Origin of the sequence: Streptomyces hokutonensis (assembly GCF_042751305.1) — a bacterium.
Lineage (GTDB): Bacteria > Actinomycetota > Actinomycetes > Streptomycetales > Streptomycetaceae > Streptomyces > Streptomyces hokutonensis_A.
Map to the genome: position 1 here is coordinate 1 of NZ_JBHYWD010000031.1, position 46,154 is coordinate 46,154.

Consider the following 46,154-nt stretch of genomic DNA (forward strand, 5'->3'; position numbering starts at 1 on the left):
TCGCGCGGGTCATGCGGGAACGGCAGATCGCCGGGATAACGCGCCGGAAACCAAGGTCGCTGACGAAACCGGATCGCACGGCGCCACCGGCCCCCAGGGCGACGTCGTTCAGGCGATCTGTCCGCTTGAACACATGATGCCCAGCGTGTCGAGTGGGCGGTTCGGGTTCCGGGCGTGGTGGCGGAGGCTGGCTGCGATGTTGGTGTGGCCGGCGAGGCGGAGGGCTCCGACGGCGAGGTTGCGCAGGCCGGCCATGGTCCGGGGTGCGTTGCCGGTGCGGATGCGGGAGGCGTCTTCGGCCCAGGTCGTGTCGCGGACGTGGTGGATCTTGTTCTCGATGCCCCAGTGGTCGCGGACGCGTTGCGCGATCTCGGGGGCACCGGCCTGATCGGCCGTCAGGTCGGTGACGGCGTAGATCCGTTCAAGCGTGATCCTGCCGGTTGCGATGGTGCGACGCCGGCGCACGATCTGAACCGCTTGCGCGGCGTGTGGGAAGGCGAGGCCGCGGGTGACGGTGCAGGTCTTGACGCGCCGGATTTCGTCGCGGCCGTGCGCGGTGGCCCGGGTCTTGTCCAGCAGCGGTACGTCCCGCCAGGGCAAGTGCTTCAAGTGCTGGTGCAGCAGCGGCTGGTTGCCTTTGATCACCGCAATGTAGTGGGCCTTCTTGTCCTCCACCAGGAAGCGGGCATGGGCTGTCTGGGAGTGCAGGGCGTCGAAGGTGACCACGGTGTCGGCCAGATCGAGTCCCGCGAGCAGAGGCTGGAAGACGGTGATTTCGTTCGTCTTGCCGTCCACCTCGCGCTGGGCGGTGACCAGACCCGTACCGGTCATCGCGGCGAGCAGGTGGACCTGCGTGCCATCGGAGCGTCGGGCACCGCGTATCGTCTTGCCGTCCACGGCCAGTGAGCGGCGCTGGTCTGGTGTCCGGCGGTCCGAGTCCCGGGTGGCCAGCCAGACGCCGATCGCGGTGTCGAGGGCGTCACCGTCGACACGCTGGAGGACCCGGCGGATGGTGGCCTCGGCCGGAGCGGTGGGCCCAGTCGGCTCGCGGACCCGGCCGCCGAGCGCGGTGAGGACCGCGGGCGGCGCATCGGCAGCCCACTCGGTGATCGCGGACAGCGACATCGCCCCGGCCAGCACCGCGCACGTGGCGAGCGCGAGGACGAAGGCGAGGGGATAACGGCGTCCCTTGGCCCGGCGCGGATCGGGAACCGCCGCGAGACAGTCCAGCAGACCCAGGTGCTCCCCGGACTCAGCAGGCCGGACGGTGGCGAGCTGGCCCAGGCCAGCGGGGACAGGCGATGATGAACGGGCAGGCACGGTATTCCGTCGCGGTGATCAGGGACTCGACACCTCATGATCACCTGGAAGTCGTGCCTGCTTTCGTCTCACCGGATTTCCAAACTGCGCAGCCACGCTGACGACCTGTGACCAGTTGGATGTCCCCACCTGCGCCCATCTGGCGAAGAGTCATGTGGCCATGAAAGCGGTCACCGTCAGTAACTGAGTTCAGACTACTGATTCCCGATGCGGGCATCACGCAGGTGACTCGCCGTTTCCGGCGGCGGCCGGGCCGAGGGTCGGTGGGAGGTGGGCCACCGCCAAGTCGACAGCCTCGTCGGCTGTGGCAGCTTCGCCGAGGACACCCTCGTGAAGAAACCGCTGAACGCGGTAGGGGCGTCCGGCGTGGGACGGGACAATGGCCACCACCACAGGGGATCTGTGCCCGGTGTAGGCGCTGAACCCGAGCGTCCAGTGGCTGGACATCGGGGAGAGCTGCCGCAGGCGCGGTTCGGTCTGGGCAGCTTCCACGAGCAGGCCGAACTCCGGGAAGTGCGGCGCATCGGCGGCCTGTTCCCGCAGCAGACGCCAGCTCACGTCAACCGCTGCGGCCGGCCCGCGTTCGTGAGCCTCGGCAAGCTCGCTGAAGTGTAGAAACGGCAGTTTCGCGTGCAGTTCCCGCAGACTCTTGCCCTCCCCCCACGCCACGCCTGCCCGGACGACGTCAGCGAGATCAGGGGTTGCTCCGGTGATGAGTTCGATCCCCTGGCTCCAACCGGAAACACCGAACCAGCGCCTCTCGGCTCCGATGTGAACGGACAGTGGCCGACGTTCAGGAACCAAGGCCGCGATGCCCGCCGAAACGGTTGGTCCCCAGTCCCCGGGCACGGTCACGAGATCGACACCAAGGTCGGCCGCCACCTGGTCCAAGGCGGCGGCCAGGCTGCCCGCGGCGGCCAGGTCGGGATAGAGATCGGAGTTCACGGTCAAATTGTGCCTTCACCGCGCTCTGGCAAAGAACAGCAGTTGACGAACGAAGTGCCGCCGGGCGCCGAGGCGCACGGGGCCAAACGTCACTGCTCATGTCCGGCGTTCGCTGCTTGGGGAGTGCGACTAGCCACCAATGGGGACCGTGAGCGGAGAAGCCCTGGCCATACACGGAGAGAAGGTCTTGGCCACCGTTCAGACCTGAACCGACATCAACACGGACAGATCTCCTGAACGACGCCGCCCTGCCTGGGGTGATGACTGGCCGGGGTGGGAATCGCTCGACTATGTGGCATTGGAAACCCATGGCCTTGTGACCGGGAATCCCGACGAGTGCGGGGATGCTTTCTATGCGGCTGTGGAGACCCGGCGGGGTGAGCACGCGGTCAGCCAGGGCTTGGCCGGGAAGCGGTGGAGTGTTTGGGATGAAGACGAGGCAGCTCGCAGGCTGCCAAGGTTGAGCGTCATGTTCCCGCTCAGCGCCGACGCATGAGGCGCGACGAGTACGTGTTGTTGATGGAGCACGCCGATCCTTTGGCGTGCTCAAAGGGATGGCCCTTACGGAAGCGTGCGCAGGTCAGCCGTTATGCCCTTCGGTGAAGCTGCCCGTGGCCTCCCTGAGACGTTGCCGTGCTGCATCCAGACGTTCCGCATAGTCAGCGGCGAAGATCCCGGGAAGCGCTTTGTCCAACGTTCCCGCGATCTTGTGGATCGGGGCCCATGCGGCCGGATCGTCGACCAGACGACTGAGATCCGTCATCTGAACTCGCTCCAGCCAGTCCGAGAGGACGAGCGCCTCGTCGGAGGTGAGCTTGATCGTGATCTCAGTGTTGTCCACGAGTCGAACTTAACTAGAATAAACGGCCATCGGGATGGAAAATAGTGCGCGAAGCGGAGCATTTTAGTCTCTCGGGCATCCTGGCGGTGCGGAGAACCGCATGGGCCACAGGCGCTCGGGGTTGGGTGCCTGGGCCACCTTCCGTCCCCGGCTCGATCTGACAAGTATCCTAATCTTCCCACGCACATGGACAGTGCGATATGACAACGCGCAGCCGTGCGCTTGGGCGCGGAGAGGACTTACTTGCATGTCACAGGGAGACGACGCCGTCTCGGCATGGGAACGAATTGTCCGCTGGTTCACTGCAAACACCCCTGCTCACGCCGACGCATTGAACCCGCCTGCCACTGAAGAGCAGATCGCGCGGGCCGAGTCAAAGATGGGTGTAAGTCTGCCTGCCGAATTGCGGCAGCTCCTGATGGTAAACAATGGCAGCACGGCCAAGCATCGCTCTCTGACCGGAAATGCTTTCTATGATGCACGAGGCGGCGGCGATTATTCCCCTTTTCCTTCCGACTACGTCTTTTGCGACGTGGAGCTCATGTGCTCCCTGTATACGGGCAACAGGGCGGCGAGCATTTCCATGCAGGAACCGGGATCCCGCTATGAGCACTGGAAAGAGGGCTGGATTCCAGTGTTTCGAATGAAAGAGGTGCATGCCGGACTTTTCCTTGACATGTCCGTCGGGCAACTCCCTGCATCGCTGTACGAGTACGAGGAGGAAAGCTTTCCGGAGTTGGCTTTCCGATCCTTGGCTGACTACCTGAGCACGGTGGCAGATGCCCTGGACGGGATTCGCCGGTTCACGGTTATGGGCCGCCAGGCGCCGCACCTGCCTACGGTGCGCGAGGGACTGATCTGCTGGTAGGCGCACGCCCCGCATCAAGGCCAATGCGTTCTCGACGGCGGAGATAGCGGCAGCGAGCAGTTGGTGAGGCGGCCGCAGCAAACGGGCGCAGTCCTTGTTGGTGACGTGGAGTCAAAACTACGCGATAGCAAGGAGTCGTACCCCCGCATGGCACCGTGTCGGATCAATGACCTCATCACCCGTGCCAATACACTCAAAATGGCCGCTGAGCAGGTCGGTTTGACCGAGGCGCCGGAGGTGATGACGTTGCTGGACGTGTTGACGTGGTGGCCGGTCCGCGTGGCCGGCACGGCCGGACGAGTGGGGCCGCGCCAACGCCCGGCTGCTGGCCGCGCTCGGGGTGTCGTGGGGCCGGAGTGATGTGCTGCTGGTCATGACCGCCGTCGGCCGCGTGCGGGGCAAGGCGGACGGCGAGGCCCTCGCCTTCGACGGACGCCTTATAGCCGGACGCGTGTAGGCCGATCCGAGTCGGCTCAGGTCGGTGGTGAACTCCTTGTCGCACCTGCGAAGAAGTTCATGCAGGTCTTCCACCGGCCTTCGAGGGCCCGGATCAGCTTCTCGTCGACACCGGGGGCCCGCGCGAGCACGCGGCAGTCGGCACCGGCTCGGGACCCGCTGAAGCCGACCGCGACCCGGAATTGCCCGCACTGCCAGCAGCCGATCACGATCGTCGCGCTGCTGGACACCCCGGAAGCCGCCCGGCCAACCATGCCCCGTCACCGCACCGATGTCGTCCCACTGAGGCGGACGCCCTGAGCAGGCCCTCCAGCCGCCCCCGGTTCACAGATCGAGCTGGGGACGGTCGGGGTCGAGGAGATCGGGGTCCTGGCGAACCAGTGCTTCCTCGAATGCCTCCCAGCCCTTCTCGCGAATGAAGGCGGTCTCCTCAGCCGTGATGGGGATCAGCCAGACGATGGCGACATCACTGCCGTTCTCGACGGTGACCGAGAAGTCGTCGTCGAAGTAGACAGGCAGCCCTGCATAGAGCGAGGTCATGAGTCCACCGGGCAGCGGAGCGGGAAGCGGAACCACGTCACCGCGCATAATCGCCTGGCCGCTCGCCACCAACTGCCCGGCGACAGAACCGGCCGCTGACGATCGAGCCGCGGACGCTACTCGTGACGGCAGGGCGAAACGGGCACGCCTGCGGCCCTCAGCTGGCTGTCGCGTACACGATGAAGTTGTCGACAGGGTGTCCCTGCGCGTCGAAGTCGCCGTCGCACGTGATGAGCCGTAGAGCACGTTCCTGGGTCGGCCCGTAGACCTTCTCCGTCGGGAAGGCGTTCTTGGCGACGCTCTCCGTGGCCGTGACGGTGAAGTGGAGGGCCTTTCCCGTCTTGTCGGTGACGGTGATGTCCGCACCCTCCTTGATCTTCTTCAGGTCGTGGAAGACGGCCTTGCCGAAGCGGGTGTCGTTGTGGCCGATGATGACGGCCGCGCCAATCTCACCGGGCACCGCACCGCCCGTGTACCAGCCCGCGGTCATCCCCTTCCCGGCCGGCGGGACCTGGACCGTCCGGTCCGTGTTGAGGCCCAACTCCATCAGCGAACTGGTGATCCCCACGGAGGGAACGGCCACCTCGGCAGGGGCCGCCGCAGCACCGGCCGCAGGCCGCTCGGACTTCGGAGCGCCCGACGCGGCGGCGGGGGCGGTTGGGGCGACCCCGACCGTCGGGCCGGGGCCGGACGAACAGCCGGTGAGCAGGGTGACGAGGGTCAACAGGGTGAGGGTCGCGAGGCGGGCCCGGGACAGGGCCGGACGGTGTGCAGGGGGCAACTCGGGCTCCAGAACAGGGTGTGAGGGTTCGCCGGAACGCGCAGGGCGCCGCCTGGTGAAGGGCGGCGCCACCGTTTCGTACGAGAGGTCGTGCTGCCGGGTCAGCCTTCGCGGCGGGTGGTGGTGCGGCGGCGCAGTACGTAGGTGCCAGCGCCCGCGAGCAGCAGCGCGCCGGTGGCCGAACCGATGAGCGTGCCGGTGTTGTCGTCCTGGGCGGGGGCCTCGCCCGCGGCGACACCGCCACGCGGGTAGCCCTTGCCTCCGGTCTTCTGGGCTTCGGCGGCCTTCTTGGCCTCGGCCTCTTTGCTCGTCCTGGCGTCCTCGGCCTTCTTCTTCGCCAGGGCCTCCTTGTCGGACGAGGTCGGGTTGGTCGCGCCCGGCGTCGGAGTCGGGCCGGTGGCGAAGGCCGCGGTGGCCGGGACGAGCAGCGCGCCGGCCGCGACGCCGGTCAGGACAGCGATACGCATTGGGCGCAGGGTGAGACGGCGGGACATGTGAGGGCTCCAGTTCCAGCCCGGCTTGGTCGTTCCTGGTTGCCGATCCGCACCAGGTTCCGGGCATGGCCTCACCCTGACGGTCACTTGTGAGGAAACTGTCAGAGCGCTGTCGTCATCCCATCAGGGTCGACCGGGGCCCTCCGGCTTCCGTGACTCGGCTGTCGGCAGCCGCAGGGTGAAGGTGGCCCCCTCCCCCTCCGTGCTCGCCACGTCCACCGTGCCGCCGTGGGCCTCGGCGAGCTTGAGGACGATCGCCAGGCCGAGGCCGCTGCCGCCGGTGCTGCGATTGCGGGACTTCTCCGCCCGCCAGAAACGGTCGAACACGTACGGGAGGTCGCCCGCCGGAATGCCACTGCCGGTGTCGGACACCTCCACGGCGAGCTCGCCCCCCGGGTCGGTGACGTACCGGCGCAGGGTCACCGTGCCGCCGGCCGGGGTGTGGCGCACCGCGTTGGAGAGCAGGTTGCTGACGGTCTGCCGCAGCCGTACGGGGTCGGCGTCGAGGAGCGGTGGGTGAGGGGCGCCCGGCGGCGGTGTCAGGACCGTGAGGGTGACGCCCGCCGTCTCGGCCAACCCCTGGTGGGCTGCGGCGACCTGGCCGAGCAGCTCGTCGATCCGTACCGGCTTCCGGTGCAGCCGCAGGGCGCCCGCGTCGGCCGCGCCCAGGTCCTGGAGGTCGTTGATGAGGTGCTGGAGCTGCACCGCCTCCTCCAGGAGCGAGGAGACGAACGCAGGGTCCGGCACGGCCAGTCCGTCGTGGGCCGCCTCCAGCCAGCCCCGGATGTTGCTCAGCGGCGTTCGCAGCTCATGGGCGACATCGCTGACCATCACCTTGCGCTGCTCCTCCAGGCGGGCCCGGTGCGCGGCCATGTCGTTGAAGGCCGCCGTCAGCCGTCCGATCTCATTGTCGGAGCCGACGGGCACGGGCACCGCCGTCGCGTCCAGGCCCTCCCGCATGCGCTGGGCGGCGCCAGTGAGCGCGTGCAACGGGCGTACGAGCCTGGCTCCGGCGAGCACCGAGGCGCCGACGGTGAGGGCGAGGACCAGGGCGGTGACACCGGCGATGCGTGCGGTGTTGGCGCGGGAGAGGTCGAAGCCGGGCACGCCGGCGGCACCGGGGCCGTCGATGAACAGGAGCGCGGGCTCGGCGACATAGCCCGTGAGCTGTTCCCGGCGGGCGCTTTCGACACAGTTGGCCACGGCCCGGTCCCACGCGCTGTCGCGGATCTCGGCGGGGGCGTAGTCGAGTGCGCCGCCGGAAGCCGCTTTGCGTTCGGCCGTCGCGGCGGCCTCCGCCTTCTTGGCGGCCAGGGCCTTCGCCTCCTGATCGCTGAGGCCGTCCTCGGCGCCGGAGACCGCATCGTCCCGCCGGTATGCGTAACTCCGGTCCCAGGACAGGTCCAGGTTCAGTTTCACGGCGGTGCGACCCTGTCGTTTCAGACAGGCGTCAGCCAGTTGGTTGAGGGCGCTCAGGGCCTTCCGCTCGGTCGCGGTGGGACCGACCGGGTAGGACGCAAAGCACTTGGCCTCCATGTCACGGTCGGTGACGCTGCCGGTCCCTCCCTCGGTCTCGTCGCTCACGAACTGGACGCCGGGCCGTCCGCCCGGGCTCTCGACGACGTCGGCGGCGATACCCAACTGGCTGAGGCACTCCACCCTCCCCGCGGCGGCCTTCCGCAGTGCGTCGTGTTCCTTCGCGGGCAGCCGGAAGGGCCCCACGGCCCGTGGATCGACGCGGTCGGCGCCGGCCCTGGCCGCGTCGGGCACCAGCACGGTGTCGACGGAGCGTGGATCCACGACCGCCGAGGCCTGCTGAGCGAGCAGATCGTCGGACGAACCGCCGCCCGCTGAGCGCGAGTCCGCCGAGTCCACGATCGGGCGTCGGCCCGGCGTGGTGAGCACGATCCGGCGCCCGGACTCCTGGGCCAGATCTCGCACGGTGGTGTCGACGCCGTCCCAGTCGGGGTGGGTGGCCGCGTAGCCGAGGAGGGTGTTGTAGATCTTCGCGTCGGACTTGAGGTTCTGCCCCTGCTCCTGGCGGATCGCGACGGAGGTCGTCTGCACGGCCAGCCAGGCGGTCGCGGCGACCGAGCACGAGGCCACCAGCGCCGTCACGGTCAACAGCCGCCCCGCCAGGCTCTTGCGCAGCGGCAGCCGGGCGGCCCCCGCCGCACCTCCTCTGTCAGGACGACGCATGGCGCACGTTCTTCGCGGGGTCCGTGAGCTTGTAGCCGATGCCGAAGACGGTGATGAGGCGGGCCGGCCGTCGTGGGGCGCGCTCGATCTTCTTGCGCAGGTTCATGACGTGCACGTCGACTGTCCGGCCGCTGATGTACTTGTCGAAGCCGTGCAGCTCGTCCAGGAGCCGTGCCCTGGTGAAGACCCGGCCGGGCTCGGCCGCCATCGCCGCGAGGAGACGGAACTCACCGGGCGTGCACTCGACGGGTGTCCCGGCGACCGACACCTCGTGCCGCGAGGGATCGACCCTGAGCGCGCCGACCGTCAACACCTCGTCGTCCGGGGCCGCTTCGGGCTCCGAGGCGGGGGCGGGTACGGTCGCCGGAGCCGGGGCGGGGCCGCGCCGGTTGCGGCGAAGCAACGTCCTTACCCGGGCGGTGAGTTCACGCGGACTGAACGGCTTGGTCATGTAGTCGTCGGCGCCGAGGTCGAGGCCGAGCAGCAGATCGTCCTCGGTGCCGCGGGCCGTCAGCATCAGCACCGGCACCTCCCGGCGTTCGGCGCGCAGGATCCGTACGACGTCGAGACCGTCGGCCCCAGGCATCATCACGTCGAGGACGACCAGGTCGGGTTCCTGGTGCCGGACCGTCTCGAGAGCCGTCCGGCCGTCCCCGACGACCGTGACGGCGTGACCCTCGTGCGCCAGGTAACGGCGCACCAGTTCGGCCTGCTTCGCGTCGTCTTCGGCGACCACAATGTTTGCGCACACGCCGCAGATCGTAGCGACCGCCGGCCCGGGAGGTCGGAAGTGCCCTTACCGTGAGGGCGGTTCGGTGGTGGACGGGGCCGCCGTCGAGCCTCCCGTGAGGTCGAGGAGCAGCTCGGCGACGAGGGCGTCGCCCCACCCGAACCATGGGCGGGTGAAGGTCGCGGGGTCGTCGACGTGGAAGCTCTCGTACATGGAGCCGGCGCCCCCGTCGGTGCGTAGCAGCAGCTCCGCGAGGCGTGTCCGCTCGGCCTCGTCGTCGCTGGTCAGCGCCTGCCTGGTCAGGGAGAGCGGCCAGATGTGGTCGGGCGGGGTGTGCGGGCTGCCGATGCCGGACGCCGAACTGCCCGCGCAGTAGAAGGGGTTGGCGTCGCTGAGGACGAACTCGCGGGTGCGCAGGTAGAGCTGTTCGCCCGGGTCGCACCAGCCCAGGCAGGACAGCGAGAGGAGGCTCGGGCTGTTGGCGCCACCCATCAGCAACTGCCCGCCGAGACCGTCGACTTCGTACGCGTACACCGTCGGGTCTGCCCCTGCGGTCACCCCCTGCGTACGCACCCCGGTGGCGATCCCGGCCGAGAGGGCCGTGGCGTCGGCGGCGAGGCCGGGGTCACCGATCGCCGTCGCCAGCTCGGTGAGACCGCTCAGCACGGCGGCCCCGCAAACTTCAGCGTGTCAGATTCCTTGATCAGATTCCCTGGGCGGACGTCGAACAGCCACAGACTACCGTCGGGCAGCACCGCCACGAAGTCCGGAATGTGCCGACTGTGGCCCTTCCCGTGCTCGAAGTCCAGGCAGAACGGCTGCGGCAGCACATCCGATACTCCCAGGAAGTCCAGCGCAAGCAGCAGCCGCTGTTCCTCCAGCGACTCGAACCCGTGAAGACGCCCCGTGGACACCATGAACTGCAGCCCCGGACGGTGACGCTGACGAGCCCTCCATTGGGGGAACTCGAAAACTTCGACAACATGGTCAAGGCGTACGGCACCGCCGACGTGTACCCGGTCTACCGTCACCAGTCCGCTTACTCACACACCACAGGCGCGACCGCCGACGCATTCCTGATCATGGACAACGGAAAGCTGAAGTTCACCACCGAGCCCAAGGGCGGCGAGGCCGACATCACCGCGGAACGGTTATGGATACCTGTAGCCCTGCTCCAGGCAGCAGCGGCGATCAGTCCAACGCTCGCGGGTAACCCCATGAAGTCCACCATCGACAAGGCTCTGGGAGGTCTTGGCCTGCCGCACACACTCCTGAACCTTCAGCGCTCCCGCCCGTTGTGGCACCCGCGGACTTGAGCACGGGATGTGGCCCGAGCGGGCCGTGCAGAGCGCAGTCGGCACGGCCCGCGTCTCAAGTCCTGGGTCACTCAAGGCTGCTCCTGCGGGCGCGAGCGATCAGTGCGTCGCACAGAATGCTGTCGGGCGTGCGGGCCATGCGCAACAGTTCACGGATCACTTCGGCCTTGTCCCAGCGGATGCCGGTCTGGATCCTCAGCTCCAGGAGCCATCGGTCAATCTCGTGGGACTCGCTGGGGTCAAAGCGGACTGTAGTCGGGATGGCGCCCTCCGCCTTCGGGGCGGGCCGCGGAGCCGTGTCGTACGTCGTCGTCATGCCTGGCCCCACGAGAGTCCGTGCGGCAGGGCTTCTCCCGTCTCACCCTGCAATTCGAGTGGGGACGCCAGTGCGACGACGTTCCCTTCAGCAAGATGGTCTTGTTGGGCGCAGTTGCAGCTTGAGAACTCCTAACGAAATGAGTGGGCGCAGGTCCGGGTCACTGGTCAGCTGACCGGACGTGCGTCAAGATCGCTTCATGGTGATGGGAGGCGACTTGGGGACGGCAGCGCAGCTGAATCTGGCGCTGTTCTGTGACGACGAGGGCAACAGCGTTCGCATCACTGTGCTCGGCGCTCTGCAGGGTGTGGCTGGAGGGCTCGCCGCGGAGGTCGTCGTTGACACGCCATTCGTCGCCGGACGCGTGAATCTCTCGCTGTGGCGGTCACGGCTGACTTCGTGGGGCGAGGCCCTGGATCGTCTTGAGGCCGGAGAGGACATCGCCTGGTTGCATGTCCAGCGTGGACCGTCCATCTTCATCCATCTCAGCAGCGAGCGTGACTGTCCTGAGGTGGTGGTTGAAGACGATCTCGCCTCCATGGTGACCGTTCGGGTGCCGATTGACCTACCGGCCGACTGGATCGCGATCCACCGGCGCCTACTCGGCGCCGTACTCCGTGCTTGGGATGACCACTTGTCACCGGAGTGAGCAGAGCTTCCGCCAGCAGATGAGGGAGCATCCAAGGCTGAGGAAGGCCTCGTGAACGTCGTCGCGGATCTCCCAACGGATCCGCAGGCGACGGAACCAGTGCAGGTGAGCGAAGGTGCGCTCGACAACCCAACGTTGAGTTCCAAGTCCGGAGCCGTGTTCGGTGCCACGTCGCGCGATCAGTGGCTTCACGCCGAGCCCGCGGACGAGGTGGCGGTACTTGTCGTGGTCGTAGCCGCGGTCACCGAGCACAACGTCGGGACGACGCCGAGGCCGGCCGCGCTTGCCCCGCACGGGAGGCACTGTCTGGAGCAGTGGGATGAGCTGAGTGACGTCGTTGCGGTTGCCGCCAGTCAGAGTGACGGCGAGCGGGATGCCGGTGGCATCGGTAATCAAGTGGCGCTTGCTGCCCGTCCTGCCCCGGTCGACAGGGCTTCGTCCCGTCTTGGCGCCCCTTTTAACGCCCGGATATGAGAGCCGTCGACCGCCGCCCGGGAGAAGTCCAGGGCGTCCGAGCTACGGAGCTTGGCCAAGAGCGTTTCGTGGAGCCGAGGCCACACACCAGCCTCGGTCCACTCGGCCAGGCGCCGCCAGCACGTCATGCCTGAACCGAAGCCCAGCTCCTGCGGCAGGTGTTCCCACGCAATCCCGGTATGCAGCACGAACAGAATGCCCTGGAACACCAGCCGGTCCGGATGCCGCTTCCGCCCGGGATGGTGAGTGCGACGCTCGACTTTCGGCAGCAGCGGTTCGATCACCGCCCAGAGTTCGTCCTCGACATTCCACGGCTTCGGCCGAGCCACCTCACACCCCCGCATCAACGCACCCGAATCGATCCAACCACCCCGAAGATCATTTCGTTAGGAGTTCTTAGGGCTCGCAGAGAATCGACATGCGGGTTTGATCTTCATCGGCGGGTGTGTTCCGTAGCGGTCGAGGTGGGCGGCCACGTCAGTCGGGGTGCGGAATCCGGCGGTTGACGGGTAGATGGTGTGATCGTGCTTGGCCCAGGAGCGGGCGCGCTTCCTGGACGGCTCGTGTGAGAGTGCTTGACGGCAGCCGCCGTCGGCCACCCCACCAGACCACGGCTGAACGCCGGCATCACTCGCCGATATGCGAAACAGGTCCTCACGTCCATGCCCGACCGTTCCAGGTGGCCGGAGGGTCGGGCGGTGAGTGCGAAGTCGGCTGGCTCTGTGCGTCACCCCTCGTCGCGCAGCTGGGCCGCCAGCGACGTCAGCGGTCGGGCCTCCTCGGTGTGGCCCAGTGCCGTGAGGCGGGGCACTGCCTCGTTGAGCCGGGTCAGGGCCAGGGCGGAGCGTTTCAGGTAGATGCCCTCCACGACCGCTGCCAGACGGACGCACTCCGCCCACTCGTCGGCCCGGTCCTTGTCCGGTCCCGGTTCGCCCAGCAGGGTGAGTGCCTTCTCCAGGGCGGCGAGGGCGGCCTCGTACGTGCCGGCGTAGGCGTTGACCCGTCCGTACTCATAGGCCAGGGCACTGTCCAGTGAGCGGTGGTGCGACTCGTACCCCGCGGCACGGGCCTGGTCGGCGACTCGGCTCGCGTCGGCGAGAACGGTGAGGGCGTCGGCGAGGCCCTCGGAACCCTGCTGCTGGGCGTGGAGCCGGGCGAGTTCGCGCAGGCAGAAGCTGAGGTGCTCGTAGCGCGGCGCTCGGGCGTGGGCGGCGAGAGCCTGGTCCGCAGCCTGGCGGGCCCGCTCGAACTCGCCGGACTGCGCGAGGAGTACGGCGGTCTCCGCGGCGATGCCGACATGGCTCCCGAGGTCGTCGTCCCAGTCGGCCGACTCGGCCGCGAGGGCGGCGAACTCCGCCGTGGCGGCCTTGAGGTCGTCTCCCGCACGCAGTGCACGGGCGCGGGTCAGACGCAGCTGGGCGACGAGCCGGTCGCCCAACTCTCCTGCGGTGACGTCGGGTTCGGCGAGGAGGGAATCGAGCAGCGCGATGCAGTCCTCGACCCGGCCCAGGTCGAGGCTGAGCTGCGCGGCGTTGCTGTAGGTGCAGAACGCGTCGGTGCGGCTGCCGTGAGGCAGTGCCAGCTCCGCTGAGCGCGTCAGGTGCCGCAAGGCCTCGTCGGGGCGGCCCAGGTGCATGCAGACCTCGGCCAGTTCAGAGTGCAAGCGAGCGGTGTCGACGGCGTCGGCGGGCCATTCGGCGGCGAGTTGAAGCGCCTCGGCCAGGTCCGCGTGCGCGGCCTCCGCGTTCTTCAACGCGAACTGGATGCGGGCGCGGAGTCCGAGTGTGCGCGGCAGATGCCAGGCGGGGCCGTCCGCCCGGAGCCGGTCGCGGAGGGCATCGATCTCGGTGCCCGCGGCGGACAGGTCCCCAGAGAGGGCGTAGGTGCTGGTCCGCAGCAACCCGGCACCGGAGAGCTGCCCCGCGAAGTTGTGCCGCACGGCGAGCTCGCTGAGCAGATCCACCTCGGCATGGACCGGCGCGGCCTGCTCCTCGTCGCGCGTCGTCTGGAACCGCAGACCGAGCACTGTCGCCCGCAGCCTGAGCAACTGGGCTTCCTGGTACGGGGCGAGGCCGGACACCTCCTCGTGGAGGCGGACGATCGCGGCGTAGGCGTTGTTCAGCGCGGCGGTTGTCGCCTCGGCCGCGTCGGAGCTGTCGGTGCTCTGCGGGCCGACCTGGGCACCGGCGAGCAGGGCACGCGCGCGGGCGAGCGCCGCGTGGCCGGGCTCCATGGCGTCGTCGTACAGAACCGCAGCCTCCTCGTGGAGGGCGGCGGCGACGGCGAACTCGTCCTTGTGGCCAGCCGAGTTCGCCTCATCGGCCAGCAGGTCGGCGCGCAGCCTTACGAGCGGTCCCACGGCCGGGTCGTCGGGGTGGACGTAGCCGGGGGCGGCGACGAGCACGCGCAGCCGTGCCCAGCAGGCCGTCGCGTCCGGATGCCCTTGTTCGTCCAAGGCCCGTGACCGAGTGATGAGTTCGGGCAGTTCCTCGGGGACGGAAGGGGCCGTGCGGGCGGCGGCGGGTACGGCGGCCGGGACCACGTCGTCGAGGGCGCGGGAGCGCAGGGTCAGTTCGAGCGCCTCCAGGAGCGGGCCACGGTCGAGGCGGGCCCGGCGCCGGTCGGAGTGCGCCGTAGTGCCGTTGCGGGCGTCGAAACGGGCCGCGAGGTCGTCGGCACGGCCTCGCACCTCGGCGCGCAGAGCGGCGACCGTCCAGGTACGACCCGGGTATCCGGCGGCGGGCAGCTCGCCGTGGCCGAGGGATTCGACGCGTCGGAGGAGGACTTCGACGCCGGTGAGGAAAGCGAGCAGGTCCTGGGGCGAGTCGACGTCGTCGAACAGGTTCCGGTTCTCCGCGAGGAGTTCCAGGCCGCGAGCCTCGTTGCCGGTTAGCGCACAGAACTCCAGGTGCCGGCCGACCTCGCCGGACATCGAGGGGTTACGACGGCAGGCGCGGTACCCGGTGAGGTGCAGTGCGCGGGCCTCGTCGGTGCGGCCGGTGCGCAGCAGGGGAAGCAGCGCGTGCGACACGGAGCGGGCGGGCTCCTCCTGGCAGGACTCCTTTCCGGCCAGGACGGGCTCCCAGGCGCGTAGTGCCCGTTCGTCGTCGTCAGCGGCGAGGTGATACAGAGCGCGTTCGCAGATCTCGCAGGCCTCGCAGTCGCTGAGCCTGGTGCGGGGCCGTCCCGCCCAGAGCTCGAAGGCGAGAGCGCTGTCTTCGCCCGTGTGAGCGGCCAGCCGGTAGGCCTGTCCGTAGTAGGGCTGGAGTTCGAGACCGGCCTTCTCGTACCGGTCGCGCATCTCGGTCAGCCATTGGCGCACGCTCGTCAGGGGCATCTCCGGCAGTGCCACAAGGGCGTTGGCCACCCACTTGAAGCGCCAGAACAGCGTGTGGCGCAGCCGTTCGTCGAAGATGTCGGGCTGCTCGTCGAAAAGGGCGAGCAACCGGGCGAAGACGACGGGTGACTTCCGGGGTTCGGAACCGTAGGCGTACGCCTCCTGGAGCTCGAGGAGCGCGTGAACCAGCGGGACTGGCTCCGCGAACTGCTCGGCGGCCTCGGTGAGTTCCTCGGCGGTGACGGTGCGGCTACGGCCGTAGGGGCGCCGGTGGTTCTCCTGGAGCGCCCGGAACAGTTCGTCCGTGTTCTGCGGATGGGGTGCGGTGGGCATCGTCAGCTGTCCTTGCGGAGGGCGTGGGCGAGGAGGTTGAGGAAGGAGCGGTTGATCAAGCTCGACTCGGCGGGCCTGAGGGGTCGACGGGACAGCATCGCGGCCTGCCCGTAGAGGGCTTCGGCGCTGGTGCGGGCCAGTTCGGGTTCGTCGATGCCGACGGCGGTACGGACCAGCGGGTTGAGCTGGTTGAGGATCAGCTGGGCCCGAGGGGCCTCCTGGCGCAGATGCCCGAGGATGTCGCCCCAGACGCCGCCCTGTTGTTCGCGGGCGAGTTGGGAGCGGGTGCGCTCGTGCCTGGCCTCGCGGCTGTCGAGGAGGAGTGCGGGAGCCGAGGCGGGCTGGAACGTGCGCAGCGCGACGTCGCAGTCGAAGACGGCGAGGGCGTCGCGAGCCTGGGCCAGATAGGCCGCGGCGGCGAGTTCCGTCTCCCGGTCGACGGGGTCGAGATGGGCGGTGAGCGTGGCCGGGTCGAGATCGGCGACGCTCACCTCGTGCCTGATCTCCGGGAGCCGGTGGACCAGTTGACGGTCGTAGGTGTAGCCGCCGTTGACGACTCCGAGCCCGGCGGCCGAGGCGATCGCGGCCACCTGCCGGAATTCCTCCACGCTGGAGGTGACGAGCACGGTGCGGTGGGTGCGCGCGAACTCGTCGAGGGTGGCGTGTCCGTCTGTGGTCTCGAACGGCAGCCATGGCAGGAGCATCCGCAGGATCTCGTCGTCGTGCACGGCGAGGGACTTCACGGCCAGGTGATGCGCCTGGAGGAAGCGGGCGAGGAGCTCCGGGTCGCTGGCGGCGGTCCGGGCGATCCACGCGCGCAGCCGTTCGGCGAGGGCGTCACGGACAGCGTCGAGGGTGTCGTCCTCGTACAGGGCCTCGCGGGACGCGGTCGGGCGCAGGCTTTCGGCGTCGACGACACAGCGGACGAAGAACGCCCACTCGGGCAGGATCTCATCGGCCTGCTCGGACAGCAGCATGCCCTTGACGTGCACGCGGTGGCCGTGGCGGCGGCCGGCCGGTACTGCTTCGGGGAGCACGCACGCAATGCCCTTCAGACCCACGGCGGGCAGGTCCAGCTCGATGGTGTCCAGGGGTGTGAACCCGAAGGTCTCCTCGCCGTACGCGGCCAGCGCGCGGGAGCGCGCTCCGGGCGTCGGGTAGGTGCGCGCCCAGGGTGCGGGCTCGGGGTTGACGGTCGCGCCACCGCCGGTGCCCTCGTCGAAGGTCACAGGGTGGCGCAGCAAGGAGCCGAAGTGCCGGGCGAGCGCGTGTACTTGGGCCGGGCGGGTCCACTCGCCCGCGTCTGCGCGGGGAGCCAGGGTGACCGTGGTGCCGGGCCGTGGACGGGCGGATGCGGGCAGGGTGCGGACGGAGTAGCTGCCGTCGCCGCGTCCCCGCCACTCCACGGCCGGGGCATCGGGAGTGCGGGCGGAACGGCTGACGACATGGATCTCGTCGGCCACCAGGAAGCACGAGAGCAGCCCGATGCCGAACTGGCCGATGAAGTCCCCGCGTTGCTCAGCGATCCGGTCGGCGCGTTTGCTGCTGCGGCCGATCGTCGCGAGGAAGGTGTGCACATCGGCCTCGGTGAGACCGACGCCGTCGTCCTCGACACGCACCACCGAACCGTCGGCGTACAGACGGATGCCGAACGGGGCGCCGGGGGCGGCCGGTTCGAGTGCGTGCCGCGCGGTCAGCGCGTCCACCGCGTTCTGGAGGAGCTCACGCAGATAGACGCGGGGGCTTGAGTAAAGGTGGTGGGAGAGGAGATCGACGAGGCCGCGCAGATCCACCTGGAAGGTGCGGTCGGCGTCGGCCGGGCTCGAAGAGGCGTGGGGCAGAGTCATCGGGCAGTCCGGGGTGAGTGTTCGACGAGGGAGCGGTGCGGCGGGCCGGGTACCGGGATCAGGCGTTGCGACGGGCGCGGGCGTACATCTTTTCCGGCTCCGACATGTACCTCCACGGCCAGGAGGTGTAGGCGCCCCGAAGTTCGCGGAAGACGCGCGGCAACGCGATGCGTTCGGAGGCCAGAGACAGGGCCATGCCGAAGGTGTTGAAGTCCTCCTGCCAGCCGGGGCGTCGTACGTAGGCGGGGTGGAGGATGCTGTGCTCGGCCGCTTCCAGCAACTCGTCCTGGGTCTCCGGGGTGATGAGCGAGTTCATCCGGTCGGACTCGACCCACTCCTCGATGTGCGCGACGGCGATAACACAGCCGAGGCGATGGCCCGCAGGCGCCCGCGCGAACGCCTTTCGGGCAAACGCCAGGGCCTCACCCGGCTCCCCGCTCCAGCGGGGCTGCAACTGTGACACCCTCTCGATGTGGGTCTCCAGGTCCAGCGGGTCGCGGCGCAGGGCGGCGTCCAGCCGGGTCTCGCAGACGACGGGGCCCAGCGACATACCGCGGCCGGAAGTGAGCAAGTGACGCCACGGCGTGACCCATTCCGGCCGCGACTCCGCGCACTCCAACAGCTGCTCCTCGGCGATGCGGAGCCGCTGGTAGAAGACCTGCCACTGCTCCCGGCTGACATTCGCCGCGCTGGCGCGAGTGCGCGCCTCCCAGCCCCAGGCGACGTGCCGCGCCCCGGAGATCAGCAGGGCCGTCGCCCGGTGTTCCTTGTCGTCCTCCACGGCCCGGCCGATCCAGTCCTGCACACCGTTCAACTCGGCCAGCTGGCCGAGCACTTGGTGGTCCCGGCCGAGATCGAAGGGGGCCAGTGCCGCCTTGACCGCCGCCCAGTCACCCGCGCCGGCTGCCTCCACCAGGGCGAGCACTCGCGCGTCCCCGAGCGCGCGCAGCTTGTACATCCGGTTCGTCAGCCGGCGCCGCGCGGGCAGCGCGTGCGGATCCGCTGCCGGTCTCGCCCCACGCCTACCGAACAGCTTGTCCAACATGCCGTGCCCTCCCCAGGTCCCGCGTGATCGTTCGGTGCAGCATAAGTGCCCGCACCGACAGTGCTGCCACAGGGTTTTCACGGGTATGACCGGGGCCGACTTCTGCGCCCTGGGTGGTGCTCGACGGCTGGGGCACAGGAGAGGGGTGCTCAGGACGAGGGCACCGAAGCGGGCGCGTCCTTGGTGAACGCCGCGGCGGTTCTGCGGTGCACCGGGAGGACGGGCCCGGTCCCGAACACCCGGCGGGCCAGGCTCGGCAGCATGAACCGTCCGAGTCGCTCGAAGGTTGTGAACTCGCCGAGTACGTAGGCATAGGCGATCAGGAACGGCCGGGCGTTGAGGCCGATCTGCCCGCCCCATTGGCGCCGAACCTCGGTTCTGGCACAGATCTTGGGGAGCGGTAACGGAGCGTTACCTTGTTGTTCGATTGCGAGGAGATGGGTTCGCGTGAGACCGCGTACGCCTTGTCGTCCAGCAATCAGAATTGACGCCCCCTCAGGTCCCTGCCGCCCGCTGCTGCAGCCGGTTGTGGCCGGTGAGGGTGCTGGTCATGCAGACCGATGCACCGTTCTGGGACTCGCTGGTGTTCGACGGAATCGACGATGTGGATGTCGAGGCGGTCACAGCCTCGTTCGGCACGGTCGAGGTGACGGCGAGAGGCCACGCGGCCAGCTCTGCATGAAGCTTCCCCTTGATCGTGGACACCTGGAGACTGGGACCTGAGGTTCCAGAGGAAGTAGCACCAGGTGGGAAGCAAGTACACGAAGCGGTACACCGAGGAGTTCAAGCGGGACGCGATCGCGCTCGTCGACTCCTCGGGCAAGACGGTCACCGCCATCGCCCGGGAGCTCGGCATCAGCTCGGAGTCCCTGCGCGGCTGGTATCGCCAGGCCAAGGCAGACCAGGGCGGGGGCCGCCCTGGCGAGCTCACCACGCAGGAGCGCGAGGAGCTCAGGCGGCTGCGCAGGCAGAACGCCGAGCAGGCAAAGACGATCGAGGTCCTGCGAAAAGCCGCGGTCTTCTTCGCGAAAGAGAGCGATCGGTGAACGATACGTACGCGTTCATCGAGGCGGAGAAGACCACCCACGGCGTCGCTTTCCTCTGCAGGCTGCTGAAGGTGGCCCGCTCCTCTTTCTACGCCTGGCTCGCCGCGCAGAAGACCCGCGCCGCCCGCCAGGCCGCCGACGCGGCCCTGACCCACGAGATCACCGTCATCCACCTCGCCTCCCGTGGAACCTACGGCGTCCCGCGCGTCCATGCCGAACTGCGGCGTCTGGGACGGTCTGTGAACCACAAGCGCGTCGCCCGCCTGATGCGTGAGCACGGCATCCAGGGCGCCCACCGTCGCCGGCGCCGGTCGCTGACACGGCCGGACAAGAAGGCCAGGCCGGCCCCGGACCTGATCGGCCGCGACTTCCACGCCGACGTCCCCGGCACGAAGCTGGTCGGAGACATCACTTTCCTCCCGACGGCCGAGGGCTGGCTCTACCTCGCCTGCTGGCTGGACCTGGCCACGCGCGAAGTCGTCGGCTATGCCATGGCCGACCATCACCGGGCCGAATTCGTCGTGGATGCCCTCAACATGGCCCACGGCCGAGCCGGTCTGAAACCCGGCTGCGTCATACACAGTGATCGCGGAAGCGAGTACACGTCGGCCCAATTCCGCTACCACATAAGCGAGTTGGGGCTGCGGCAGAGCTGCGGACGCACCGGATCATGCTTCGACAACGCCGCCGCGGAAAGTTTCTGGGCCCTACTCAAAGAGGAAATCGGCACCCGAATCTGGCCCGACCGGGCCACCGCCCGCGCCGAGGTCTTCAACTTCGTCGAGACCTTCTACAACCGCCGCCGCCTGCGCAAGCACAAGACCTTCGGCTACCTCACCCCCGCCGAGACCAGGCAGCGGCATCAACACACCCTCGCGGCATAACCATCGAGTGTCCGAGATCACGGGCAAACTTCACAACTGTGCCTTCCCCTTCTGCTGGGACCAGTGGTTCGCCCCATCCGGACCCTTGGATGCCACCGAGCCGGACCCCTGCCCCGACCAGAGGGCAGAGCCGGGGCCCAGCCATACCCCACCAGCTACCACCGCCCCGCCGGCCCAGTGCCTCACGCGCGATCCGGTCCTGGCTCACCCCCGTCATCACCCTCACCCCGTGGTGGCGAGTCCGGACGGACACGGACCCGCCCTCCGAGTCCAGGCCTTGATCGCCGCGGTCAACACCAGACACAGCATTGCCCTCCACCTCCGGATTTAACGAACTACCGGTAGTACTGCCGTTACTACCCTCGCGACTGGCAGCTGCCGATTTACTGGAGGATGATCAGGCACGCAAAGGATCCGGCGAGTTCGCTGACCACGCGCGTCGGAATTTCGTGCCGCGAGATAGCGGTGCCGCCCTGCTTGCGGCTGGCCTCGGAGCACCGCAGAGCCCGAACCGGAGACCACCAAAAAGCCATCGCACAACCAAATTCGAGGCTTAGTAACTACAATGATCACGAAGCTCGCGCCTGCTCTGGCATGCACCCCGACCGGTCACGACCCGCCCAACCGCACGCCCCCGGAATTTGCAAATTCCCTGGCCCGACCGGCTACCTCACAGCATAAGACCCGCACACAAAAAGGTGCGATCAAGCATAACTCCACACGGAATTGAGTTAGTTACCACGGGCGCCGTTAGCATCTAAATCGCCGGGTTCACGCAGCTCGACTCAATCCATGTGCACCCTCTCAGTAAATCCCTCCCCTGGAAGAGCGACAGGCATTCATGAGTATGGCAACCGACGTTCCAATGGCCGACGTACGCGACATGTATGTCGCGCACACCGTGTTCCGCCGCGAGTTCGGCCTCACCCCGGGACTCATACGCGGTGTCAGCGACGGCGACACCACACGCTCCCAAATTGTGGCAGCGCATGTCGACATCGTCCTCGGGATGTTGCTGACCCACCACGAGGGCGAGGACCTGCTGGTGTGGCCCAGGCTGCTGGAGCGTGTCAGCGAGGAGATGGCTCCGGTGGTTCACCTGATGGAGGAGCACCACGGGAGGATGCACGCTCTTTGCGACGAACTGATCGCGCAGCTGAAGTCCTGGCGTTCCAACGCCCTCTCGGCCGAGGGTGAAACGGTCGCCACCACCTGCGAACGGCTCAACGAGGTCCTTTTCGAGCACATGGGCCTTGAGGAGGAGAAGATCCTGCCGCTCGCGGCGAAGTACATCACCGCCAAGGAGTGGCACGAGTTCGCCGAGCACGCTCTGGCCCAGACACCCAAGAAGAACCTGCCGCTGGGCCTCGGACTGGCGCTTTACGAAGGCGATCCCGAGGTCATGAAGGGCGTCCTGAAGGGCGCTCCTCTTCCCGTCCGTTTCATCATGCCCGTCATCAGCCGCCGCCTCTTCCGGTCTCATGCGAAAAAGGTGCACGGCACGCCTACCCCGCCCCGCGCGAGCGCCTGAGGTGAAGGACGAGCACGAGTTCTCCGACGCGGGCGGACTGCCGCCTGACGCTTCCGTCGGCCTGCGGCCCCGGCCCTGACCCGGGCTCCGCGACCATCTCGTCGCCGGACTGGATCTCCGTCATCGCCTCCCGGGTGATCCCCCAGGGCCCCGTCGAGTGCCCAGATCTTCCCGGCTTGGGGTGTTGATCTTGGTGGTGGGTTCCGGAAGCAGGCGAACACGGCGCCTGTGGATCATGTAGTTCTCTACGCTGCAAGATCCACGAAGGTGCCGTGTTCGTTCCTCCATCATCCCCTGTCGCTGTCCCATGCCTCATGCGCCCTGTCTGGAAGGCCTCGGCGAGGGTGCCGCCAAGGAGCAAGTCTGCTGCCTGGTCGCCGAGTTCGAGTCGGTCTGTGATCCGAGGGGGGCTTGCGGAGTGCGGTACCGGCTCTCCTCGCTGCTTGCCCTGGTGGTCTGCGCGATGACCCCGTCCGACCACGACCCGATCACCGCGGCGGCGAGTGGTGCCGGCGTGCGACGCCGGAGGAACTGGCCGCCCTCGGGCTGCCCTACCTCCCACTCCTTGGCCGCTACGGGGTGCCGGCTCCTCATCCTGTGTAGTCCGGGTCCGGTCCGAACCGTCCTCCCGGCTCTCGCAACGGTCACACCTTCCTTTCACGAACCCTCTCCAGGCCCTTCGACGCCACCTGCTTCAGCAGTTGTTCGCCATGCTGTTCGAGGCAGAAGCCCGTCCGCGCCGACTACCTCGACAGCGTCGTCTGGTACCACATCATCGGCGTGATCGCCGACCCGCACCTGATCCGGTCCGAGATCGACAAGCGGCTGGACCGCGCCCGCACCAGCGACCCCGCCACCCGCCAGCGCAGCCGACTCGAACTGGCCCTGGCCAAGGCCACGGAAACGATCACGCGCATGATCGAAGCGTTCCAGGAACAGCTAGTCACCCTCGATGAACTGCGGGCCAGGATGCCCGGCCTGCGGTCAGGCGTAGGCCTCGGCGAGGGTGACGGCACGCTGGTCGCGGACCTCCTCGGCGGTGCCGAAATGCACGCTGGCCGGTGTGTGCCAGCCGATGCCCGAATGACGGTGCTCGTGGTTGTAGTACGCGATGAACGCCTCGAACCACTCACGGGCATGGGCCGGCGAGTCGAACCGTTCGGGGTAGTCGGACATGTACTTCGTGGTCTTGAAGTGGGCCTCGCTGCAGGGGTTGTCGTTGGAGGTATTCGGCCGCGAGTGCGACCGGGTGACGCCGAGGTCGATCAGCAGCTGGGAGACCTTCTTGCTCGTCATCGAGGTGTCGCGGTCCGCGTGGACGGTCTCGGGCACGATGCCGTTGCGTGTGATGGTCTCGCGGATCAACTCCTCGGCCCGCAGCGCTGATTCGGCCCGCTCAACGGTGTGGCCGACGACGTAGCGGCTGAAGATGTCGATGATGACGTAGGCGTGATACCAGATGCCCTTGGCCGGTCCGGCCGCCTTGGTGATGTCCCAGGCGAACACCTGCGAGGGCCCGGTGGCGACCAGCACGGGCACCGTCTTCGCCGGGTGGGTGGCCTGGCGGCGGCGCTCGCCGGACTGCCCCTTCTCGCGCAGGATCCGGTACATCGTGGAGACGGAACAGCGGTAACGCCCGCATCCAGCTCGCGGGCCCAGATCTGCGCGGGCGGCATCTCGGCGTACTCGTCGCTGTTCATCATCTCCAGGACCGCCGCCCGCTCATCGGGTGTGAGAGATGAGGGCTGGACCTGCGGTTTTCTGGGTTTTCGCTCGGTCCGGGTCCGCAGCCGGCGGTAGTGGGTGGCCCGGGAGCCGCCGGTCAGCCGGCACGCGGCCGTGATGCCCAGTTCGCCCTGGACACCGGCGAACGCGTCGTCGACCACCGGTTCGGCGGCAGCGTTCAGTCCGCGCTCTCGGAGATCATTTCCAAGAGCGCGGAAGCTTTTCCCGTGACTTCCAACGCGGCCTGGTTCCGGGCCAGTTCCTTCTCCAGCCGTTCTACCTGGCGGCGCAGTTTCTCGTTCTCCGCCGCGGCGGCAGGCTTCTTCGGCCTCGCCGGACTGGTGCGCTGGTCGACCAGCTTCTCCAGGGCCCCGGCATCCCGCGCGGCCCGCCATTCCTTGACGTGCGAGTGGTACAGGCGCTCGCGGCGCAGGACTGCGCCCTTCTCGTTCTTCGGGGCGGCGTCGTACTCGGCCACGATCCGCAGCTTGTACTCGGGGCTGAAAGTGCGGCGCTTCGGCCGGGGAGCCGGGTCGGATCCGGCGGGCGTGGTGCTGGTCATGAGGGGGTGGTTCTCCTGTCGTGCCCTCTCAGGCTAACCCGACAAATCGGGATGTATCACCCAAGGCTGACAGGGAGGGGTAGTCGGGTCACAGTCCTCGATCAGGGCTGGAGACCTCTGGATCGGGGCGGGTCAGGCTGTTTCCCGGCAGATGACAGGCCGCACGTAGAGCATCCAGCTTCTCTGCGTCAGTGGTCTCGGCCGCAGCCGCACACGTGAGGATCCGGAGGTCGGTGCCGGCAGGCATCAGGACATCGACATCGAGGGTGATGTCACCCACCCGTGGATGTTCGATGGTCTTGCGGTCGCCGGCCCAGGGGGTGGCAGTGCCGTTGAACCACAGTCGGGTGAACGCTGGTTCCCGTCGAAGCATGCCTTCGACGAGTGAGGCAAGACGTTCATCCTGGGGATGGGCGGCCGCCGTCACACGCAGGTCGGCAACGAGGTCCTCCTCTTCCGCTTCGCTGCCTCTCCATGACCAGACGGGCCATGCCGCAATCGGGTCACGGTCTCGGTTGGCTCTCGTCTGGAACATCCCGGCGACGAGATTGCGTCCCTCCCAGCCGTACGCGCGGGGATCGCCGGCCGTGGCCGTCCACATCTTGTTCCAGCCGATGAGGGTCCAGTCAGCGGCGAAGATCCCGGCGGGAGTCGCTCCCAACTGATGGACCAGTCGCTGCACGCTCGCGGGTATGTGTCTGGAGACGTTCCCGGCGGAGGGCGGTGCGAGTTGGGCGCAGCGGAACAGATGGTCACGCTCGGACGGGTCGAGGCGCAGTGCTCTGGCCAGAGCGGTGACCACTTGGGCCGAGGGGTTGCGAGCGCGGCCCTGTTCCAGCAGCACCAGGTAGTCGACCGATATGCCTGCCAGACGGGCCAGTTCTTCACGACGCAGTCCAGGGACGCGCCGCTCCCCGCCGGCCTCCAGGCCAATGTCCTGCGGTGACATGCGCTCACGCCAGCCGCGCAGAGTCATGCCAAAGTGATTCATCGTCGCCATGCGGACCATCGTCGTCCAGATGCCACGGACGACACGAAGCCTGTGTTGCCGCATAACGGATCTGTTACACGGAGTCGAGTCCTCACCGCCCGGGTCGGGTTACGGCGCGCCGTACGGCAGAGCGTCGCCGGACGCGTCGGAGCACCATTCCAGAGAAGCTCGATCAGATCGCCAACCGCAAGAAGCGCGGTTCTCGCGGCGGCCGTCCGCCGAAGTTCGACCCGGTCGACTACAAAGGACGCCACGCGGTGGAGGGCGGCATCAATCGCCTCAAAAGACACCGCGCGGTCGCCACGAGATACGACAAGCTTGCCGTCCGATACGAAGCGACCGTACTGGTCGCCGCCATCAACGAGTGGCTGTAGGAATCCGACGAAAGCCGAGGGCCGGTGGGGGCCCGCAAACCAGTCGAGAAAGCCTTTGCGGGCTGTCACCCTGGCCAGATGTTGCTCAAGCTGACCGGGTCCAGCCGGACGGGCAAGACCACGCTCCCCTTCGCCCTGGCCCTGCCCTTGGAGTTGGTTGGAGCAACGCCGTGGGTGGTACTGCTGTACCTACCCTGCCCCCTAGGCCGCTGCCGCCCCCGTAGAGGATGATCGGCATGCGAAGGGCCCGGCGAGTCCGTCGACCACGGTCGTCGGATCTTCATGACGTGAGACGGCGGCGCCCCGCTCGCGGCCGGGCCCTGCTCCTCATGGAACCGACCAACAGCCCTGGAGTCGCCCCGCGCGCGACAACCGGGCCCGACGCGCCGTGGAAAGCGGCTGCTTCCGGGCCCTTCGCTGCCAAAATGCTCCTCAACCAGTCGTAGGCGAAGGGCCGTTGGGTGTGCGGTCGGCCGGAGGAACCCCGTGGCGCCGTCGGCCGGATCGGTCTGAAGCAGAGAAAAGGAACCCACGGTGTCCGACGAAGGACGGCTGATCGCCGGCCGATACCTCATCCTCGACCGCATCGGCCGGGGCGGCATGGCCACCGTCTGGCGCGCCCACGACGAACTCCTCGGCCGCCAGGTCGCCGTGAAGAAGCTCCACTCCCAGCCCCAACTCGACGACGCCGAACTCGCCACCCTCTTCGAACGCGCCCGGCGCGAGGCGCACAGCGCCGCCCGGATCAGCCACCCGAACGTCGTTGTCGTCCACGACGTCGTGGACGACGAGGGCCGGCCCACCATCGTGATGGAGTACGTGCGCTCCACCACCCTCGCCGACCGGATCAAGGCGTACGGCACGGTCCCGCTCGACGAGGTCGCCCGGATCGGCCGGGGCGTGATCGCCGCGCTACGGGCCGCGCACCGGGCAGGGGTCCTGCACCGGGATGTGAAACCGGCCAACGTGCTGCTCGCCGAGGACGGCCGCGTGGTCCTCACCGACTTCGGCATCGCCCAGGCCGTCGAGACCTCGGCGCTCACCCGCACCGGCCAACTCGTGGGGTCGGTCGACTTCATGGCCCCCGAACGCCTCGTCGGCGCCAAACCCGGGCCGGAGGCCGACCTGTGGGCACTCGGCGCAACGCTCTTCGAAGCGGTCGAGGGCCGCTCACCGTTCCTCCGGGAAACGGTGGCCCAGACGATGTACGCCATCGCCATGGAACCGGCCCCCGAAGTGCGCGGTGCCGGACCGCTCACCCCGCTGATCCAGGGCCTCCTCGTGGCCAAACCGGCCGACCGGCTGTCGGCCGAGGACGCCGAACGCATGCTGCGAAGACCGCCAGGCGCAGCGGGGCCCTCTGTTGTTCCACCCGCCGCCCACCCCGTGGCCGTGGCCGACGACGCTCCGGCTCCGGCTCCGGCTCCGGCCGCGAACCCAGTGCCCGAGTCCGCATCGCCATCGCCATCGCCATCGCCATCGCCATCGCCATCGCCATCGCCATCGCCATCGCCATCGCCATCGCCATCGGGGCTCAACTCGGACCGCGGAACCGACGATGCCTCCGCAGCCGAGCCACCCGTAGAACCTCCACAGCCCGATACGACCGACCAACAGGCGCACCGGCCCCCAGGCCGTTCGAAGAAGCCGGTCGTGCTCGCCGCGGCCGTCGCCACGGCGCTGTTGCTCACGATCGCCGTACTGCTGACCAACCTGCCAACGGGGAAGAGCAGCGTCAGCGCCACCGCGTCCGACGGCCCGCTCGCGGCCGACAACCCCACCCAGCAGTCCACGGACACATCCGCACCCACGGTCTCCTCCCCCAAGGCGTCCCGCTCCGCAGGTTCCGGCGCCAAGTCTCCGACGCCGCACACCTCTTCGAAGCCGACGTCCACAACCGTGCAGGAGGACTCCGAGCCGGAGTCCGGAGGCAATGCCGGATCCGAGGAAAGCGGATCCGGTGCAACGGTCGACCCGGCCGTCGGCCATGCCCTGGTGGTCCCCGCCACGCAGAAGTGCCTGAGCGGCGGCGCCGGGACCGAGGGAATCCAGCTGGTCCATGTCGCCTGCGACGGCTCCGCGGCACAGCGCTGGCAGACCGGATCGGGGGACACCTTCCGCTCCTTGGGGAAATGCATGACCGTGGCCGACGGAGCGAGCGACGACCGGACCGAGATCCAACTGAGCGCGTGCAGCGGCGACTCCAGCCAGCAATTCCACTTCTCCGGTACGGAACTGGTGGCCGATCAGTCACAGAAATGCGTCACCGTTTTCGGGGGCACGAGCGGCACGGTGGTGGTCCTGTGGGAATGCAACGCCTGGGACAACCAGACGTGGACCCTCCAATAACATGGCCGACATGGCACTTCGGCATGGCTGTGCGCGGTTGGCGTGAACGCATGTCACCGCAGGACAGCGGGCTGACGTTGGGCGGGGAGCGGCGCATCTCCGGACTGCGCCGCGAAGAGCTGGCCGGTCTGGCGGGCATATCGAACTCGGCCCCCTCGCCACGCCCTTCGGGCGGGAGGGGGCCTTTACAACGGCTCACAGAAAGAGGAACTGAGTAGGGGGAGCCTGCTGTCCTTGCATTCGTCCGTGTCATGTCACCGCTGGGGCCACCGTCAGCGTTCGTGCTGTGCCGTCGAGCACGGCTTCTGTACCCAGGGGGAGAGTGGCAGGCCGATCTCGGTGACCGACGGGCAGTCCGCCGAGAACAGGGATGCCAAGGCCACCGAAATGCTCAGTCAGCACATCGGTGATCTTCCAGCCTCCGTCCTGAGAGGCCGTGGGGTCATCTTCGAACCCGAAGAACTGGCCGAGAGCTACGCCTCGAAGCCCCTGCAATGCCCCGCTGCGACGAAGTTGGGTCAGGGCCCGATCCACGTGACGCAGACCACCCAGGGGGTGTTCGAGGAAGAGAATGGCTCCGTCGAGAGGAGGCAGCCCGGCGCCGGCCTCGGTGCTGAGGGCGGTGAGAAGGCCGCCGACCAACACGCCTGATGCAGCCCCACCGACTGTGACTGTTCCGGTCGCCTCGGTTGGGTCGGCGTGCAACACGTCGGTCGGCTCGTACGGCACGCCCACCTATCTCATCGAAGCCGTCGACACCTCGGGGCTGCCGGCCCTATGACGAAAGCGACGCACACATGACGGACACGAACACGCTGCGGAAGGCCTGCGTCCCCAGTCGCTTCGGCCAGTTGCACTACGTGGAGTCCGGCGACGGCGAGCCCGTGGTGTTGCTCCAGCAGACACCCCGCTCCTGGACGGAATACCTCGACGTGCTCCCTCTGGTCGGTGCCTGGTATCGGGCGATCGCGATGGACACGCTGGGCTACGGAGCATCCGCGAAGCCCGAGGGGCCGCACACCGTCAAGCGCTTCGCGGACGGCGTTGGCGAACTGATCGAGGCGTTCGGCCTGGAGAGCTTCCACCTGGTCGGGCATCACACCGGCGGCGTGATCGCCGTCGAGGTGGCGGCGCGCTTCCCGGACCGTGTGGCAAGCCTGCTGCTGTCGGCGACTTCGTTCGTCGGCGACGAGAAGCGTACTGGCGCCCACGGCAGCGTCGACCATGTTGATCCATCCCCCGACGGCGCGCACCTGCGCGAGCTGTGGAACAAGCGGCGCGGCTTCTACAGGCCGGGCGAGGAGGCGGCCCTGGGCCGGTACGTTGTCGACGCGCTGACGGTCCTCGACCGTGTTGAGGAGGGCCACGAGGCGGTGCGCCGCTATGCCATGGAACCCCGCCTGCCGAAGATCACCGAGCGTACCCTCGCGGTCTGCGCCCCTCACGCCATGTTCTCCCGGCCGTCCCTCGCCAAGTTCGCAGCGGCGCTCGGCTGTCCGACAAGAGTGCTGTCCGACGGACATGTGGCGGCCCCGGAGCAGGTGCCGCAGGAGTTCTCCGACACCATCCTGGAGTGGGCAGGCCGCGGCTGACCCCGCAGGACGAGTGCCCTCTCGGAAAGACGCCGGGTTCCCTCGGCGAGCCTGCCGATCCGGGGGCCGACGCGTTCATGAGGGTCGAGCGAAGCTGCACCATGCGCCCCTGTCGATCGGACTCTCGCACTCGCCGGTCCAATGCTGGTCCTCGCGCACTCCGAGAAGCAGGATGCCACCGCGACCTGGAAGAAGACCTTCGGTCATCACCCGCTCGTCGCGTTCGTCGACCGCGGCCCAGCCGGCTCCGGGGAACCCGTGGCCGCACTACTGCGGCCCGGCAACACGGGCTCCAACACCGCCGCCGACCACATCGAAACCATCCGGCTCGCCCTGGCCCAACTGCCGAAACGGCTGCGGCGGGGGCGGCAGACCCTGATCCGGACCGACTCCGGCGGCGGCACCCACGCTTTCCTCGACTGGCTCTCCAGGCCGGGCCGGTGGCTGTCGTATTCCGTCGGAATGACCATCACCGACGCCATCCACCAGGCCGTGCTGAAGATCCCGAAGAAGGCATGGACACCGGCCTACGACGCCAGCGGCACCGAGTGGCCCGGCGCCCAGACCCTGAAGGCGAAAAACTGGCGTAGACCCGCTTTTCAGGGGCGCGGGGAACGGCGCGACCAGCCCCCACCCACCCGCAGGCGAACACGCAGCGGCGGCTCCCATTACTCCCGGGGGAGTAATCCGCGCCCCCCGCCACCCCGGGCAGTACCCGCAGGCTCCCCCTCCCGTCCGACGAAAACCCCTCCCCGTGCCGGAAGGCTGACAGCTGAAACGGTAGTCGTCGTAGCGAGGGAGATCTGCCTCATGACGGTCGGGAAGACAACCACGAAGGGTGTGGGACGCAGGCGGGCCGTGCCCTGGGCGCTGCTCGGGCTATGGGTGGCCGTGCTCGTGCTGGTCGGCCCGTTCGCGGGGAAGCTCGCCGACGTTCAGCACGACCGGGCCACCGACTACCTGCCCTCCAGCGCCGACTCGACCCAAGTGGCCCGGATACAGGACGCGCTGCCCGGGGGCGAGAGCACCGAGATGGTGATCGTGTATCACCGGGGCGGCGGGCTGAGCGCCGACGACCGGCGGGTGGCGGCCGGGCAGGTCGAGGAGATCGCCGCAGCGCATGAGCTGGTCGGCGGGACGCCCAAGGGGATTCCGTCCCACGACGGTACGACCCTCATGTACCCCGTCGTCAGCAACGAGCCCGGGCGCGACGAGAAGCTGCGGGACACGCTCGTCGAGGACGTCCGGGGCATCGCCCGCGGCCAGGACGGGCTGAGCGTCGAGGTGGGCGGGACCGCAGCGCTCGGCACCGACGCCGGGAAGGTCTACGACTCACTCGGCGGGCCACTGCTCTACACCACTGTCGCCGTCGTCGCCCTCCTGCTGATCCTGATCTACCGCAGCCCGGTGCTGTGGCTCGTGCCGCTCGTGGTCGCCGGCATCGCCGACCTCATGGCGATGGGCGTCGCGTACGGGCTCAACCAGGCCTTCGGTACCACCGTCACGGGCCAGAGCTCCGCCGTGATGACGATCCTCGTGTTCGGCGCGGGCACCGACTACGCACTGCTCCTTGTCTCCCGCTACAGGGAGGAACTGCGGCGCATCGAGCGCCCGTACGAGGCCATGGTCGCCGCCCTGCGCGGCTGCGGGCCCGCCGTGCTCGCCTCTTCCGGGACCGTCGCCGCCGGCCTGCTGTGTCTGCTCGCCGCCGATCTCAACAGCAGCCGCGGCATGGGCCCGCTCGGCACGGTCGGTGTGCTGTGCGCGCTGATCGCGATGCTGACACTGCTCCCCACCGTCCTCGTACTGCTCGGGCGGCGGGTCTTCTGGCCGCTCGTACCGGCCTACGGCAGCGAACCCAAACAGCGGCGGAGCCTCTTCGCCGCGATGGGCGACTCCGCCCGACGCAGGCCGCTGACCGTGCTCGCGACCGGAGCCGTCCTGCTCGGCGCACTCGCCCTCGGCACGCTCAACCTGCCGGGAGCGGTCAAGCAGGAGGACTCCTTCGTCACCAAGCCGGAGGCCGTCACCGCCATGGAGACCCTCGCCCGGGCCTATCCCGACCGCGGCACCCAGCCCATCGACGTGATCACCCCGGCGGACCGCGTCGACCGGACCCTCGCGGCGATCCGGGCCACCCGGGGAGTCGAGAGCGCCGAGAAGGGCCGCACCGCAGACGGCTGGGCCGAGATCTCCGTCATCGCGAAGGACGCACCCCAGTCGGTGGGAGAGACCGCCACCATCAAGTCCCTGCGCAGCGAACTGAAGGGCTCGTACGTCGGCGGGGACAGCGCCGAGCAGATCGACCTGGAGGACACCAACAGCCGGGACACGAAGATCGTCGTACCCCTGGTCCTCGTCTCGGTGCTGCTCATCCTGTTCGTCCTGCTGCGCAGTCTCGTCGCGCCGCTCATCCTGGTGACCGCCGTGGTCGCGGTCTGGGGCGCGGCCCTCGGGATCGCCGGGCTGGCCTTCGGACCGCTCCTCGGCCTCAAGGGAACCGATCCCGGGCTCGGGCTGCTGTCCTTCGTGTTCCTCGTCGCCCTCGGCGTCGACTACGGCATCTTCCTCATGCACCGGATGCGGGAGGAGTCCCTGGCCGGCGCGGAACCGGCCGCCGCCGCGCTCACCGCCCTGCGCAGCACAGGCGCCGTCATCGCCTCGGCCGGCCTGGTCCTCGCTGCGACCTTCGCCGTGCTGATGAACATGGGGCTCGTGCAACTCGTCGAACTCGGCTTCGTGATCGCCGTCGGCGTACTCCTCGACACCTTCCTCGTACGGACGTACCTGGTGACCAGTGCCAGCGTCGCCCTGCGCCGGAAGATGTGGTGGCCGGGCGGCCTCTCCCGCGAAGGCGCGCCCGGCGCCGGGCCGTCCGAACCGACCGAGCCGCCGCGGCAGCCGGAACAGGTCGGCGCGCCCTGACCTGCCGGGATCACCACAGCCGACCGGGCGCCTCTCCTGCCGTCTGCCGGAGGGGCGCCCCCATGACGGAAGATGGAGCCGTGCACGATCGGGGAGCGGCCTCAGCCGCAGCGGACCTGAGAACCACCGTCGTACGGGGTGACACGCGGCCGCGCCGGTTCGAGCGCGTCATGGCGGTCGTCAACCGGGACCCGCTCACCGCACCGCACCGCACCCGCAACGACGCGTTCCTCGCCATGGGTGTCGCCGTGCTGGCCGTCATCTTGGCGTTGTTCCTCAGCGACGGGCTCCCGCTCGGTCCGCCCGGCTGGGCCCTGCTGGCCGGCGCCCATCTGCCGCTCGTGTGGCGGCGCAGCCGTCCGCTGCTCGTGCTGCTCGCGGTGGCGGCCTGCGTCACCGCGTACCACGTCCTCGACTACAACCACGCCGTACCCATCCCCGCGACCCTCCTGGCGCTCTACACGGTCGCGGCGACCGGCACGGTACGCCGCTCGCTCCTCACCGCTGTCGTCGTCCTCGGCCCGACGCTGATCATCAACAGCTTCACCAACCCTGACGGGGCACTGGAGCTCCTGCAGATCTCCGGCTGGGTCATCGCGGTCCTGTTCTTCGGCGTCGACGCCCGCCTCTACCGCCAGTACGTCGCCTCCATCGTCGAGCGCGCCGAACGGGCCGAACGGACCCGCGAGGAAGAAGCGCGGCGCCGGGTCGTCGAGGAGCGGCTGCGGATCGCCCGCGACCTGCACGACCTGCTCGCGCACAGCATCACCCTGATCGGTGTACGGACGTCCGTGGCGGCCCACGTCCTCACCGCGGATCCGGACCGGCTCGACCGCCAGGCGGTCGCCCAGGCGCTCGACGACATCGCGGAGACCTGCCGGACGGCCCGGGGCGAGTTGCGTACGACGCTGGAGGTGCTGCGGGAGAACGAGGTGAACGTGAGTGTCGGAGGGGAACGGGAGTGGGTGGCCGAACCCGGCTCCGGACCGGGTTCCGGTTGCGGGTTCGGCTCTGTGGACGGGCGCGGGCCACTGCCCGGGCTCGACGGGCTGGGCGCGCTCGCGGAGGCGGCCAGGGTCGCCGGGGCCAAGGTCGAACTGTCCGTCCACGCGGACGGCGTACCGCCCTCGGTGGGCGCCGCCGCCTACCGGATCGTGCAGGAGGCGCTCACCAACGCCGTACGCCATGGGGGCCGCGGCGACCTGACCGTCCGGGTGGGACTGCGGGCGGCGGAGGGGACCCTGCGGGTGACCGTCGCCGACAACGGGGCGGGGCACGGGACGGGCCACGGGGTGAGCAGCGCGGTGCGCAACGGGGTGGGGCACGGACAGGGAGCCGTCGGCGGCATGCCGGGGTTCGGGCTCGTCGGGATGCGTGAGCGGGCCCGTAGCGTGGGCGGCACACTGGACGCCGGACCGGGTCCCACCGTGGGCTTCGAAGTGACCGCGAAGCTGCCGCTGCCCCGGGAGGAACCCTCGTGACGGACCCGATGCCGATACGCGTACTCCTCGCCGACGACCAGACCCTCGTACGGGCCTCGTTCGCGATGCTCGTCGCGTCCGCCAGGGACATGGAGGTCGTCGCCGAGGCGGGCACCGGCCGGCAGGCCGTGGACCTCGCCCGTTCCACGAGGCCCGACCTCATCGTGATGGACATCCGCATGCCCGACCTGGACGGCATCGAGGCGACCCGGCTCATCGCCGCCGACGAGAACCTGGCGGGCGTGAAGGTACTCGTCCTGACGACATACGACACCGACGAGCACATCGTCGATGCGCTGCGGGCCGGGGCCTCCGGCTTCCTGGTGAAGGACATCCGGCCGGCCGAACTCCTCGACGCCATCCGGACCGTGGCCACCGGGGACTCCCTGCTCTCGCCAGGACCCACCTCCCGGCTCATCGCCCGTTTCCTGCGCGCACCCGACACGTTGATGCCGGCGGCAGGCGGCCCGGACGGGCTGTCCGAGCGGGAGCGGCAGGTGCTCACCCTCGTCGCGCGCGGGTTCAACAACACCGAGATCGCCGAAGCGCTGGGGCTCAGCCCGCTCACCGCGAAGACCCATGTCAGCCGGATCATGGGCAAACTGGGAGCACGTGACCGGGCGCAGCTGGTGATAGTGGCCTACGAGTCGGGGCTCGTGATACCCGGGGAGGACTGAGCACCGCCGCCAAGTCCCGTCCCAACGCGCAGAGTGCTCCTGACTTGCCACGATGGGACTTGTCCAGGGCCCTGTTGGCTGCACGGAAAGAAGCGCTCGTCAGGTGAGCGGGCGTATCGTCGAGGGCGGCGGCAACGGGGCGGTCTCGCAGGCCGGGGCGGTGCTGCTGGTCGAGACGGTCCGCAAGTCCGGCCTGGACAGCGCGATAACAGCGGCGTTGGCGCCATGGCGCAAGCAGCGGGCGATGCACGAACCGGGCAACACCGCTCTGAACGTGGCGCTCGCGGTGGCGCTGGGCGGGGACTGTCTGTCCGATGTCGCCATGCTGCGGGCCGAGCCGGCAGCACCGAACGATCCAAGCCTGGCTGCCAGCAAGGCACTTCGACCCTCGGTGCGATCGCACTCACAGCCCCCACCGTCTCGGCCTCCGCCCCGACCGGCGATGCGCCCAGGACCTCGACGGCCTCTTCGCGGGCGACCACCGCGCGCCGCGCGGCCTCCTCAGCCTCGGCCACCGCAAACCGAAGGTGCTCCATCTCCGCGCGCAGCTCCTCCACCCGGGCCAACGCGGCCCGTTCCCACTCCTCCAACAACCCCACCACCGACGGCATCCGCCATCTCCGACACAGCGAAACCGAACGCAGCGGATCCAGCCTGCCTCGCATCGCATCGCCGATCGCATGCCTGACCTGCGAGAACTTGACACTACGTCCGCTTTGGGAATCTCTTCTGAGAAAACGCCAACTACCCGGCTTTGAGTCAAGGCCCCTGCCGCGCGTCCCCCATCAGTTCACCCACGCACGGCACAACAGCCCATAACACCTGACGTCGAAACTGCCGTGCCTGACGCCCACCGCACCCCGACCGGGAGCGCCGGTCCCCCTACCGATCCTCGAACCAGCCGCGTTCCTGGGCCAACAGCGCTATCTGGAAGCGGGTCCTTGCGCCCAGTTGTCTGCCCAGTTCGCTGATGTGCGTCTGTACGGTCCGGCGGCTGAGCCGCAGGGAGCGCGCGATGGCGTCGTCCTTCATTCCGGCGGCCATCAGGCGAAGGATGTCCCGCGTCCGACCGTGGAGGACGCCGTCCTGTCGTTCGGCGCTGACCGGCGGCGTGGCGGGCGCACCTTCCAGTGAGAGGGGCACCGCGCGCTCCCATACGCTCTCGAAGAGCGCGGTCAGTACTTCCAGCAGAGTCGAGGAGTGGACGACGAGCGAGCCGGCCTCGGGATCGTCCCTCCGCAGTGGCATGATCGCCGCCACACCGTCGAAGATGACCAGTTTCATGGGCAGTCCGGGCAGGAGCCGCAGTTCCCCTTCCGCGGCGGCACCCCCGAGCGCTGCCTCCAGGCATGCGTCGTCGGTGATTCCGTCGCTGTCGTACACGGACCGGAGCCGGACGCCGGAGCGGACCGTGGCGCCCGCAGCGGTGGAAGCATCGGCGGGCGTGACCTGCGAGGTCACATAGGGTGGCTTCGCGAAATGCAGCACCTCGTGGCGACTGCCTCTCAGAAGGTGCGCATAGCGTGCTCCGACTTGTTCGTTGCTCTCGACCACCTCGAAGAGATCCGAGGCGATCTGCCGACCCGGGGCCGTGCGATACACCTCCTGGAGCTGTTCCGCGTACAACTCGACCCTCGCCAACTCCTGTCGTTTACGGGCCAGAAGGGCACCCAGGGAGGAGCGGGGCGGGCTTGCGCTCCAGTACGAGGGCTGTTCCCCGACGTGTACGGCGAGGAGTTCGGCTTCCAGGGACCGCAGGACGGTCCGGGCGGTCGCGACCGGCAGTCCGGTTCCCGCCGCTACCGCGTTCTCGTCCGCGCCCGGATGGCCGACCAGGAATTCCAGTGCCAGCCAGGCCGGGGCACCCAGGCCGGTGCCGGCCCACAGCGCGTCCAAGGACGACACATCCGACACATCCATCAGCGACTCCCCGGAAGATCGGAACGAGGTTCACGGCGATGCTACGCAAGTGCGCAACTGCGCGGGCCCGCAGGCGGGGAACCTTGCCAGGCACGACTGCCGCGGCCAGGATGATCACAGGTCACCGGCGCGGTGATCTCCGCTTTCACCTCATGTTCCGGCCCCGACTCCCGTGGCCTCCGCAGGGCGCGCACAGCGCTCCCCGGGCGCCTGCCGCCGACCGAGAATCATCACCCTCCAGAAATGGCCCCCGCAATTCTTCGAGCGGCGGGCCCAATTGGCGTGGGAATTCAATTTCCAACCCCGGGCGCCGGATTTTCCGTTTTACGTGACATTAGATACATGACATGCACATGTAACACGGATTTAATTGCCATTCGGCCCCCGAGGTACGCCAATTGATTGCGGTGAATACGGCGACCCGCATTCACCGTCCACCGCGAGCCACCGACGAGTCGACCCATGCTGGGCGAAAAAGGGGAGTAACGTCTTGCGCACTTCGCCAAGAACCGGTTCAGCTTTACGCCGTAGAGCCGCCGCCTTTCTGACCGTCCTGAGCGCTGCCGCGATGACGGTCGTGGGCGTACAGATACCGGCCCACGCGACCGCACCGTCCGCGATGTCAGCCCCGTCGGCCAAGAAGAAGACCGACCTCGACCCCTCCTGTTCCACCCCGAAGAAGGGCGAGGCCACCTGCTTCGCCCTGCGCCGCACCGACACCAAGGCCGTCAAGGGGCTGCTGGCCCCCTCCGTCGATCCCAGCGGCTACGGCGCCGCCGACCTGCGGAGCGCCTACAACCTTCCCGCCGACGGCGGAGCGGGCCAGACCATCGCCATCGTGGACGCCTACGACGACCCCAGCGCCGAGGCCGACCTGGCGGTCTACCGCGAGCAGTACGGGCTGTCCGCCTGCACCACGACCAACGGCTGCTTCACCAAGGTCGACCAGCGCGGCGGTACCGACTACCCGGCGCCCGACTCCGGATGGGCCGGTGAGATCTCCCTCGACCTGGACATGGTCTCCGCCGCCGCACCGAACGCGCACATCCTGCTCGTCGAAGCGGACCAGCCGAGCTTCGAGGACCTCGGAGCGTCGGTCGACGAGGCGGTCGCGCTCGGCGCCAAGTACGTCTCCAACTCCTACGGCACCAACTACAGCAGCACGCCGGGCAGCGGAGAAGCCCCGGACGAGACGACGTACGACACCCATTACAACCACCCCGGTGTCGCCGTGGTCGCCTCCTCGGGCGACAGCGACTACGGAGTGGCCTACCCCGCCGTCTCCCCGTACGTGACGTCCGTCGGGGGTACCTCACTGGTCCGGGACTCCGGCACCGCACGCGGCTGGTCCGAGTCGGTCTGGAACCGCGACGGCTTCGGCCCGGGGTCCGGTTGCTCCCTCTACGAGCCCAAGCCCGCCTTCCAGACGGACACCGGATGCGACAAGCGCACCGTCGCCGACGTCTCCGCCGTGGCCGACCCGGCCACCGGCGTCGCGGTCTACCAGACCTACGGCGGTGGCGGCTGGCAGGTGTACGGCGGCACCAGCGCCGCCTCTCCAATCATCGCCGCCGTGTACGCGGACGCCGGGACCCCCGTCGCGGGCACGTACCCCAACGCCTATCCGTACGCCTCCGGAACCGGTCTCAATGACGTGACCGCCGGCGACAACGGCACCTGCACTCCGGCGTACTTGTGCACCGCCGGTGCCGGCTACGACGGCCCGACCGGCCTGGGCACGCCCGACGGACTTGCCGCGTTCCGCAGCGGCCCGCACGGAAAGCTCTCCGGCACCGTCACCGACGCCGGCACCGGGAAGCCGGTCGCCGGAGCCACCGTCACCACCCAGGGCGGCGGCACCGCGCACACCGATGCCGACGGTGCCTACTCGCTCGTCCTGCCGGTCGGCAGCTACGACATCACTGTCGAAGCCTACGGCTATGCCGCCGTCACCGCCTCCGGCGTGGCCCTCGCCGACGGCGACACCCTGACCAAGAACTTCGCCCTGTCCCCGGTCCCCAGCCGGACCGTGTCCGGCAAGGTCACCGACGGCTCCGGCCACGGCTGGCCGCTCTACGCCAAGATCACGGCAGACGGCGTGCCCGGCGGCCCGGTGTGGACCGACCCCCTCACCGGCGCCTTCGACCTGAAGCTGCCCCAGGGCCACGACTACACCCTGCACGTGGACAGCGCCTACCCCGGCTACACGTCGCTCACCAGGAAGATCACCGTCGCGGACGCCGACCTGAGCCTGAACCCCGCGGTGCCGGTCGACCCCTGGGCGGCCACCCAGCCCGCCGGGTACTCGGTGCGGGACGAAGGCACCACCGAGCCGTTCGACTCGGCCGACTCCGCCCCGAAGGGCTGGAGTGTGGTCAACGCCGACGGGACGACGGGCGGCTGGACCTTCGACGACCCGGGCTCGCGAGGCAACACCACCGGCGGTGACGGCGCCTTCGCCATCGTCGACAGCGACCACTACGGCGGAGGGGTGCACCAGGACACGCAACTGCTCAGCCCCGTGTACGACTTCACCGGTGACTCCGCACCCGAGATCGCCTTCGCCAACGACTACTGGGCCATCGGAGGCCAGAGCGCGGATGTAGAGGCGACCACCGACGGGGGGACCACCTGGACCACGGTCTGGTCCGCCACCGGCACCACCTTCGGCGCGCAGAAGGTCGAACTCCCGCTGACCGACTACGCGGGCAAGGCGTCGGTGCAGCTCCGCTTCCACTTCACCGGCTCGTTCGGCTGGTGGTGGAAGGTTGACAACGTTTTCATCGGCCAGCGCAAGGTCACGCTGCTCCCGGGTGGTCTGATCACCGGCACGGTGACGGATGCCAACACCTCCGCCGGGCTGGTCGGCGCCACCGTGACGAGCAAGGACGGCGACAAGCAGAGCGCCGTGACCCTGGCCACACCCGACGACCCGGCCCTGGGCGACGGCGTCTACGCCCTGTTCTCCTCCCTCGGCAGCCACGGCTTCACCGCGGCGAAGTCGCACTACACCGGGCTCGACAAGACGGTGAAGGTACGGGCCGACAGCGCGGTCGGCGCGGACTTCGCTCTCGGCGCCGGACAGCTGACGCTGGACAAGACCTCGATCACCGCGTCGGTCGGCTGGGGCGGGCAGACCACCAAGACCCTGACGGTCAAGAACTCCGGCACGGCCGCCGCCACCATCAAGGTGGGAGAACAGCCCGGCGGGTTCACCATCGCGTCCGCGGGCGGCGCCCCGCTGAAACTGGTCAAGGGCACGTACTCCCCGCTGTCGAGCAAAGCGGCCGTGTCCGCCGCAGGCAAAATCCCGAAGGCGATCCCCGGAACCGCGGGTGACGCCTGGACTGCGGCCCCCGACCTGCCGGTGAAGCTCATGGACAACGCCGTGGCCACCGACGACGGGAAGGTCTACTCCGCCTTCGGCTTCAACGGCAGCGCCGACACCAAGGACATGTACGTCCTCGACCCGGTCGCCGGCACCTGGACCAAGCGGTCCGCCGCGGCGGACACCCGGGAGGATCCCGCCCACGGAATCATCGACGGCAAGTTCTACGCCGTCGGCGGCTGGGGACCCGGCGGCGACCCCGACTCCAAGCTGGAGATCTACGATCCGGGAAGCGACACCTGGACCACTGGCGCCGCCTCGCCCAAGCCCTACGCCGGCTCCGGCAACGCCGTGCTCGACGGGAAGCTCTACGTCGTGGGCGGCTGCGGGGCGGAATCCTGCGGCAGCAAGGATGTCACCGCCTACGATCCGGCCGACGACACCTGGTCCACGGTGGCCGACTACCCGGAGCCCATCTCCTGGAGTTCCTGCGCCGGCGTCGGAGGCAAGCTCTACTGCGGCGGCGGTCTGAGCGGCAGCAGCGAGGTCAAGCACTCCTACGTCTACGACCCCGCCACCAATGCCTGGTCACAGGTCGCCGACATGCCCGTCACCCTCTGGGGCTCCGCGTACACCGCAGCCAACGGCCTGCTCCTGACGGGCGGTGGCGTCACCGGGAACAGCCTCACCAACCAGGCCTTCGCCTTCGACCCGCAGGCCGACGCCTGGACCGCGCTCCCCAACGCCGACACGGCCACCTATCGCGGCGGAGGCGCGCTCGGCTTCTTCAAGGTCGGCGGGGGCGTAGCGCTGGCTACCCCCACGACGACGGTGGAGGTGCTGCCGGGCTACGACCAAGCGGAATCCCACGACGTCAGCTGGCTGAGCGAGAGCGAGCAGCAACTCACGCTTCAGCCCGGTAAGAGCGCGAAGGTGAAGATCATCCTGGACGCCTCCGTGGCCGAGGTGACCCAGCCGGGAGACTTCACCGCCAAGCTGTCCCTCAGCTCCGACACCCCCTACTCCCTGCCCACGCTTCCGGTGCAGATGCAGGTCGCTCCGCCCGCCACCTGGGGCAAGATCACCGGAACCGTACTGGGCGCCACCGGCGACGGCGGCACCACGCCGATCGCCGGGGCCACCGTCCAGATCGACACCTGGGCCACGAGCTACACGCTGACGACCGACGCCCACGGCGGATACGCGCTGTGGCTCGACGTCCGCAACAACCCGCTCCAGGTCATCGTCGCCAAGGACGGCTTCCAGCCGACCGTCGCAACGGTGACGATCAAAAAGAAGTCCACTGTCACCAAGAACTTCACCCTCAAGAGAAAGTAGGACCGGCCGAAAGCCGGGGTGGGCCGATCCGGTACAGGGTCGGCCCACCCCGGCTTTGGCCGCCGCGCTTCACCTGGGGCGGCGCCCGGATCCTCAGCTGAGACGCGCAAGTGCCCTCTCCTTACACGATGGGTGGGCTGACGGACCATGGCAGGGGCACGGCAGCCTGCTGGGCACAGTTTTGCGGGGCGGGCCGACGATGCGCTGAACGTTGGTGCCGCATCCGGGACCGTGCGGGGCCCACTTCCAGCGGCGTAGCCGCGGCCTGTCCATCTGTCGGCCCGACGCATACGCCCCGCACGTTCCCGGGATCCGTCCCGTCCCCAGGCCCCGCGCGACGGGGTGGGACGGATCGGGGCCGAACGGGTTCACTCTCTGGTGAGCGAGAGGCGGAGGACTCCGCGGTCGTGTCCGACGATCAGGTCCGGCCCCGCGGTCGCCAGACAGGTCAGCGCCACATCCAGGGCGATGTGGTCCACGGCGCTGGTCTCCGGTTCCCATATCCGCAGCCGGTGACCGTGATGGGTGCCGGTGACCACGACCGTGCGGCCGTCATGCAGGGTGGTGGCGGTGATGAGCGGCAAGCCGGCGGTGCCCGTCGAGAAGGGCAGACCGTCGCCGACAGGAGCACCGGTGGCAGGGTCCCACAGCACGATCACGCCTCGGTTGTCTCCCGTGGCCAGTACGGTTCGGTCATGGGTGGGTACAGCGGCCACAGCTGCTACCCGGTGGTCCGCATCGGCCAGCGCGCGTGGGTTCAGTTGCACGGCCGCGCCGGTTTCCCAGGGGTCGTCGACGGCCGGATCCCACATGTGAAGGCGGCCGGCGGTGTCCGAGGCTGCGATCAGCGTGTGGTCGGCGGCGATCGGAATAGCAGCGATCGACTGGATCGGACTGCCGTAGGGATTGAGCCGCCCGACGCATTCACCGGTCTCCGGGTCCCACAGCCGGACCGCTCCTCGGAGCGTGGCGGTGACGAGCAGGGTGCGGCCCTCGGGGATCGTCGCGGCGCACATCCCGGTCACCCCGCCGGGCGAGCCGCCGGCCGGTTCGCGAACCGGCCGACCGGTGACAGGGTTCCACAGGGCGATGGACCCGCTGTCGCCTCCGCACGCCAGAAGGACGCGGTCGTCGGGCAGCGGCAGGGCCGTCATCGAGCGGATGCGGTCCGGATGACCTGGCAGGGGGTCATGGACGAGCCGGCCGTCGACCACGTCCCACAGGCACAGGCCGCCCCCATCCCCCGCACCCGCCACGAGCGTCGGCCGACCTGAGCCGGATGCCACCGCCAGTGCGTTGACACCCCCGGATGCACCCGGCGCGGACTGGGCGAACACCGATATACGGCCCCAGGGCGTGCCGTCGGCGGCGAGCACCACGTTCCCGTCCCGCCGGAACCGAGTCGCTGCTTCGCCTGTCGGGCCGAGCGCCGTCGAGTTCCCATCGGCCGCAGAACCGTTGTGCTCCTTCAACGCCTCTGCCGGATGGGCCTGGGGTCGCGCACCGTCCGGGTTCTCCGCCAGGCCGTCGGCGATCGCCCACGTCTGTTCGCAGTCCCAGCAGCGGAAGTATCCCGTGAGCGACATCAGTCGGCGAGCATGTTCCATTGCGGCCTGTTGCAGGGGGCCGTTGACCGCGACCACGCCGGCGACCAGGCACAGAACGGCCTGCCCCGGTGTCTCGGCAGTAACCCCTGCCGCCGCAACCCCACGCGCCACCCGGAAGAAGGACGCCCACTGCTCCCCCAGCGCCTCCTCCTGCATTGCGTCGGCGACCTCGGCCCACGGATGTCCTGCCTCCCGGACACGGGCGGAATCAGGCAGCTCCGGAACCTCGGAAGGCGGACTCGCCGCGTCCGCCAGGAATTCGGGAATTTCGGTGTCGCTCCCGCACTCGGGGCACACCAACAGGAGGCCGCTCTCCCGGAGTTCCAGGAACCGCACCAGCGCTTCGCCCATGTGGTGGCCGGCGAAGGCCACACAGGAGAGCGCGAGATGGGCGCGGGCCTGCGCGGCAGTCTCCGCGGCGAGGAGGCTCCGAACAGCCGCCCGCTCGGCCAGACGCAGTGCGGCGCCGAACCCCGCCTCCAGATCGGCCGGGACGAGCGGCCGGTAGTCGGCGGTCACGATGCAGCCCAGGTCCACCCAGAAGTCCACCGTCAGTCCAGGAGGCAAAACCGCTGCCGCCTCGACGAGATGCGGCAGGGCCGCATAGGCCCCGTCAAAGACGATTCCGTCGTCCATCAAGCCGCCCGCCAGGTATGTCCAGGTCTGCTTCCACGCCTCGCCGCTCCCGGTGGCGGACGCCGATGCCATCTGCTCCAGGAGTGCCTCCACCTCCTCCCCCTTCACACCGTCAAGATCACGCCAACGAGGGCTGGACAAGGGCAGCTTCGCAATCATGGAACGAGTCTCGCAGTCGACAGTGACAATGGAGTGGCCATCAAGGGCTGACGCTCGGCGGCCTCCGGCCCCTGGCGATGCGATCGGTGCCCGTACCGAGAGGCCGTGGCCCGGTGGACGAGGAGGCCTACGGCCCGGCAACATGCCGTCCCTCGCCACGAATCAGCTCGTCATCCGATCGGCCATCAGCGCGATCGAACGGGGCACAATCCGCTCCAGAACCGGCACGACGATGTGCCAGTTGTCGAGAGCCACGGCCTGTGCGGCGAGCCTGCGGGCGTCGAACGGCTCGGACAGTTCCGCGAGTTCGGCCAGTGCGCGAGCCCGCGTCGCGCGGTAGGCGATCGAACGGGCGAGATTCCCGGCCCGTCCCGGATCGCCGTGCCGGGATGTCTCCCGGACAACTGCCACCAAAGCCTCGCCCTGGGCCCAGCGGTCCTTGATCGAGTGGACGAGGGATTCCGCTCGGCCCAGAAGCCCGCGGTGAGCCAGCTCCCGGACCACTTCGATCAGCGCCCTGTCCCGTGCCCGGCGGTCGGTGATCGCACGGGCCAGAGCCTCGGCCGCTCCCGGGTCGCCGGAGCGGGCCAGTTCCCCGACGACCTCGGCATGCCGCGGCACGGACAGGCCGGGGTCGAGGAGTTCGACAAGTTCCATGGCCCGTTCGACTTTCCCATGCCGGGCCAGCAGGAGTGTCACGGACCTCAGCAGAATGTCGTGGTGACGGCCGTCACCGGTCTCGAGCACTGTCTCGGCCCGGTCGGCCAAGGCCAAAGCCACGTCGTGGTCGGCGGTTTCGGTCACGGCGTCCAGCACACATGCCAAGTCCCAGGCGTCGAGCGGAGATGGGAGGGGGATCGGTCGAGCGGCGTCCTCGTGCGGGGCTCCTACGACACCTCCCGGGTCTGCCAGGTCTCCCTGGTCTTCCGACAGATCTTCTTCCAGGCCTGTGTCCTGGTCGAAGGCTTCACCGAGCGCCCACCCACAGAGCGTTCCCCCGGCCTCGATGGCGGGAGCGGGCAGGGGACGTAGGAGAGCGTCGAGCCGACCGAGGTCTCCCGCAAGCACCTCACGGGCCAACACCCCTACCAGGGGCCGGGGCTTGGACCATCCTGCCTGGTTGCCGGACCGGGCGACGGTCTCCACACGGTCGGCGAGTGCGACGGCCCAATCATGGTCGCCGGTGGCGTCGGCCACCTCCACGAGGAGGGCGAGTACCTGCTCGGTCCCCTCGACGGCGTAGGAACTCACCTCGTCGTCGGCGCGAGCTGCGAATCCGAGCGCCGCGCCGATGTCTCCGCTGTCCGCCACCGCCTTCGCCAACAGGGCCCAGGCCCAGGCCCAGTTGTGGGGATAGTGAATTCTCTCCGCCAGAGCGACGGCCCTGTCACGCTCACCGGCACGGGCCCACTCCGGCACGAGGGCGACCAGCGCCTGGTCCCGCAGCTGCCGAACGGGGATGGATTCGACCAACGCCTGGGCGCCGCACAGGTCTCCGGCGCGCGCCCCGCTCTTCACCAGCTCCAGAAGCTCCGCGCCCTGCTCACGTTCGTCACCGATCGTGTATGCCAACTCGGCCGCGCGCACAAGGTGGCCCGTGCGGGCGAGCACTCGCGGCAACCACCCACGGGTGAGACCGGCGTCCGATTCCCTGTCCACCGAGAGCCGCAGTACGGCCAACAGGCAAGGCTCGAACCCTCCTTGCAGGACGTCCCTTCCCCTGTGGTTCTCCGGTGCCGGGCCGCTACGTCGCTCCCGTTCCCGGGTCATGAAAAGCTCTGGCCCCCACTGGGCCAACCCCTCCGGCATGGCTGGTGTCCCCCTGGTTAAGACCCCAACTGCGCGCTCGCGCAGGCGGTCCCACACTACTGGCGGGAATCCGGCGGATTGCAGTGGCGGACGAGACCCCGGGTATCTCTGACGCACCTTTCTGGTCCGAAATTGAAGGATGAGCCCAGGCCGGTGGCGTGGCTGGTGGTGTGTGTTCAGGCGGCCTCGATGGGGTCGAAGCGAACGGCGAATCCGAGGGCGTTGGCCTGGCGGGTGACGCGGCGCATGGCTCGCTCGGGGTCGTACTTCGCGTAGTAGTCACCACCGATAGCGCGACCGCCCTCGCCCGTCGCCCCCCCCCACCCGCTGAACCACGCCTCCCCGCACCGGACTTCGGCGGTTCCGGGACAGGCCTGTCGATCCTGCCGTGCGTCGAGAACGACGAACTCAGTTGGGACAACCGGTGCCCAGCGTCGCCGGAATCGATCGCCCCGTCCCGTGGCGGTTCCCTTTCATGCGTCCTGAGAATACGCTCGGGTGATTACACGTCCCCGCACCTCTCGACAGCCTGTTGCAGCCGTTGCTCGGCTGCGACGCTGTTCTCCTGTGCGAACGTTCCCGATATCCCCCGGGGAAATTTCATGAACCTCCCCCGGGAATCGCGAATGTGTCTGCGCCGGCACCCGACCACTACCAGCGCGGCGCCGCGCTGTCGGGGCCGGGGGGAGGGGGGGGCGGGGGGTGGGAGGCGGCGGGTGGGGTTGGAGT

Annotated in this window: 36 protein-coding genes and 6 pseudogenes; 19 read left to right on the forward strand and 23 right to left on the reverse strand. The window is 68.9% G+C overall.

Features of this window, described 5'->3' with window-relative positions:
- Positions 1-108: 108 nt before the first annotated feature.
- The 3 genes from ACFXC1_RS45650 to ACFXC1_RS45660 form a co-directional block, all read right to left on the reverse strand.
- Positions 109-1,320: an ISAs1 family transposase gene (locus ACFXC1_RS45650; protein WP_381254870.1), complete on the reverse strand. Its 1,212-nt coding sequence runs from the start codon at positions 1,318-1,320 to the stop codon at positions 109-111.
- Between the two features lie 216 nt (positions 1,321-1,536).
- A complete protein-coding gene (locus ACFXC1_RS45655; protein WP_381254872.1) occupies positions 1,537-2,265 on the reverse strand; it encodes a DUF6193 family natural product biosynthesis protein in 729 nt (242 codons plus the stop codon).
- Between the two features lie 580 nt (positions 2,266-2,845).
- Positions 2,846-3,106, reverse strand: coding sequence for a hypothetical protein (locus ACFXC1_RS45660; RefSeq protein ID WP_381254875.1), 261 nt, complete (start codon positions 3,104-3,106; stop codon positions 2,846-2,848).
- Between the two features lie 247 nt (positions 3,107-3,353).
- Between ACFXC1_RS45660 and ACFXC1_RS45665 the strand changes: the two genes are divergently transcribed.
- Positions 3,354-3,974, forward strand: coding sequence for an SMI1/KNR4 family protein (locus tag ACFXC1_RS45665; RefSeq protein WP_381254877.1), 621 nt, complete (start codon positions 3,354-3,356; stop codon positions 3,972-3,974).
- A 473-nt stretch (positions 3,975-4,447) separates the two neighbouring features.
- On the opposite strand, the gene ACFXC1_RS45670 is transcribed toward ACFXC1_RS45665, so the two are convergent.
- From ACFXC1_RS45670 to ACFXC1_RS45705, 8 genes are all read right to left on the reverse strand, one after another.
- A complete protein-coding gene (locus tag ACFXC1_RS45670; RefSeq protein ID WP_381254879.1) occupies positions 4,448-4,660 on the reverse strand; it encodes a hypothetical protein in 213 nt (70 codons plus the stop codon).
- A 94-nt stretch (positions 4,661-4,754) separates the two neighbouring features.
- On the reverse strand, positions 4,755-5,216 hold the full coding sequence (locus ACFXC1_RS45675) for a suppressor of fused domain protein (protein ID WP_381254881.1): 462 nt from the start codon (positions 5,214-5,216) through the stop codon (positions 4,755-4,757).
- On the reverse strand, positions 5,128-5,751 hold the full coding sequence (locus ACFXC1_RS45680; RefSeq protein WP_381254884.1) for a class F sortase: 624 nt from the start codon (positions 5,749-5,751) through the stop codon (positions 5,128-5,130). Before ACFXC1_RS45680 ends, ACFXC1_RS45675 begins: the two co-directional genes overlap by 89 nt.
- 101 nt (positions 5,752-5,852) lie before the next feature.
- Positions 5,853-6,218, reverse strand: coding sequence for a sortase-dependent protein (locus ACFXC1_RS45685; protein ID WP_381254886.1), 366 nt, complete (start codon positions 6,216-6,218; stop codon positions 5,853-5,855).
- A 150-nt stretch (positions 6,219-6,368) separates the two neighbouring features.
- Entirely contained in the window at positions 6,369-8,444 is a 2,076-nt protein-coding gene (locus tag ACFXC1_RS45690) for a sensor histidine kinase (protein ID WP_381254889.1), read from the reverse strand.
- Complete coding sequence (locus ACFXC1_RS45695) at positions 8,431-9,195, reverse strand: response regulator transcription factor (protein ID WP_381254891.1); 765 nt, start codon at positions 9,193-9,195, stop codon at positions 8,431-8,433. The genes ACFXC1_RS45690 and ACFXC1_RS45695 overlap by 14 nt, the downstream gene beginning before the upstream one ends.
- A gap of 45 nt (positions 9,196-9,240) precedes the next feature.
- Positions 9,241-9,840 (reverse strand): glycoside hydrolase family 125 protein, encoded by a 600-nt coding sequence (locus tag ACFXC1_RS45700; protein ID WP_381254894.1) that lies wholly within the window; start codon positions 9,838-9,840, stop codon positions 9,241-9,243.
- On the reverse strand, positions 9,834-10,091 hold the full coding sequence (locus ACFXC1_RS45705) for a hypothetical protein (protein ID WP_381254896.1): 258 nt from the start codon (positions 10,089-10,091) through the stop codon (positions 9,834-9,836). The genes ACFXC1_RS45700 and ACFXC1_RS45705 overlap by 7 nt, the downstream gene beginning before the upstream one ends.
- Before the next feature lie 18 nt (positions 10,092-10,109).
- Here ACFXC1_RS45705 and ACFXC1_RS45710 point away from each other — a divergent pair, with 18 nt between their 5' ends.
- Positions 10,110-10,490, forward strand: a complete 381-nt coding sequence (locus tag ACFXC1_RS45710) for a hypothetical protein (RefSeq protein ID WP_381254898.1) — start codon at positions 10,110-10,112, stop codon at positions 10,488-10,490.
- Positions 10,491-10,557: 67 nt separating this feature from the next.
- Here the strand turns inward: ACFXC1_RS45710 and ACFXC1_RS45715 are convergent, their stop codons facing one another.
- Positions 10,558-10,806, reverse strand: a complete 249-nt coding sequence (locus tag ACFXC1_RS45715) for a hypothetical protein (RefSeq protein ID WP_381254900.1) — start codon at positions 10,804-10,806, stop codon at positions 10,558-10,560.
- A gap of 199 nt (positions 10,807-11,005) precedes the next feature.
- Here ACFXC1_RS45715 and ACFXC1_RS45720 point away from each other — a divergent pair, with 199 nt between their 5' ends.
- Positions 11,006-11,455: a DUF5959 family protein gene (locus ACFXC1_RS45720; RefSeq protein ID WP_381254902.1), complete on the forward strand. Its 450-nt coding sequence runs from the start codon at positions 11,006-11,008 to the stop codon at positions 11,453-11,455.
- Here the strand turns inward: ACFXC1_RS45720 and ACFXC1_RS45725 are convergent.
- The 4 genes from ACFXC1_RS45725 to ACFXC1_RS45740 all read right to left on the reverse strand — a co-directional run bounded on the left by ACFXC1_RS45725 (position 11,444) and on the right by ACFXC1_RS45740 (position 18,491).
- Positions 11,444-12,273, reverse strand: a protein-coding gene (locus ACFXC1_RS45725) for an IS5 family transposase (RefSeq protein WP_381254904.1) whose coding sequence is annotated in 2 segments (ribosomal slippage) — positions 11,444-11,916 and positions 11,916-12,273 — 831 coding nt in all. Because the reading frame shifts where the segments join, the coding sequence is not laid out codon by codon here. The two genes, ACFXC1_RS45720 and ACFXC1_RS45725, sit on opposite strands and share 12 nt — an antisense overlap.
- Before the next feature lie 383 nt (positions 12,274-12,656).
- Positions 12,657-15,599 carry a tetratricopeptide repeat protein gene (locus ACFXC1_RS45730; RefSeq protein WP_381254906.1) on the reverse strand — a complete coding sequence of 981 codons (2,943 nt, stop codon included), beginning with the start codon at positions 15,597-15,599 and terminating at the stop codon, positions 12,657-12,659.
- A 2-nt stretch (positions 15,600-15,601) separates the two neighbouring features.
- Positions 15,602-17,446 (reverse strand): HSP90 family protein, encoded by a 1,845-nt coding sequence (locus tag ACFXC1_RS45735; RefSeq protein ID WP_381254908.1) that lies wholly within the window; start codon positions 17,444-17,446, stop codon positions 15,602-15,604.
- A gap of 58 nt (positions 17,447-17,504) precedes the next feature.
- Positions 17,505-18,491 carry a hypothetical protein gene (locus ACFXC1_RS45740; RefSeq protein WP_381254911.1) on the reverse strand — a complete coding sequence of 329 codons (987 nt, stop codon included), beginning with the start codon at positions 18,489-18,491 and terminating at the stop codon, positions 17,505-17,507.
- A gap of 550 nt (positions 18,492-19,041) precedes the next feature.
- Between ACFXC1_RS45740 and ACFXC1_RS45745 the strand changes: the two genes are divergently transcribed.
- The 6 genes and pseudogenes from ACFXC1_RS45745 to ACFXC1_RS45765 form a co-directional block, all read left to right on the forward strand.
- Complete coding sequence (locus ACFXC1_RS45745; RefSeq protein ID WP_381254914.1) at positions 19,042-19,173, forward strand: hypothetical protein; 132 nt, start codon at positions 19,042-19,044, stop codon at positions 19,171-19,173.
- Between the two features lie 64 nt (positions 19,174-19,237).
- Positions 19,238-19,537: a transposase gene (locus ACFXC1_RS45750; RefSeq protein WP_381254915.1), complete on the forward strand. Its 300-nt coding sequence runs from the start codon at positions 19,238-19,240 to the stop codon at positions 19,535-19,537.
- Positions 19,534-20,421, forward strand: coding sequence for an IS3 family transposase (locus tag ACFXC1_RS45755; protein WP_381254918.1), 888 nt, complete (start codon positions 19,534-19,536; stop codon positions 20,419-20,421). The genes ACFXC1_RS45750 and ACFXC1_RS45755 overlap by 4 nt, the downstream gene beginning before the upstream one ends.
- Positions 20,422-20,449: 28 nt before the next feature.
- A pseudogene (locus ACFXC1_RS51255) lies at positions 20,450-20,766 on the forward strand (hypothetical protein); the annotation flags it as partial.
- 520 nt (positions 20,767-21,286) lie between these two features.
- Positions 21,287-21,952, forward strand: a complete 666-nt coding sequence (locus ACFXC1_RS45760; RefSeq protein WP_381254920.1) for a hemerythrin domain-containing protein — start codon at positions 21,287-21,289, stop codon at positions 21,950-21,952.
- A gap of 272 nt (positions 21,953-22,224) precedes the next feature.
- Positions 22,225-22,540, forward strand: a pseudogene (locus tag ACFXC1_RS45765) (ISAs1 family transposase); the annotation flags it as partial.
- A gap of 396 nt (positions 22,541-22,936) precedes the next feature.
- Here the strand turns inward: ACFXC1_RS45765 and ACFXC1_RS45770 are convergent.
- The 3 genes from ACFXC1_RS45770 to ACFXC1_RS45780 all read right to left on the reverse strand — a co-directional run bounded on the left by ACFXC1_RS45770 (position 22,937) and on the right by ACFXC1_RS45780 (position 25,239).
- Positions 22,937-23,563 (reverse strand): transposase, encoded by a 627-nt coding sequence (locus ACFXC1_RS45770; RefSeq protein ID WP_381254923.1) that lies wholly within the window; start codon positions 23,561-23,563, stop codon positions 22,937-22,939.
- Between the two features lie 292 nt (positions 23,564-23,855).
- Complete coding sequence (locus tag ACFXC1_RS45775) at positions 23,856-24,239, reverse strand: hypothetical protein (protein WP_381254925.1); 384 nt, start codon at positions 24,237-24,239, stop codon at positions 23,856-23,858.
- 88 nt (positions 24,240-24,327) lie between these two features.
- Positions 24,328-25,239: a helix-turn-helix transcriptional regulator gene (locus tag ACFXC1_RS45780; protein ID WP_381254927.1), complete on the reverse strand. Its 912-nt coding sequence runs from the start codon at positions 25,237-25,239 to the stop codon at positions 24,328-24,330.
- Between the two features lie 86 nt (positions 25,240-25,325).
- On the opposite strand from ACFXC1_RS45780, the pseudogene ACFXC1_RS51260 reads away from it, so the two are divergent.
- The 3 genes and pseudogenes from ACFXC1_RS51260 to ACFXC1_RS45790 all read left to right on the forward strand — a co-directional run.
- Positions 25,326-25,604 (forward strand): annotated as a pseudogene (locus ACFXC1_RS51260) (IS5 family transposase); the annotation flags it as partial.
- A gap of 534 nt (positions 25,605-26,138) precedes the next feature.
- Complete coding sequence (locus ACFXC1_RS45785) at positions 26,139-27,953, forward strand: serine/threonine protein kinase (RefSeq protein ID WP_381254930.1); 1,815 nt, start codon at positions 26,139-26,141, stop codon at positions 27,951-27,953.
- Positions 27,914-28,096: pseudogene (locus tag ACFXC1_RS45790) on the forward strand (hypothetical protein); the annotation flags it as partial. The gene ACFXC1_RS45785 and the pseudogene ACFXC1_RS45790, both read left to right, overlap by 40 nt.
- Before the next feature lie 106 nt (positions 28,097-28,202).
- Here ACFXC1_RS45790 and ACFXC1_RS45795 read toward each other — a convergent pair.
- Complete coding sequence (locus ACFXC1_RS45795; protein ID WP_381254932.1) at positions 28,203-28,688, reverse strand: hypothetical protein; 486 nt, start codon at positions 28,686-28,688, stop codon at positions 28,203-28,205.
- 62 nt (positions 28,689-28,750) lie between these two features.
- Between ACFXC1_RS45795 and ACFXC1_RS45800 the strand changes: the two genes are divergently transcribed.
- The 6 genes and pseudogenes from ACFXC1_RS45800 to ACFXC1_RS45825 all read left to right on the forward strand — a co-directional run.
- Positions 28,751-29,545 (forward strand): alpha/beta fold hydrolase, encoded by a 795-nt coding sequence (locus ACFXC1_RS45800; protein WP_381254935.1) that lies wholly within the window; start codon positions 28,751-28,753, stop codon positions 29,543-29,545.
- A gap of 114 nt (positions 29,546-29,659) precedes the next feature.
- Positions 29,660-30,127, forward strand: a pseudogene (locus ACFXC1_RS45805) (transposase); the annotation flags it as partial.
- A 228-nt stretch (positions 30,128-30,355) separates the two neighbouring features.
- The gene (locus ACFXC1_RS45810) at positions 30,356-32,470 is read left to right on the forward strand and encodes an MMPL family transporter (RefSeq protein WP_381255044.1); all 2,115 of its coding nucleotides are present in this window, start codon (positions 30,356-30,358) and stop codon (positions 32,468-32,470) included.
- Positions 32,471-32,532: 62 nt separating this feature from the next.
- Positions 32,533-33,951 carry a sensor histidine kinase gene (locus tag ACFXC1_RS45815; protein WP_381254937.1) on the forward strand — a complete coding sequence of 473 codons (1,419 nt, stop codon included), beginning with the start codon at positions 32,533-32,535 and terminating at the stop codon, positions 33,949-33,951.
- Between the two features lie 8 nt (positions 33,952-33,959).
- Positions 33,960-34,628, forward strand: a complete 669-nt coding sequence (locus tag ACFXC1_RS45820; protein ID WP_381255046.1) for a response regulator — start codon at positions 33,960-33,962, stop codon at positions 34,626-34,628.
- Between the two features lie 103 nt (positions 34,629-34,731).
- A pseudogene (locus tag ACFXC1_RS45825) lies at positions 34,732-34,995 on the forward strand (transposase); the annotation flags it as partial.
- A gap of 515 nt (positions 34,996-35,510) precedes the next feature.
- Here ACFXC1_RS45825 and ACFXC1_RS45830 read toward each other — a convergent pair.
- Positions 35,511-36,548, reverse strand: a complete 1,038-nt coding sequence (locus tag ACFXC1_RS45830; RefSeq protein ID WP_381254940.1) for a helix-turn-helix transcriptional regulator — start codon at positions 36,546-36,548, stop codon at positions 35,511-35,513.
- A 568-nt stretch (positions 36,549-37,116) separates the two neighbouring features.
- On the opposite strand from ACFXC1_RS45830, the gene ACFXC1_RS45835 reads away from it, so the two are divergent.
- Complete coding sequence (locus tag ACFXC1_RS45835) at positions 37,117-41,214, forward strand: carboxypeptidase regulatory-like domain-containing protein (RefSeq protein ID WP_381254942.1); 4,098 nt, start codon at positions 37,117-37,119, stop codon at positions 41,212-41,214.
- 368 nt (positions 41,215-41,582) lie between these two features.
- On the opposite strand, the gene ACFXC1_RS45840 is transcribed toward ACFXC1_RS45835, so the two are convergent.
- A complete protein-coding gene (locus ACFXC1_RS45840) occupies positions 41,583-43,616 on the reverse strand; it encodes a WD40 repeat domain-containing protein (protein ID WP_381254944.1) in 2,034 nt (677 codons plus the stop codon).
- A gap of 162 nt (positions 43,617-43,778) precedes the next feature.
- Complete coding sequence (locus ACFXC1_RS45845; protein ID WP_381254947.1) at positions 43,779-45,296, reverse strand: hypothetical protein; 1,518 nt, start codon at positions 45,294-45,296, stop codon at positions 43,779-43,781.
- Between the last annotated feature and the right edge of the window lie 858 nt (positions 45,297-46,154).

Bases quoted from the DNA above. Each gene is read 5' to 3' on its own strand.
- ACFXC1_RS45705 (WP_381254896.1), bottom strand. From the start codon at position 10,091: ATGGTGTCCACGGGGCGTCTTCACGGGTTCGAGTCGCTGGAGGAACAG.
- ACFXC1_RS45740 (WP_381254911.1), bottom strand. From the start codon at position 18,491: ATGTTGGACAAGCTGTTCGGTAGGCGTGGGGCGAGACCGGCAGCGGAT.
- ACFXC1_RS45780 (WP_381254927.1), bottom strand. From the start codon at position 25,239: ATGGCGACGATGAATCACTTTGGCATGACTCTGCGCGGCTGGCGTGAG.
- ACFXC1_RS45745 (WP_381254914.1), top strand. From the start codon at position 19,042: ATGCAGACCGATGCACCGTTCTGGGACTCGCTGGTGTTCGACGGAATC.
- ACFXC1_RS45830 (WP_381254940.1), bottom strand. From the start codon at position 36,548: ATGGATGTGTCGGATGTGTCGTCCTTGGACGCGCTGTGGGCCGGCACC.
- ACFXC1_RS45815 (WP_381254937.1), top strand. From the start codon at position 32,533: ATGACGGAAGATGGAGCCGTGCACGATCGGGGAGCGGCCTCAGCCGCA.
- ACFXC1_RS45840 (WP_381254944.1), bottom strand. From the start codon at position 43,616: ATGATTGCGAAGCTGCCCTTGTCCAGCCCTCGTTGGCGTGATCTTGAC.
- ACFXC1_RS45730 (WP_381254906.1), bottom strand. From the start codon at position 15,599: ATGCCCACCGCACCCCATCCGCAGAACACGGACGAACTGTTCCGGGCG.
- ACFXC1_RS45770 (WP_381254923.1), bottom strand. From the start codon at position 23,563: ATGTACCGGATCCTGCGCGAGAAGGGGCAGTCCGGCGAGCGCCGCCGC.
- ACFXC1_RS45775 (WP_381254925.1), bottom strand. From the start codon at position 24,239: ATGACCAGCACCACGCCCGCCGGATCCGACCCGGCTCCCCGGCCGAAG.
- ACFXC1_RS45715 (WP_381254900.1), bottom strand. From the start codon at position 10,806: ATGACGACGACGTACGACACGGCTCCGCGGCCCGCCCCGAAGGCGGAG.
- ACFXC1_RS45835 (WP_381254942.1), top strand. From the start codon at position 37,117: ATGACGGTCGTGGGCGTACAGATACCGGCCCACGCGACCGCACCGTCC.
- ACFXC1_RS45760 (WP_381254920.1), top strand. From the start codon at position 21,287: ATGGCCGACGTACGCGACATGTATGTCGCGCACACCGTGTTCCGCCGC.
- ACFXC1_RS45735 (WP_381254908.1), bottom strand. From the start codon at position 17,446: ATGACTCTGCCCCACGCCTCTTCGAGCCCGGCCGACGCCGACCGCACC.
- ACFXC1_RS45810 (WP_381255044.1), top strand. From the start codon at position 30,356: ATGACGGTCGGGAAGACAACCACGAAGGGTGTGGGACGCAGGCGGGCC.
- ACFXC1_RS45665 (WP_381254877.1), top strand. From the start codon at position 3,354: ATGTCACAGGGAGACGACGCCGTCTCGGCATGGGAACGAATTGTCCGC.
- ACFXC1_RS45720 (WP_381254902.1), top strand. From the start codon at position 11,006: ATGGTGATGGGAGGCGACTTGGGGACGGCAGCGCAGCTGAATCTGGCG.
- ACFXC1_RS45690 (WP_381254889.1), bottom strand. From the start codon at position 8,444: ATGCGTCGTCCTGACAGAGGAGGTGCGGCGGGGGCCGCCCGGCTGCCG.
- ACFXC1_RS45685 (WP_381254886.1), bottom strand. From the start codon at position 6,218: ATGCGTATCGCTGTCCTGACCGGCGTCGCGGCCGGCGCGCTGCTCGTC.
- ACFXC1_RS45800 (WP_381254935.1), top strand. From the start codon at position 28,751: ATGACGGACACGAACACGCTGCGGAAGGCCTGCGTCCCCAGTCGCTTC.
- ACFXC1_RS45820 (WP_381255046.1), top strand. From the start codon at position 33,960: ATGCCGATACGCGTACTCCTCGCCGACGACCAGACCCTCGTACGGGCC.